This is a genomic window from Rhodoblastus sp. 17X3 (assembly GCF_030056575.1).
GTDB lineage: Bacteria > Pseudomonadota > Alphaproteobacteria > Rhizobiales > Beijerinckiaceae > Rhodoblastus.
On sequence record NZ_JASHHX010000004.1, the window covers coordinates 1 to 56070 of the forward strand.

Below are 56070 nucleotides of genomic sequence, written 5' to 3' on the forward strand. Positions count from 1 at the left end.
CCCCCCCCCCCCCCCCCCCCCCCCCCCCCCCCCCCCCCCCCCTTTTTTTAATCATCCGGCCACCACCTATATATAAACTTAGCATTATTGGTCGCCAGCGTATTTTTTTTTTAAGAGAGTGGGTTGACGGACTCCACCCGCCGCGCCCGCGCGCCGGCGCGCGGCACGATGATGGAGGTGGAGGAGAAGGGCGAGAAGACGCGAAAAGGTGCGGGGAGAGTCATGGCCGCCTTGCGAATGTGATTGAGGGAAATGGGCTTCGCAGCGAAGCGAGTGGGAACATAAAGGGAACAATCCCATCGTGTCAATGGGAAAAAGCCCTCTGGACGACGGCGTGAAAATATGGGAAAAATCCCATCATGGATGAGTCAATCCGAAACCGCGTGAAAGCCGAGATGGAGCGGCAGGGCCTGGATATGAAGGGTCTGTCGAAGCTTGCCGGTCTGGGCGAAACCTATGTGCGCGACGCGCTCAAGCGCGGACGCGGCGGTTCGCTGCCTGCGCTCAACAAGCTGGCGGCGGCGCTCGGGCGTTCGCTGGACTGGCTGCTCACGGGGGCGGAAGTGGCTGGCGGCGAATTCGCGCCGGACAAGCCGCCGCGCCGTCGGTTCGACACCAGCGTCGACAGCAAGATCGTCGATGGCGCGACTGAGGCCGGATCGACCATTCTGGAGGTCGATGTGCGCGCTGGCGCAGGCGGCGGCGGCGTGCCGATCGAGGCTTTCGTGCATGACGAGCATGGCAATGTCTATTCGGCCGAGGCGATCGCCGCGGAATGGAGCTTGCCCGCCGCGATCATGCAGGGTGTGCTGCACGCCTCCGCGCGGCACGTGCGCGTCTTCGAAGTGATCGGCGATTCGATGGAGCCTCGCCTTTACGAAGGCGATCGCGTCTTCATCGACCTGCGCTACACCATTCCAAGCCCCGAGGGCATTTTCGCGCTCTGGGACGGTTTCGGCCTGGTCATCAAGAGATTGCAAATTGTCATGGGCTCGGAGCCGACGCGCGTGCGGGTGATCTCGGCTAATACGTCCTATTCTTCTTATGAGGCGGCTTTGGATGACGTCCGTATCATCGGCCGTTTCGCCGGACGCTTCACGATCAACTGAGATTGCCCAGCATTGCCCATTGCGTATCTGCAGATGCGAAAATGGGAAAAATCCCAAAATATCGCAAAAAGCCCATCAAAGCCCATTGACTGGTCGACTGACTTTTGCTAGAAATATCCATGTTGAAGATGTGCGCCCGGCGCTCCCGAAAGGGGTCGCCGGGTTTTGCTTTCGGCCGGCCTCTCGCCGGCCAGGCCGATGAATTGGAAAAGCGATGGCGTCCGACCCGCGCGAAAAACTGCAGCAGAAAATTAGAGGCCGGCGAGTGCTGGAAGAGGAGAGTGACGCGCGATCGCATAGGGGTGAAACTCCGCTGGAGCGCGTCAATCGCGACCTCGCGATCCTCAACATGCGCCTGCACGGCCTGACCTTTCACGAGATCGCCCGCAAATTGCCGGAGGCTGGTTTTCGGCGCGTCAGCGTCAGCCGTATCTATGCGATTGTCGCCAAGAACCTGCGCTCCTGCCGCGACCAGCCGGCGCGCGAATTGCGCCAGCTCGAATTGATGCGGCTCGATCAATTGCAGGCGGCTCATTACAAGGCCGCGATGGGCGGCGACGCCACGGCGATTGCGCGCGTGCTGTCCATCATGGACCGCCGCGCCAAATTGCTCGGCCTCGACGCGGGACCGGAGGCGGTGATTTCGCTCGACGCGTCGCGCCAGACGCTGCTGAAGAAGCTCGATGCCCTCGCGCGCGGCCAAGCGGCGCCAGCCGCCTCTTGCATTAAGGCCGCGCCGGCTGCGGAGGGCGGTAAAGCGATTGCGAAGAAATAAGCGCCGCGATGCGCAAGCCTCCGACCGACGCAAACGCGCTCGCGCGGTTGAGCCCGCGCGAGCGCGCCGGCTTTTTCGCCAAGCTCGACGCGGATGAATTGGAATCGCTGAAGACCCTTTGGCCGTTCTGGGCGCGCGCCGAGCAACTCGTACCGCCCGGCGATTGGGTTTATTGGCTGCCTCTGGCCGGGCGAGGCTGGGGCAAGACTCGAACCGGGGCTGAAACCGTTCGCCACTGGGCGCGCGAATTTCCCCTGGTCAATCTGATCGGCGCGACCGCCGATGATGTGCGCGACGTAATGGTTGAAGGCGAATCCGGCGTGCTGGCGGTGTGCCCGCGCGACGAACGCCCTCGCTACGTCGCGCACAAACGGCGACTGGAATGGCCGAACGGGGCGAAAAGCCTGTTGTTCTCGGCCGAGGAGCCCGAGCGGTTGCGCGGCAAGCAGCATATGAAGCTCTGGGCGGACGAACTCGCCGCCTGGCGCTATCCGGAAGCGTGGGATCAGGCTGTATTCGGCCTGCGTCTCGGCGCGAGGCCGCAGGCGATCATCACCACCACGCCGCGTCCGACGAAACTCATGCGCGATTTGCTGGCGGATCCGCTGACATTTTCGACGCAGCATTCGACATATGAAAACATCGGCAATCTTGCCGAGAATTTTCTGGACCGTGTGGTGCGCAAATATGAGGGCACGCGGCTCGGGCGGCAGGAATTGCACGCCCATCTGCTGCTCGACGTTCCCGGCGCCTTATGGACGCGCGAGACGATCGAGGCGGCCCATGTCGGCAAGGAAGACATTCCGAAGCTCGGCCGCATCGTCGTCGCGCTCGATCCGCCGGTCACGTCTGGCGAGAGCGCCGACGAATGCGGCATGATCGTCGCGGGCCTCGCTCCGGACCGGCGGGTTTTCGTCCTCGCCGATCTGTCGCGGCAGGGCGAGACGCCGCTCGGCTGGGTTTTGCGCGCGGTGGCCGCCTTGAAGGAATTTGGCGCGGATTGCCTCGTCGCGGAGGTTAATAATGGCGGCGAGATGATCGAGACGATGATCCGCCAGGTGGACGCTAATGTCGCCTTTCGCGCGGTGCGCGCCTCGCGCGGGAAGTTTACGCGGGCCGAGCCGGTCGCCGCGCTCTATGAGCAGGGCAGGGTGCGCCATTGCGGGCTTTTCGCGCGGCTTGAAGACCAGATGTGCCTGATGACGCCGGATTTCGACCGTGGCCGGGCCGGCTATTCGCCGGATCGGGTGGATGCTCTGGTTTGGGCGGTTTCCTCGCTGGTTTTCGACCAAGGCGATGGCGCAGGGGTGTTCGAGTTCTATCGCAGCATGTCGGCTAAGCTGAACGGGCGGGATTGATCTCGTCCGCGCCGGAACAAATCATTGGAGTTGAACATGAGCGAACGCGGCGCGGGTCTGCCACGCTGGTCCCTTTCGCCTGTCGAAGTCACCGCCAGATTTGGCGGCTTCGAGCGCGCAGCCGAGTGGTTCGGGCCTTCCGATCCGCTGGCGCCGGGGGCGCCGGCGGAGGTTGCGGGGCGGCAATGGGATTTTCCCTCGGGCTATAATCTCAACACGCATGCGCGAAATTACGAGGCCTTTTCCTTCGCCGATCTGCGCATGCTCGCCGACGCTTATGATCTGCTGCGTCTGGTGATCGAGACGCGCAAGGATCAGATCGAACGGATGAACTGGGGCATTCGCGCCAAGGCCGGCGCGAATGTCGAGCCGGGCCAGACCGCGCGCGTCGAGAAATTCTTTGGCAGTCCAGACGGCGTCCATGACTGGTGCGCCTGGATGCGGATGATCCTGGAAGATCTGTTCGTCATCGACGCGCCGGCGCTTTGGTGCGAGCGCGACCGCGCGGGCGGGCTGCTGGCCTTGCATCCGCTCGACGGCGCCACCATCAAGCCTGTGCTCGACGCCTGGGGCCGCACGCCGCGTGCTTTCGCCCAGAATGGCAAGCTGGTCTATCCGGTCGCGTTCCAGCAGATCCTGAAAGGCGTTCCCGCCGTCAATTACAGTGAGCGCGACATTGTCTACCGGCCGCGCAATGTGCGGGCGCATCGGGCCTATGGCTTCTCGCCGGTCGAGCAGGTGATGGCGACGGTCAACATCGGCCTCAAGCGGCAATTGCACCAGCTGAGCTATTACAGCGAGGGCAATGTGCCGGAGAGCCTGATCGGCGTGCCGGATTCCTGGACGCCGGACCAGATCAAGAGCTTTCAGGATTATTGGGACCTCTATTTCACCGGCGATCTGGCGCGGCGGCGACGGGCGAAATTCGTACCCGGCGGGGTTGCGAAAACCTTCATCCAGACCAAGGAGCCGGAGCTCAAAAACGCCTTCGACGAATGGATCGCGCGGGTGGTGTGCTTCGCCTTCTCGATCTCGCCGCAGCCCTTCGTCAGCCAGATGAACCGCGCGGCCAGCGAGACGCAGAAGGTGACGGCCGACGAGGAGGGGCTGTTCCTCATCCTCGCCTGGATCAAGCGGCTGAGCGATCATGTCATCCAGAACATGCTGGGCGTGGACAATCTGGAATTCGTCTGGCGGCACGAGACGGCGATCGATCCGACCGTGCAGCGGGAAAATCTCGTCGCTTATGTCAGCGCCGGCATGATGACCCGGCGCCGCGCGGCGGAGATCATGGGCGAGACGCTGCCCGTCGATCCGATGGCGGACGTGCTGACGGTGACGACGGGGCAGGGGGTTGTCAGGCTGGGCGGCAATTCAAATTCGGATGGGGTGGGAAAAAAGGACGACCACGTGTTCGCACGCACCTCGGGCGCTATCGCGTTGGAAAAATTCGATCCCGCCCAGTCCCGTGACGATCACGGACGATGGACGACGACAGTTGGCGCTGAAGCCGAACAGGCAAGCAACGACGGTCGGAAGTCCGAGGCGTCGGACTACAATCCGACAACCCCCTCCAAAAAAGTGGCCCTAAATTGCGAACAGGAATGGGAGGACGCGCGAAAAAAGTGCGAAGGTCTTCTTGAGCTTCCGAAATTCCATGCGAATCGGGTTTTCTTGGGCGGACATAAGACTGTCGACGGTTGCGCAAGAGGGTTTGTCAGTGAAAGGTGCGGGGGAAATCGAGTTTCTGGAAGCTAGCATTGGGGCGTTTCGATGATCGATATGAAAAAAATTAACACGTTGGTCGATCTCATCCGCAGCGAGGATTGGAGAGCGGCCCACGCTATGCTGGATGAGGAAGAATTTGCTGATCCGGGCGAGGCGACGGTTGCGTATTGGCGTTCAGTTGTCTTGCGCGACGAAGGCCGTTACCAGGAAGCTCTTAAATATCTTGCGGACAATCAACATCGTTTCAATTGCCAAAGCGGCGTTGCTCATAAGCGTGCCTGGATTTTCCACCTGATCGGAAACGATACCTCCGCGTTGAGTGAGATCGCCCTGGCGCCGTTCGATGCCGAGATCGAAGATTTTTACGGGCTGGTCATGGAGGCAAAGTTTTTTCGACTTTACCTGATGATCTTAACCGGTCTGCCAATTTCTGCTGAACAATTGGCCGAAATTCCCGACGACTATATTTCGCTCTTCCCAACTGGCGAGCGGATTCCCAAAACCAAGCTATTTTCGCTCGCCCAGCGCGGGTAGAATTTACAATTCGGCGGTACGCGCTGCGGAAAGGCATTCCTGGCGACCGTCGAAAGGGATCGAAATGACGAGCGATCAAGAACATAAACTTCGGATGATGGTGACGGTGCTCGAAGCATTCGAAAACGGCCAGTTGGCTCTTGATTCATTGATTCCAAAGCTTGAAGGACTGTTCAACGCTGTCGGTCTTGACGATCAGGAATGGCGGAAAAAGTTCTGGTATTCGTGGGGCGAACTGGAAATCAACTATGCCCTCGCCTTGGACAGCGGTTGGAAATCCCTCGACGACGTTGGGGAGCAAATTGTTGCCCAGGCGGTCGCCGATTTGAAATCGCTTATCGGCGCAAAGTTGCTGCAAGGGTAATGAAATTTTGCGGTCCATTGCCGCTCGATCCGCTCCGTAGGGATTCAACCAATAGAGCGGACTCAGAACTGGATAAAAGTTGGGGGCGACGTCACTGCTCTCGTCAAAGCTGGCAAAATCGAGGCTGTTATTTGGGTATGATCCGGTCCTTCCGCCCGATCTTCCTGCTGAGTTGGAAATGCAGGCTAAAAAGGCAGGCGTGAAAATTTTCGTCGAGAATTACACGATTATGGACGAAGAAACCGGTGCTCCAGCCAAAAGCTTTTTCGGCGCGCGTGACTGAAGCAGATGTCCGCGCCCCTAAGGGCCGTTGAAACTGCGCAGCAGAATGGCAACAGGCGTACGATAGATGCGAAGGTCTGCTCCGCCTTCCAAAATTCCATCCAGATTGGGGTCTTCTGGTCGGATATACGAAAAAGGAAGGCTGCACCAAAGGCTTTGTCAGCCAAAGGTGCGGCGGAAACCAGGTTTCCTGAAGCCGGATACGCGGATCATAAATCGTTGAGCGAGGACGTTGCTATGATCGATTTGAAAAAAATGAAGAGAATAATCGATTTTTTGCACGAAAAAAATTGGGCAGCGGCCCACGCCATGCTCGACGAACACGAATCGGCTGATCCTAATGAGGCAACGGTCGCTCATTGGCGCGCCGTCGTCTTGCGCGAAGAAGGTCGTTGCGAAGAAGCCCTCCAATATCTAGCGGACAATCTGTATCGGTTTGATTGCAAGTCTGGCGTTTTCCATAAACGCGCTGAGCTTTTCCATCAAATGGGAAATGATTCCGCCGCGCTCGCGGAAATCGAAAAGGCGCCTTTGGACTCCGAATTGGAAGACCATTCGGCTCTTGTCGTGGACGCCAAGTTTTTCCGACTCTATCTCATGACGCAAGCAGGCTTGCCCATTTCGCTCGACCAATGGCTGGAAATTCCCGACGATTATATCTCTCTCTTGCCCACAGGCGAGCGGGTTTCGAAAGGACAGCTGACCGCAATGTCCAGGCGTCGCTAGACTTCGCCACCGGAAAAACGGCCGCTTCAAAAACTCACACTTACTCTGGCCGCGCGCAGAATACTTATTCACTGGCCGAGCAGGTGATGGCGACGGTCAATATCGGCCTGAAGCGGCCAGATCGCTTTCTGAAAGCGACGGCGTTCCGGCTCACACAAATATTTCGCGCAGCGCCGCGACGAGTTTGCTCGTCTGCTCCGCCGTTCCGATGGTGATGCGCAGATAATCCTCGATGCGCGGCGCGTTGAAATGACGCACCAGCACGGCGCGGTCGCGCAGGGCGCGGGCGAGTTCGCCACCCTTCGCGGTTCTGTGTCGGGCGAAGATGAAATTCGCGCTCGACGGCAGAATGTCGAAGCCGAGTTCGCGCAGTTGCGCGGTCATGTTTTCGCGCTCGGAGATGATGGTTGTGACGCTGGCCTGGAAATAGGAATCGTCCTCGACCGAGGCGATGGCCCCGGCCTGCGCGATCTGGCCAAGCGGGTAGGAATTGAAGCAGTTCTTCACCCGCGTCAGCGCGTCGATCAGCGAAGGCTGGCCGAGTGCATAGCCGACGCGCAGGCCGGCGAGCGCGCGCGATTTCGAGAAGGTGCGCACCACCAGAAGATTGGAATGCGCCGCGATCAGGGGGACAGCCGTCTCCCCGCCGAAATCGACATAGGCCTCGTCCACGACGACGGGAATGTCGGCGTGCTGCGCCAGCATTTGCGCGACCTCGTCGCGCGACAGGGCGACGCCCGTCGGCGCATTTGGATTGGCGAAGACGATCGCGCCGGCGGCGTTGCGGCGGTAGTCATCCACGCGCAGGCGCATGGAGTCGTCCAGCGCGACGGTCTGGAAAGCGATGTCATAGAGCTGGGCCCAGACGGGATAGAAACTATAGGTCACGTCTGGAAAAAGCAGTGGCTTCTCATGCTTGAGCAACGCGACGAAAACATGGGCCAGCACCTCGTCGGAGCCATTGCCGACGAACACATTTTCGGCGCGAAGACCGTGATAACGCGCGAGGGCCTCGCGTAATGCGAGCGATTCCGGATCGGGATAAAGGCGCAGGGCGTCATTGGCGGCGTCGCGCATCGCATGGATCGCGCGCGGCGATGGCGGCAGCGGACATTCATTGGTGTTGAGCTTGACCAGGCCTTTTATGCGCGGCTGCTCGCCGGGCGTGTAGGGGCTGAGGCTCTGCGCCTTTGCGCTCCAGAATTCCATGGTTCCGCGCCTTTTCTCCGCGCCATTCGATGGCGCGCATCCCTTTAGCAAAATTTTCGACCCCATGGCCAGCCCCGCCGCGAGCGGGGCGGGCTCAACCCAGCGAGGAGCGCCGAGCGTGCCGGACCCGTTGCAAATGTTCATACCCCTGCGCAAGGCGGACGCCGCCCGGCGCCTGATCTATGGCTACGCCACAGCCGAACTGCCGGACAAGTCCGGCGAAATCTGCGATTACGCCAGCACCAAGCCTTTTTACGAGCAATGGTCGGCGGAATGCGCCAAGGCCTCCGGAGGCAAGAGCCTCGGCAACCTGCGCGCCATGCATGGCAAGATCGCGGCGGGGAAGATTTCCTCGATCGCGTTCAACGATGACGCCAAGCGCATCGAGATCGCCGCCAAGATCGTCGACGACGACGAATGGCGCAAGATCGAGGAGGGAGTCTATACCGGCTTCAGCCAAGGCGGCGCCTATGTGAAGCGCTGGCCCGATCCGGACCGGCCGGAATTTACCCGCTATACCGCCAGTCCGACCGAGATTTCGCTGGTCGATCTGCCCTGTCTGCCGGAGGCCGGCTTCGAACTGGTCAAGGCGGACGGCGTGAGCGTAACGCGCGCTTTCATCGAGCCTGTCGCCAAGGCGCAGGCCGCCCCCGACGCGGTGGCCTCGGCCCTGCGCGACTGGCTCGCCGGCAATGTGACGAGCGACGCCGAAGCCGCCGAGACAATCGCCGACTTTTTCGACGCGCTGCAACATGACCTCAACGCCGACCCGATCCACGACGCGCCGCTTTCGTCTCTGCTGGCGCGGTTGAAAGCGCAATGCATCGCGGCGCTTCAGCCGCGCGCGGCCCAGAAATATGACTCGCTCGAAGCTCGGCTGGAAAAGCTCGCCGCACAGGGCGAAGCTGCCCGACAGGTCGCGGATGATCTCGCGCCACGTCTGGCGGAACTGGCCGAGCGTGTGAGCGCGCTGGAGGCGGCGCCGGCCCAGCCGGTGCTGATGCCGGGCTTTGCGCCGGTCTCCAAATCGGCGGAGGCGGGTCTCGAAGACCTTGCCGCCGAGCTGGCGCGGCTGTCGCCCGAGCAGGCCTCGCTCGTGCTGATCAAGGCGGCGCAGACTCAGCCGAAACGCTTCGGCTGAGCCGCATCCATTTGTCGACTCCCAACAGAGAAAGCATGTCCATGACCGCACAACAGACTGCGCTTGAATTGACTCAGGCGATCCGAAAGGCGCAGGCCGCGCCCGTTTTCGATCCGCGCTTCGCCAGCCTGGAAAAATCCACCTTTTCGCAGGCGTCTTCCCCGACCTCGGGACTGACCTATTACGATCTCGAAACCGGCGCGAAGCTGTTGTTCCCGGTGCTGACGCCGCTGCGCAACTCGATCCCGCGGGTCTCTGGCAAGGGCGGCGTGCAGGCCGCGTGGCGCGCGGTCACCGCGATCAATTCGACCGGCCTCCGCATCGGCGTCTCGGGCGGCAATCGCGGCGCCGTCGCGGCCGTTACGACGAAGGACTATGTCGCGACCTACAAGGGGATCGGCATCGAGACCAATGCCGATTTCGAGGCCCAGTTCGCGGGCCAGAATTTCGACGACATCCGCGCGCTTGCTGCGCAGACCGGTCTCGAGGCGCTGATGATCGGCGAAGAGGCGATGTTGCTCGGCGGCAATACCTCGATGGCTCTGGGCGTTACCGCGACCCCAACCCTCGCCGCCTCCGCTTCGGGCGGTTCGCTGGCGACGGCGACCTGGTCCGTGATCTGCGTCGCGCTGACCCTCGACGGATTGATGAATTCCTCGGTCGCCACCGGCGTCCAGGCGTCGATCAGCCGCGCCAATGCGGACTCCTCTTCGGATGTTTTCGGCGGCGGCGCGGGGCAGAAATCCGCCAACGCCACAGTTTCCGTCACCGGCCCGAGCGGCAGCGTCACCGCGACGGTCGCGGCCAGGACCGGCGCCTTCGGCTACGCCTGGTATTGGGGCGTCGCCGGTTCGGAGGTTTTGGGCGCCATCACGACGATAAACAGCGTTGTGATCACAGCCGCCGCGACCGGAACCCAGACCGCCGCCTCCTTGCCGTCCGTCGACTGGTCCGCCAATTCGCTCGCCTTCGACGGCCTGCTCACCCAGGCGCTTCTGCCGGGTTCGGGCGCGATGGTGAACGTGCAGCCGACCGGCGTCGCGGGCGCGGGCACGCCGCTGACGGGCGATGGCGCTGGCGGCATCGTTGAAATCGAAGCTGTGCTCAAGGCCAATTGGGACCTCTACCGGCTCTCGCCGGACGAGGTCTGGGTGTCGTCGCAGGAAGCGAACAATATCTCGAAGAAAATCCTGGCGGGCGGGGCCACCGGCGCGCAGCGCTTCATCTTCGACACGAAGCAGGACGCCATCGGCGGCGGCGTGATGGTCACGACCTACAAGAACAAATATTCGCTCGCCGGCGCCAAGTCGCTCGATATCAAGATCCACCCGAACATGCCCGCCGGCACGATGCTGTTCCTGACCCGGAAGCTGCCCTATCCGCTGGCGAATGTCGGCAATGTCATCCAGGTCCGCACGCGGCAGGATTATTACCAGATCGAATGGCCGCTTCGCGCCCGTCGCTATGAATATGGCGTCTATGCCGATGAAGTGCTGCAGCACTTCTTCCCGCCGTCCATGTCGGTCATCACCAATATCGGCAATGGCTGACGGCTTACGCGCCGCCTTCCCACAAGGCGGCGCGATTTTCTTCCCAAAATGGAGTCGCGACATGAAATATCGGGCGCCCGAGGGCGTGACCGCGTTGTCCTGCGCGGGCGAAACCATAGCGCCGGACGAAGCCGGCGTTTTCGAAGCTTCGGAGGAACTATCCGACGAATTGAAGGCTCATGGTTGCGTCGAATGTGAGTCTGATCCCCTCGGCGCGCACGTCGGAGGAAAGAGCTCACGCGGGCGTTCGCGCGCCGGGAAGGCGAACTGACCATGGCGCAGGGCGACCTCGTTTCGCTGGCGCAGCTCAAGGCGCATCTCGGCGTGCAATCGAATGGCGACGACATTCTGCTCGCCGGCCTGATTGGTCAGATCAGCCGCGCGATCTGCGCCTATATCAATCGCCCTTTCGTCTGGCCGCGCGATGTCGTCGATCATTTCGATGGCAACGGCAGGGCGTCGATCCAGTTGAGAAACTGGCCTGTGATTTTGGTCTCCTCGGTCTCCGTCGATGGCCAGAATATTCCGCAGGCGCAGACGCCTTTGGGCGTCGGATGGATGCTGGAGCCGGGCGATATCGAGCCGCCGGGCGCCATGCAGAAAATTCTGCTGCGCGGCGCGACTTTCTCTCGCGGCTGGCAAAACATCTCGATCGCCTATCGCGCGGGCTATCAGATCTCCAACGAGGCCTGCGTTGCGCCGGCCCTCGGACCGTTCTTCGTGCAATCCGCGCAGCCGTTCGGCTCTTACGCTTGCGATGCGGGGGTCGCTTACGCGAACGGCCAGTCGCTCGCTTGCGTGGCGTCCAATCCGGCGCAGGGACAATATGCGTTCGATGACGGCGACGGCTATTTCTTCTCCGCTGCCGACGCGGGCCAGGCTCTTTTGCTGAATTACGGCTATGTGCCGGCCGACTTGGCCAGTTGCGCGCTGGAATGGGCGGCCGACCGTTACCGCTATCGCGAACGCATCGCCATGACGTCGAAAAGCCTTGGCGGCCAGGAGACGACCGCGTTCCGTATCTCGGCGGTGCCCGATTATGTCGCCATGGCCTTACGCAACTACACCCGCGTCATCCCGAGTTAAGCCATGTTTCAGATCAGCCTCGAGGACGCGTCCGAATTTTCCGCGCGGCTGGACGCCTTGCCCGATCAATTGCGCGTGGCGTTGACGGCGAAAGTCCAGGCCTTGGCGCAGGCGCTATATGCGCAGGTGGTGGGCGTCAATCTGAGCGGCTCCGTCTTGAACGCGCGTAGCGGGGCGTTGCGGGATTCCATTCAGATCGATGTTCAAGCCGAAGACGCGCGGATCGACGCGAAAATTTTCTCCAACGGCGACGTCCCCTATGCGGCGATCCTCGAATTCGGCGGCAAGACGGCGGCGCACGAAATCCTGCCCGACAAGGCGAGAGCGCTGGCGTTTCTGGCGAACGGCAAGCAGGTTTTCTCGCGCAGGATCCAGCACCCTGGTTCGACATTTGCCGCGCGGTCCTATCTCGGCGGGGCCCTGGACGACGCGCGTGGCGAAATCGCTGCGACGCTCGCGGAAATCGTCTCCGCCGTCGCCGAACAGCTGAAAGAATCCAGATGAAAAACTCCCGCGAAGAGATCATGGCGGAACTTTGCGCGCGTCTGGCCCGAGCGCAATTTTCGACGCCGATCAATGGGCGCGAAAGCTGGGCGATATTGTCGCGGCGCATCAAATTGTGGAGCGATGTCGCGGCGGCGGATCAGCCGGCCTTGTTCGTGACGGAGCACGGCGAAAATATCGCCTATGCGAGTGAAAACGCGCCCGGGAAAACGGTCCTGAACGTCGATCTCTTCGTCTATGTCGCCGGGGCGAACGATCCCCGCGTTGTGCCGGCGCGCGATTTGAACATTGCGCTCGACGCGCTTTGCTCGGCGCTGGCGCCGGATCCCGCAATCGGGCGCCAGACTCTTGGCGGCCTGGTTCATCATTGCCGTATCGAGGGACGGATCGTCAAGGATCCGGGCGACCTCGATGGACAGGGCCTCGCTCTCGTCCCGGTCCGCATCCTGGCGCCATGACGCCGCATTCACCTCCAGGGAATTCGTGATGCAAAGCCCGTCGCAAAACACTTCGGAGAAATCCGAAGCCACGGCCCGTGAAATCGAGGCCGCAATCGACTCTTGGTTTGTCGAGACCATGCACCATTCGCCGGTCTCGCGCGCCACCGATATTTTCAACCATGTGCGCGTCGCGGTCGATGTCTTGAAAGCGAGACTCGCCGCTCTTCTGCAGGAGCAATGATCCATGTCCAACACAACTTCCGTTGCATTCGGCTCCGGCGTTCTCATCGCGACGCCCTCGGGGGCCAATGCGTCGCCCGTTCAATTCGGCGCCGTGCAGGATGTGACGCTGGACATCAGCTTTTCGACAAAGCAATTGTTCGGGCAATATCAGTTTCCCATCGCCCTGGCTCGGGGCGAAGGCAAGATCACCGGGAAGGCGAAATTCGCCAATATAGACGGGCCTTTGTTCAACGCCTGCTTCTTCGGCCAGAGCCTGAATGCCGGCCAGAAGCTCTGGGCCTATAACGAGGCTGGCGCTGTTCCTTCCTCATCGCCCTATACCTACGCCACGGCGAATGCCGCCAATTTCGACGGCGACCTCGGCGTGGTCTATGCGGCGAGCGGCCTGGCGCTGACCAAGGTTTCCTCTGCTCCCGCCGTAGGCCAATACAGCGTCTCTGCCGGCGTCTATACCTTCAGTTCGGGCGACGCCGGCAAGGCTGTTCTGGTCTCCTATTCCTATACGCAGACCAGCGGCGGATCGCGCGCGCTCATCGTCAACAAGGCGATGGGGACTGCGCCAACATTTCAGATCGATTTCTACCAGACCAATCCCAATATCGCCGGCGCGCAATGGTCCTTGCGACTTTTCAATTGCGTTTCGAACAAGCTGAGCATCGCGTCGAAGACGCAGGATTTCGTTGTTCCCGAGCTCGATTTCGAAGCCATCGCCAATGCGGCGAATTCGATCGGCGAAATCAACACGGCGGTTTGAGATGGTTCCGGATCCGAAAATCAATTGCGCGGGATCGCCTGTCGTCGCTCTCGGCGGGCAGGAATTCTTCGTTCCGCCGCTCGCCCTGCGGCAAGCGCGGATCGTCGTGCCGGGCCTGCTGAAACTGATGCCCCGCCTCAACGCCATCCAGGCGCGCATCGCCGCTGGCGATCCGCTGGGCGCAGCGCTGCTCGATCAGGGCGACGTCGATTTGATGCTGGACGTCGTCCATTGCGGATTGACCCGCGCCTATCCCGAGTTGATGCGCGACGATGTTCTCGATCTTGAGGCGGGATTTACGGCGCTCGTCGCGGCGCTCGCTGTCATCGCCGGGCAGACGGGCCTGTTTGCGCCGACGGAGGCGCAGCCGCCGGGGGAATGAAAGGCGACGCTCCGGATTTCGACCGGATCGTCGCCCATTATTGCCAGATGTCCGGCGAGGCCTGGACCAACGCGCTCGAAGCGGAATTGACCTTCGCCCGAATCTTCGCGCGCCACGCCTATTGGCGGGAAAATCCGCCGGCGCCCGTCTTGTTCTCGGCTCTTGCGATTGGCCTGGGCTGCTGGAAGCCGGAGCGTCGCGCCGATGATGCGGTCGCCGCGCTGCGCGGGCTGTTTCCGTCAGGGCGAATCTAACCGCGCGAATGTCATGCGAGAATCGAGGATGGCATGGCCGAATCCAATGTTTCAATTTCCTTCGGCGCCGATGCGTCGGGCTTCCTTGACGGCGTCGCGCGTGTTTCGGCCGCGCTGCAAACATTGCCCGCAGCTGTTGGCCAGGTGGGAACTGGCGTCGACAAGTCGGCGCAGGGCTTTTCCGCCTTCGGCGCCGGCGCGGCCAACGCCCTCGCCAGGGTCGGCGACGCCGCGCGCGTGGCTGGCGCGTCGCAGGAGGAAATCGCGCGGGAGAGCCTCGCGGCGGTCAATGGCGAGATTTTCGCCGAGCGCGCGGCCCTTGCGGAAAAAAAATCGCTCTATGACGAACTGACCAAATTGAAGGTCATGAGCGCCAGCGAACGGCTTTCCGCCTCGCAGGCCGCCTTGAACGAGGAATATGCGGCGGAAAAGTCGCTTCTCGAAAAGGCGGGGCAACTTGGCGACCTGAGCCTCCAGCAGCGGCAGCAAATTCTGAATCGGATGCTCATGCTTGATGCGCGATATGCGCTCGACAGCCAGAAGATCATGCTGCAGTCGGTCGGGCAGTTGGTCGCGCCGATGGACCATGTGATCGACGCCATGGCGTCTTCCTTCTCGTCCGGCATGACCGGGATGGCATTGGGGACGCGCACGCTGAATCAGGCGCTGTCTTCACTGGCCCAGTCGGCGGTTTCCCAATTCGTCCACATGGGCGTCGGCATCGTGGCGGATTGGGGCAAGCGGCAGCTCGCGCTCGCGGCGTTATCGGCCGCCGGCGAAAGCCAGAAGACGGCGGCAGCCGCTGCTGGCGCCGCGTCGCGTGGCGGGATAGTCGCTGGCGAGACAGCCGCCGGTCAGGCGTCCATCCTGGGCTCCGTGCTGAAAAGCATAACGGCCTCGGCCTCGGAGACATTTGCGGGCGTGTTCGGCTTTCTCGCGCCCGTGATGGGGCCGGCTGCGGTGGGGCCTGCGGCCGCGGCGCAAGGCGCGGTGATGTCCGTCGCCGCCTTCGACATTGGCGCCTGGTCGATCCCGCAAGATCAGCTTGCGATGGTTCACCGCAACGAACTGGTCATGCCGGCGGCAGAGGCGGGCGCGTTCCGCTCGATGCTGTCCAGCGCGACCAAGGGGGGCGGCGCGGCCGGACCGACGACGGCAGCAGGCGCGAGCGTTCATCTGAATGTCAGCGCGCTTGACGCGGCTTCTGTCAAGAACTGGCTCGGCGGCAATTCGCGCCAGATCATGAAGGCGATCAATCAGGCCGTCGCGGACGGCAATCATTTGGGGCTTCGACGGCTCGCGGGGGCGTAAGGTTTGGCACAGGTCTTTGGCGTCTGCCTTCTTCCCGCGACCGGCGAGTTCGCCTATGACACGCACCCCGCGCAGGGCGCGCGATGGAACCCGACCGGGGGCGTGTTCGGGACCGGCGCTGTCGAAACGCTGGCGCCAATCAATTGCTTTTACGCGCCTGGCGGCGCGAAATCCGATTATTCCTATGCGATCGACCAGTTGCAGGCCGCGCATCCGGAATGTCAGACGGTTGCGCTCGTTGTCGCCTGGTTCGGCAATTCGACCGATGCGGCGTCTTGCCAGATTTACCCCTCTACGACTTATATCAAGGGCGCGTTCGCGTCATGGACGGGCTCAACCTGGGTCGTGGCGAACTGGCAATGCTCGGCGCTGACGCAGGCCTCGACGGGCCTGATCCCGATTTCGCAGACGGGCGGCAGTTTTTCCTATGGCGGCACGCCTTCGGATCAAAGCGTCGTCCGCTGCATCCAGGATTTGAAGGCGCGCGGCCTTCGCGTCGTTTTCTATCCCTTCATCCTGATGGACTGCGTGGGCAAGCCCTGGCGCGGGCGGATCGGAGTTTCAAGCGACGTCAGCAGCGCGGCGACGGCGGCGGTCAACGCCTTTCTTGGCTCGGCCTCGACCGGGCAATTCACGCGCGACGCGACCAATTTGACGGTGGCCTATTCCGGCTCGCCAACCGATTTCAGCTATCGCCGGATGATCCTGCATTACGCCAATCTGTGCGTCGTGGCGGGCGGGGTCGATCTGTTCCTGATCGGCTCGGAACTGCGCGGCCTCGAAGCGATCCGCGGTCCCAGCTGGACCAAGGCCGGGACGACGGACGGCGGCGGCTTCGCGGTCTGGGATTATCCCTTTGTCGCCGGTCTGATCCAGCTTGCGGCCGACGTGCGCACGATCTTCGACGGCGCGGGTCTGACCAAAAACCTGACGACCTGGGAAAACCTGATCTCCTATTCAGCGGACTGGTCGACCTGGAATGGCGTCCAGCATTCCGGCGCGAACGGCCAATGGCCGCACCTCGACCGGCTGTTCGCCTCGGCCAATATCGACCTCGTCTCGTTCGACAATTATCTGCCGCTGTCCGATTGGACGACCGGCGCCGGCGGCCTCGACGTCCTCCATTGGGGCGACGCGGCGCCGACGACCTGGCCGCCGTCCTCGGGGGCGATGCACGGCCTCGGCCTGTCCGGGACGCCGATCCTTCACAGCGAGGCCTATTTGCAGGCCAATATCGAAGGCGGCGAAGGGTTCAATTGGTATTACAGGGATTCGAACAATCTGGGGCGCGGCCTCGATCCGCTCGGATCCGGGCAATATGTGAGCCTGCCCGAAGGCGACCGGGCCAGCCAGGCGCGCAACCCGTTTTACGCCGATCAGCAGCTTCTCGGCCGCAAGCAATTCCGGTGGTGGTGGAAGAACGCGCATCAGGCCGTCTATGACGCCAGCGATGGCCTCGGATGGGCGCCGCACGGCCCGACGACGCAATGGGCGGCGAAATCCAAGCCGCTGATCTTCGTCGAATATGGCTTTGCCACGGTCGACCGCTGCACCAATCAGCCGAACGTGTTTTTCGACCCTAAATCGACAGAGAGTTTTTCGCCATTCTGGTCGGCTTGGGATTCCGCCGATGGCGCGAGCTTCCTTCCGCGCCGCGACGATCTTCTCGCCGCGCTCGGGCTGCAAACGATTTACGATTATTGGACGGGCGGCAAGAACGAGACTTCGGCTTCGGGCGTCCCGATGATCCTGACGCCGTTCTGCTGCGCCTGGAATTGGGACGCGCGCCCGTTCCCGACCTTCCCGCTCAATGCAAGCGCATGGGGCGACGGCGGCAATTGGGCGGCCGGCAACTGGATCGGCGGCAAGGGACCATATCTGTCGATCCCGACGGCCGACGCGCCGCCTGGCGCCGGCTCCTATGCCTTATTCCCCGCGCTGATGGGGCAGGGGTGGAGCTTTCATTATTCGCCGCGGTTCTCGACGAGGGCGGTCGCCAAGGTTTCGGGGCGCGAGACGCGCGCGGGAATCATGGCCTCGCCGCTGTGGGACATTGACCTGACGTTCAACTTCCTGCGCTCGGACGCCAACGCCGAATTGCAGGCCATGATCGCCTTCCTGCTCGCACACGCGGGGCAGGCGGCGCCTTTCCTGTTCGCGCCGCCCGGCGGCCTTGGCGTCGCTTCAGGCGCGGCGCTCGGGACTGGCGACGGCGCGACCAGGGCCTTCGTCGTCTCGCGCGCGATCGGCGGCTATAGCGAGCGCGTCCAGGCTCTCACCGGCGCGCCGACGGTTTACCAGAACGGCGTTGCGGTTTCCGCATCGCTCTATTCGGTTTCCATCCTGCCGGCGACCATCGCCTTCACCGCGGCGCCGGCCACCGGCGTCCCGCTGACGATCGACTTTTCCGCCGCCCATGTCGCGCGCTTCGTCGACGACGATCTCGACTTCGAGGAATTCGTCACGAACGTCTGGGCTGCCAAAACGCTGAAATTGGAGACGGTGCGAGGATGACGCTCCCGACTTTCCCGACCCTGCCCGGCCAGGGGTGGAACGTCCACAAAAAGCCGACCTTCTCGACCCGCGTTTCGGCGCATTCCTCGGGCCGGGAGGTTCGCGTCGGGCTTTACGCCCATGCGCTCTACGAATTCGAACTGACCTTCGACGGGCTCGATTCCTCGGGCGCGTTTCCTGGCCTGCAATCCCAATCGCTGCAAAATCTAATGGGGTTCTTCCTGAGCCTCGGCGGCCAGTTGAACGCCTTCCTTTATGTCGACCCGACCGACAATGTGGTCAGCGACCAGGCCGTTGCGACGGGCGACGGCTCGACGACCAGCTTCACGCTCGTTCGCTCGATCGGCGGCTATGCCGAGCCGGTCAGCTATGCGGTCGCCGTTTCCGGCGTCACGGTCGCCGGCGTCTCGACAGGGGCATGGAGCTTGAGTGCGCCCAACACGATCACCTTCTCGACGGCCCCGGCCAATGGCGCGGCGATCGTCGCGAACGTCTCCTACGCCTTCCAATGCCGGTTTCTCGACAACCAGATGGATTTCGAGAATTTCATGTTCGGGCTTTGGACCAACAAGAGCGTCAAATTCAGGCAGATTCGATGAAAACCAGGTCTATCCTATGAAAACAACATCGACGGCGCTTGTCACTTATCTGAACGGGCTGCACACCGCGAACGGCGATGCGCCGCTCTATATGGCGGACCTGTTCACGATCACGCTGGCGAGCGGGACGGTCCTGACCTATTGCGGCGTCGATGCGCCCGTCTTCTGGAACGGCTACACCTATCTGGCGAATTCAGTCCTCATCGCGGGCCTCAAATACAAGGCCTCATGCGGCCCCAATGTCGACAAGCAGCAGATCGTCGTCGCCGCGCGCGCCACGGACACGGTCGGCGGCGTTCCGTTCCTGCAGGCTTTGCAGCAAGGGCTTTTTGACGGCGCCTTCATCCAGCGCGAGCGGGCTTTCTTCTCGTCCTGGGCGACCTCTGGCGGCAATTTCATCCCGATCGGCACGGTCATCCTGTTCAAGGGACGCGTCGCGCAGATCGACGAGATCGGGCGCACCACGGCGAAAGTCACAGTGGCGTCGGACCTGACGCTGCTCGACATCGACATGCCGCGCAACTGCTACCAGTCGAATTGCGTCCATGTCCTCTATGGCTCGGGCTGCGGCCTGGCGCGCGGGACTTATTCGGCACCGGGCGCCGTCGCGGCGGGTTCCGACCGGACGCAGATCGCATGGGGCTCCGCGACCTCGGCCTACCAGCAAGGGACGATCACTTTCACGTCAGGCGCAAATACGGGCGTCGAAGCGACGATCAAGGCGGCGGGCCCCGGCTGGTTTCTGCTCGCCTATCCGCTGCCGGACGCGCCGAGCGTCGGCGACGCCTTCACGGCGGCGCAGGGCTGCGACCATACGAAGGGGACTTGCGGCAGCAAGTTCAACAATCTGAATAATTTCAAGGGATTTCCCTATGTCCCGCCGCCGCAGATCATGACCGGCCCGCTCTCGTCCAACACCACAAGCAGCCACGGCAAGGGCAAATAATGACCGAAGCTGAACAGCGCCAGTTCGACGAAAGAAATCGCGTCGCCGCCGAGGCGCGCAAATGGATCGCCACGCCCTATCACAACTGCGCCGACGTCCTGGGCGCGGGCGTCGATTGCGGAATGCTGATTGTCCGGGTCTTCGTCGATTCCGGCATGGTCGAGCCGTTCGATCCGCGCCCCTATGCGCCGGACTGGATGCTTCACCGCGATGAAGAAAAATATTTGTCCCTCTTCGAGGAACGCTGCGCGCCGGTCGAAGCGCCAGGCGTCGGCGACATCGCGCTTTTCCACTATGGCCGGACCTATTCGCATGGCGGAATCGTGGTCGAGGCCGATCCGGTTCGCATTGTCCACGCCTCGCATGACGCCGGCTCAGTCATCGAGGAAGGGCTGACGCAAAACCCGGTTCTGACCGATCCCAAGCGCCGGCTGCGCTTCTTTTCGATATGGACGAAAAAGGCGACTGTCTGATGGGTATTCTGCGCTCTGGCAACGCCACGCCGACCCAGATCACCAAATATTCCGGCCTGCAAATCCAGACCACTTCCAGCGCCGTCCCGGTCCCGATCGCCTGGGGCCGCAATATCCTGTCGCCGAACGTCATCTGGTACAATCATTTCCTCGCATTGCCGCAATATTCCGGCGGCAAGGGAGGCGGCAAGGGCGGCGGCGGCAGCAGACAGGCGAGGGGCTTTGATTATCGCTGCGCGATCATCATGGCGCTTTGCGAGGGCCCGATTCTGCAAATCGGAAACATCTGGACGTCGTCGCCGACGCCGACAAATCTCGCGGCGCTCGGCTTGAGCCTGTTCACCGGAACGACGCCGCAAGCGCCGTGGGCGTGGGCTTCCGCCTTCTATCCATCCGAGGCCTTGGGCTATCCGGGCGTCGCCTATGTCTGCAACCCGATCTACGACCTCGGCCCGGCGGCGAGCGTCGGCGACAATAATTTCGAGGTCTGCGGTTTCCTGTCCGGCTCGGGCGTCAACGGGCTCGATTGCGACCCGGCCCAGTTGATTTATGATTTTCTGACCAATTCGCAATATGGGGTCGGCTTCCCCGCCGCGTCGATCGACGCGAGTTCGCTCTACGCCAATGCCGGCGATTCCTCCTACCAGACTTATTGCTGGGCGGCCGGCATCGCCTTCAGCCCGGTCCTGAACATGAAGGAATCGGCCGCCTCGATCCTGTCGCGCTGGCTGCAGCTCACCAATTCGACGGTGGTCTGGTCGGGCGGGGTGCTCAAGTTCATTCCCCTGGGCGATAGCGCGATCACGGCGATCGGCAAGACCTGGACCCCGAACCTGACGGTCCTCTACGCCCTGACGGATGAGGATTTCCTTCATTCAGAAGGCGAAGACCCGATCAAGATCACGCGGTCGGACCCTTACGCCGGTTACAATCAGCAGAGCGTCGAAATCCAGTCCCGCAGCGATTCCTACAACACTGGGCCGGTCACGGCTTTCGATCAGTCCGCGATTGACCGCTTCGGCCTGCGCGCCGGCCCGACCATCACGGCGCACGAAATTTGCGACGTCGCGGTCGGCCAGAGAGCCGCTCAATTGATCTTGCAACGCGGGCTTTATATTCGAAACACATACGAATTCCGGCTTTCGGCGGAATTCTGCCTGCTCGATCCGATGGATTTGGTCAGCATGACCGATCCGCTGCTCGGGCTGAATGCGACCGTCGTCCGCATCACGGACATAGAGGAAGCCGACGACGGGACGCTCTCGGTCACGGCCGAGGAATTTCCGCAGGGCGTCGCGACCTCCGTCGCCTATCCGGTGCAGGCCAAAAGCAATGGCGTCCCCGCCGCCGATGTGACGGCGAATTCGGTCAACACGCCGCTGATTATCGAGCCGCCGCCCTCTCTTTCCGGTGGCTCGACGCAATTGTGGATCGGCGCCAGCGCGCAAGGCGCCGATCCCAATTGGGGCGGCTGCATCGTCTGGGCTTCGCTTGATGGGACCAGTTATGAGGAAGTGTCTTCAATCGCCGTGCCCGCGCGCCAGGGCGTTCTTTCGGCCTCGCTTGCGGCCTATGCCGGCTCGGCTCCGGACAACGCCAATACGCTCGCGGTCGATCTGACCCAAAGCGGAGGGACGCTGGATTCGACGAACAGCGCCGCCGCTGCGGCCGGCGTCACGCTCTGCTATGTCGACGGGGAATATCTCTCCTACACGACCTCGACGCTGACGGCGGCGAACAAATACAACCTGACCTCGCTTTACCGCGGGTTGGGCGGTTCGACGCCTGGCGCTTACGCCATCGGCGTGGGCTTTTGCCTGCTGGATTCCGCGATCCTGAAATATGACGTCCCGAACGCCGATATCGGCCAGACGATTTATCTGAAATTCCAGAGCGTCAATGTCTTCGGCGGCACCGCGCAAGACCTCTCGAGCTGCACGGCCTATCCCTACCAGATTCAGGGGACGGGCGTGCTTGGCCCGGTGACTTCGGCCCTCGCGCTGGGGACCGCGATGGATTATGGGCTCGCCAGCCAGGCCGTCGCGCAAACCGACGATTTCGGGACCGTCTCGGCGCCTGTCGTCTCGATCATCGACCTCGGCATTTGCACTTCTTGACGAGCGCCCTTCGGGCGGAACCCTCGCGTCAGCTTGGCCGAATGCCGTCGCCAGACGGCCGTCTTAAAAGACAGCCTATCGCATTCGCTCCTAGTCGATCCCTCACAGGCTCGATGGGTCGCTTCTAATCCGAAGGAACCACAATGTCCGTTCAGGTCAAACGACGCCGTGACACGGCGGCGAACGTCGCCGCTTACACCGGCGCCCAGGGCGAATTGATCGTCGACGCGACGAACAATCGCGTCACGGTTCATGATGGAGTCACGCCTGGCGGGTGGGCGGCCGCGAAGCTATCCGACCAGTTCGGGCTCATAGGTGTCGGGACCGCGCCGGACCCGTCCAATCCGCTATCGGTCTATGGAGCCTCGGCCCTGTTCAACGGGACGAGTTTCAATTTCACCATCAACAAGTCGGCGTCCGGCAACACGGCCGGCGTGCTGTTTCAGGATGGCTTTTCGGGCCGCGCTCAAATCGGCCTGCTCGGCGACGACAATTTCCATTTCAAGGTTTCGGCGAACGGCTCGACCTGGACCGAGGCGATCAAGCTCGACGCCGCGACCGGCGCGGCGACTTTCGCCAACGCCAGGACAGCCGTTTCCGACGCCGCCTACACGGTCCTGACGACGGACCGCATTGTGGCCTATTCCGCCCTCACGGCGGCGCGCGTCGTCAGCCTTCCGGCCGCGTCGTCATTTCCTGCCGGGCATCCCCTTATCGTGATCGACGAGTCGGGAAACTGCTCGGCGACGAAAACGCTGACCCTGAGCCCGAACGGCTCGGACACGATGAACGGGCTTGCGAGCGCGGTTCTTTCCTCCCCTTCCGCCCGCATCATTCTTGAAAGCAACGGGTCGAGCCGATGGGCCATCATCAGCCGCTCTGCCAATGTCCGGCTTTTCGCGGCGTCGACCACCTATGTCCCGACGCCAGGGCTGACCAAGGCCAATGTTTATCTCGTTAGCGGCGGGGGCGGCGGCGGCGGCGGGGCGTTGCAAGCTGCGAGCGCGGCCTGTTCGGGCGGGGCCGCGGGCGGGGCCGGCTCCATCATGTCGGGGGCGTTCACGGCGGAGCAGATCGGCGCGAGCCAGACGGTCGCAATCGGTGCAGGCGGCACGGCGGGGGCGGCAGCCTCGACGAGCAGCAGCGCGGGAGGAACCGGCGGCGCGGGCGGGTCGTCGTCTTTCGGCTTGCTGCTTTCCGTCAACGGCGGATTACCTGGGCAGGGCGGCCAGCTTGCCGCCAACTCGTCTGGCGGCGGCAGCGGCTCCCCTCCTGTTGGCGGCGGCGTCGGCGGAGGCGCTGGTGCTGCTGGCGGCAACGCGTCGGGTCCCGGAATAGGCTCAGGGGGGGGTGGGGATGCTTCGGGCGCGGCTGGTAGTAGCGGCGGCATAGCCGTTTACGGCCCGTCTGGTGGCGGCGCGGGCGGAGGCATTTCGGTTGCGAATGCTGTCTTTAGCGGCGGGTCCGGAGGAATTTCATTCACCACCATTACCGGCGCCGGGGGCGGCTCGGCCGGCGTAGCGGGAACGGCAGGATCTTCGGCGGCGACGTTGGTCCGTCCTCTTTCTACTTACGCCGGCATGGGTGGTGGCGGCGGCGGCTCGTCCTTGACGGCGGCGGGCGCGGGCGGCGCGGGCGGCCTCGGCGGCGGCGGCGGCGGCGGATCGGCCCAAAACGGCGGGACGGCGGGCGCCGGCGGCGTCGGCGGTGCGGGCTACGCCATCATTCTGGAGGACTTCTGATGCCGACGCGCTGCATCCAGATCAAGGACGGGAAAATCGTCAATGTGATCCTCGCCGACCCGGCGCAATTCGACCCCGGCGACGGCTCGACCCTTGTTGCCTGCGGCGCCGGGAATCCCGGCGACGTCTATGAAAATGGCGTCATCACGCCGGCGCCAGAGCCCGTTCCCGATTTTCCCATCGGCGCCGATCACGGCCCCCTCTGAGGCCTCGGTCAGTCTCCATTCCACAAGGACAAAATCCATGAACCTCGCAAGGCTCTTGCTTGCGGGCGCGCTTGCGCTCGCCCTCTGCGCTGCCGCCCAGGCCCAGACCGCAAACCCGATTGTTTCGGATTATGTGGCGGTCACGTCCTCGCCGACGGCGCTCCCGGCGCGATCGCTGGCAAGCGGCGTCATCGTCAGGGCGGACAAGAACAATGTCGGCACGGTCTATGTGGGCGGCGCGGCGGACGCGGCCAATTCCGCGCGCTGGTCTCCGCTCGCGGCGGGCGAAGCCATGTCCTTCGGCGTCACCAATCTCAACCAGGTCGCGACCTACGGAACCATCACGACTGACGTCCTTCGCTTCTCGGGGAATTGAACATGAAGAAGTTCCTCGCCGCGCTCCTCAGTTCCACGGTGTTTTCGGCGCCCGCATTGGCCGCCGCGCCCGCGATTCCACCGAGCTACGTCAATCCCTCCGTCCTGCTGCGGCAGGTGACCGGCCTGACGGCCTCCTGCGCGGGCGACAGCACCTGCTGGACCGGGAACATCAGCAATCCGGCGGGCTCGGCCTACGCCTATAACAACGTCAATTTCTGGGTCGGATCGCAGGCCAATTCCGAACTGGGCTGGCTCGCCGCGATCTCGAACAATGGCGTCGTCTATGATCCGGTGACGTTCGGCTTTCCGGGGTCTTGGGGCGGGCTGCTCTATGCCGTCCCGCTGACGCCCGGCGTCTGCACGCCCAACGCCACGCTGACGATCACGCCGAGCGCGCCGAGCGGCACGCCCGCCAATGCGGCATCGGCCTTCACGGTCACGACCGACGCCAATGGCTATGTCCAGCAGGTCGGCCAGAAGATCACGCCCGCGACGCAGGGTTCCGGCTATGTCGCCGGGGTGACTTTCGCGGTCAGCGGCGGATCGTGCTCCACCGCGATCACCTGGACCTGGGCGCTGACCGGCTCCGGCTCGTTCGGCACGCCGGGCGACACCACGGCGGGGATGCTGTACCGCATCCGCAATGACGTCTGCGCCAACCCGCCGGATATTCTGTTCATCGAGGCGGACACCAACGACATCACGGCGGGCAACAGCTACGCGACCATCATCGCCAATCTGCAAGCCTCTGTTCAGGCGGCGCAGGCCTGCGGCGTCCAGCGCGTCGTTCTCGCCCCGCTGACGCCGCGCAATAACGGAACCGGCGGCTGGACCGTCGCCATGGACCAGATGCGGATCCATGTGAACGGCTGGAGCGCGGCCTATGCTCAGATGTCACGCAAGGCGGCCAATGGCGCGGCGCAGGTGGTTTCCTTCGACGTCGACCATCTGTGGACGGACGCCACCAATTCCAACGGCAATCCGCTCGCGGCGATGACCTATGACGGGCTGCACCCCAGCCCTCAGGGCGCATTCTTTTGGTCGCTGGCGGCCTATGCCGTGGTCAAGAATTGGCTGGCGCCCAACGCCTATATGCCGAACAGCTACAGCGATTATTATCACGCCACCAACAACCCGGCGGGGAACTTGCTGCAAGCTTCAGGCACGCCATGGGGCCTATTTTACGGGGCGACTGGAACGGCGAACGGCGGGTGTACGCCGTCAGCCAACGTCGGCACGGCGTGGACCGTATCTGGCTCCTTCACTGGCACGCCGACCTGCACGGCGTCGCAGGAGACGAACGGCAATCGCACGGACGGTTTGAGCGGCCAGCGTCAGGTTGTCACGGTCAGCGATGTGACTGGCGGCACGAACGAACAGTTTTCGATCTCTAACTTCTACAACTACAGCGCAAATCTGACGATCGGAACCGATCTGATCTTTGGCCAGGTCGATCTTGACCTGTCGAACCAGTCGAACACCGAATATGTCGGCTTCGCGGTTCAGGAGACGGCGACGGTCCCGCAATGGTCCACCTGCCTCTATGCTGGCTCCGTCGGCGCAGCCTATCCGCTGCCGTCGAGCGCGGCGCTCGCCAAGCTGGACGACGCCAAAAATCTGACGGACTTCGGCAAGACGGCGGCGGGGTCGTTCAAGATCACCTGCCGCACGCCGCGCATCAAGACGCAGGCCGCGGCGAGCGCGTGGACCACGACGATCAAGTCTGCCGGCACGGCCTCCGGCGTGACCTGGACCGAGACGATCAAGGCGAGCAACGCCGCCGTGCGCAAATACGGGCAGTAAAAACCGATGTCCAAAGAGGGTCAGGCGCATGGTGACAACGTATAACCTTCGCGCGTCCAACAATGCCACCTTTCGCTGGACGCGCGACCTGTCGCAATGGGCGGCGGTCTACAATCTCTCGGCCGCCACGATCCGGATGCAGGCGAGGCTCTCGCCTCTCGCGTCGGCGCCGATCGCTTACGAATGGAATTCGGCCAATTCCAACGGCGGCCAGGTAGCCTTCAATTCGATGACCAATCTTGCAGTTTTCGCAGCTCCGCTCGCGGACATGCTGAGCATGTCGAAGGCTCTTTATTACGACTGCCGACTCGAATTTACGGGCGGCGCGGCCGTGATCCTGTTCTCCGGCCACATACTCTGGACGCAGGGGCTGACGCGCGCGAGTACCGATGGCGCGGCGGTCGGCACTTCCGGGATAGGCGACACAGTCAGCGTTGACGGCGAAATCTCTGCAGCAACTGTCCCGCTGCCGCTTTCGCTGACGGCGGCGGTTGCCGCCGCGCAGGCGGCGGCGGCCTCGGTCACGGCATCTGGCTTGGCGACCCAGATCGCCGCCCTTCCGAAAGCCGAGCGCGCTGCTCTCTTTCAATCCCTGATCGCCTCCGCCGAAGTCTATTCCGGGTCGGGCCCGGCGCCCGTTCCGACTGGCGAGGCATTTATCAACGATTCAAACTTTGTGGTGGTTGCCAAATGATGCTCATGCACTTGAAAATCCTTGTCGCGGCGCTGCTCATTGCTGGATCTGCCTCCGCCCAGGGCGTGAACCCGACCCTGAACACCTCGTCCGGCGGCACCGGCAGTTCGGTTCCTCCGGTCGTCACGGTCTATCCCGGCCAGTCCATCCAGGCCGCCTTGACGGCGGTCGCTTCGAGTGGGGGAGAGGTCTTCGTCAAATCGGGGAGCTACCCGCAAAGCACGTCGCTTTTCATTTCGTCGAACACGCGCTTGCGGTGCGAGCCGGGGGCGACGATCACATGGAACAGCGCGGGGTGGGTCGTGCAACCGCAGTTGGCGCCCTACAAGCTGGGGCTCGTCAATGCGAATTGGGCCGCGTCTTCTCTCACCGACCAGAACATTGACGTTGAAGGATGCTCGGCCATCGCGGCGGGGACATTTGCGACCGACGCCGGGTTCCACCACATCAGCATTCGTAAAGCGTCGCGAATCCGCGTCAGAGAAAATGGGTTCGCGGGCGGCGGCGACGGCACGGCCATGCTCGGCACCAATGACACGGTGATCGTGGACAATGCGATGACCGGCGCGACCAACGCCTGCTGGGATCACTGGGAGGCTCCGACCGCTTTAACCGTTCGAAACAACGTCTGTACGACCAGCGAATATGGCGTCCTCGCGACAGGCACGGACACAGCCACGACGCTGGTCGGACAGGCGATCGACGGTGAGATATCGGGCAACACCGTCAACATCGCCGGGGCCGGCGTCGGGGCGGCGGGAATTTGGCTCAATGGCCTTGGCCCGTCCGGCTCTGGCGCATCCAGGATAAAGGTTCACGACAATTCCATCGTCGGCGACGGCGCTTCGGTCTTCACCTGCCTGAATCTCAGCGGCAACAGCTCCAGCAACGATTTTTCGCGCAATAGCTGCAAGAACGGCGCGGCAGGCTCGCAAGGCTTTGGCGGTGGATCGACCGACGCCGGCGGCACGCCGCGCGACAGCGTCGTGATCGCCAACACCTTCGATAATATCAACGTCTCGGCCGGCAGCATCGCCACGATCCAGTTGCTCGGACCGAATATGCGCGCCTACCAGAACCGGGTCATGAACGGGTCTTTCCCCTATTGCGTCTGGCTCGGCTCAACCAACAATGTCGCGCTGGACAATCGATGCGACGCCGGAACGTCCGGGATGTTCAATCTGACGGGATCGACGGCGCCGATCACCAGCGCCAATGGCGGCGGCATGTCCCTGATCTCGACCAAAACCGCCAATAATTCGGCGGCGAGCCTCGATTTTGCGGCGCTGCCGGGGGGCTACAACTCGCTCATGCTCGACTGCAACAACATCGTGCCTGCGACCTATAATGTCGGCATTGGCCTGCAAGTCGGCGAGGGGTCTGGCCCGACCTGGGAAACGGCAAATTATAAATATTCGGGCTCGGCCTATCGAAACGGGACGCCAAGCAACCCGTTCTCGACTTCGGACGCGCAGATTGCGACGTACACAGTCGGGATTTCGAACAGTTTTCCCTACAGCCTCAAGGCTTATATCTCGATGATCGGTTCCTACAAGATCATCAATTTCACGGCTTCCTACATGAGCGCCGTCGACGGCCCCAACCTGACCTGGCTGACGGGATCGGGCGCCTATACGGGCGATTCGAACCCCATTACCGCCGTTCGGCTGCTCATTGGCTCGGGGAACATGGCCCAGGGGACATGCAGTCTCTACGGCCTGAGCCCGAACTGAGCGGATCTCCGCTCGAACCGTTCCCTCCCATTTCGCCGCCCTGGCCCCGCTCGAACGAATTCGCGGCGAGGCTTCTCCCTGGGGTTTTTCCATGACCGACTTCCAAAACGTGCTGCTCGCCGTCGCTCCGCACGGCAAGCCGGCGATCCGCAACGGATTCGCCGCCGCGCTGCCGGATTGTATCTTTCGCGCCAGTCTCACGACGGAGCTTCGGCTGGCGCATTTCCTTGCCCAATGCGCGCATGAAAGCGCCGGGCTGGCGACGATGACCGAATATGCGAGCGGCAAGGCCTATGAGGGCCGCAAGGACCTCGGCAACACGCAAGCCGGCGACGGCGTTCACTTCAAGGGGCGGGGCCTGATCCAGCTCACCGGCCGCGCGAATTACAAGGCCGCCGGCGATGCGCTCGGCTTGCCGCTCGAAACCAATCCGACCCGCGCCGGCGATTTCCCGGACGCCGCGCTGACGGCCGCCTGGTTCTGGAAGCAGAAGGGCCTCGGCGCTCTGGCCGACAAGGACGACATCGAGGGCGTCACGCGCTGCGTCAATGGCGGCCTGAACGGCCTCGCCAGCCGCAAGGCCTATCTCGCCAAGGCGAAGGCGGCGCTCGCCGATCTCAAGGGCGCGCTGACGGCCGGCGCGGCGCAGGAGGCCGCCAAGGCCAAAGCCCAAGGCGCGACAGGAGTCGGCGGCGTTGCCCCTTCGCCGGGGCGCAAGACCGATCCGGGCTCGGCCTATCCGCTCGATCTCGTCCGCTCGCGGATCTTGGGGCGGCAATAGAGGCGCGGATCTCGATCTTCGGCGGCTTCCCGTCGCCGAAGATTTCTCTTTTCATCTCAAGGAGGAGATCATGAACAGTCTTGTGAATATGGGGCATTGGTTGCTGGCTCGAATGGAGGAGCCTTCGACCTGGGCGGGCTCAGGCGTCCTGGCAGTCGCGGCCCATGCCTATTTCGGCGCGGCGGGCGATGCCGCGATTGCCTTGCTCGCTGCCATCGGCGGCTTTTTCGCTGTGGTCATCCCGGAAAAAAAGCCGTGAACTGGTCATCCGCCGCCGTCGCCCTGGGCAAATTGCTGCGTGCGACGGACGCTGCCGGCGCGGCGGCGCTCAAGGCCGATCCTGCATTGCTGCAGTCCGTTACGTTCGAACAGATTGTTCGTGGCGTCGGAATTGCCAGAGCCTTGCCCTGGTCCGATATGCTTTCGGTTCTGGAAGGCCATTTTTCCGATCCGCAAAGAACGGTCTCGACGATCGAGGAAGTTCTTCAGGCGCTCGCACCCTTCATTCCGGGCGTCATTCTGTTCGAGGATGCGGCGCAGGTCATCGCCGTTCTTTGCGAGCTCAATGTCATCCAGACGCAGCATGGCCCGACGGCGCCGATTTTCGGATCGGACGGCGCGCAATATCGGCCCGCGCCTTTCATCTGAAAATTCCTCAAAGGATTTCTTTCATGTTTCGCAAGCTTCACGCTGGCGCGCTTGCTGGCGCGCTCATTTCGGCCGCTCCCGCCGCGGCCATGTCGAATAACGTCATTTCGGAAATCGAGGCCGCGCTCGCTTTTGGCGATGCGGTGGTTTGCGATGTTTCGCACGTCGCCAATGTCGCCCTCATTGTCGAACAGGCCGTCAATCAGGGCAAGGCGACGCCGCTGGTTCGTGTGGGAGCGACATCGTCCGTGCAGGCGGCGAGCGATGCGATTTGCCGGAGTTTTGGCGGCGTCGTGAAACAGGGCGCGGTTGCGCGCTGAGGCGGTTCGGCGAGAGCTTTGTCCTGACGAGTGGAAACCGGAAGTGATGTCTGCTGATTTGAATGGCGGCGAATTGCCAAACTGGCTTGTCACCCTGGGCGCCAGCGCCTTGACGGCGGTGGGCGGTTTCGTCCTCGCTCTGGTCAATCGCGGCCCGGCGATGCAGGCCGCCGTCGACGAGCGTTTGCGCACCTTGATCGACGGTTATGAAAGGCGCGTCGACGATCTGACTCTGGAAGTGCATTCCCTGCGCGAGGAGGTGGTGAATTTGCGCCGCGCCCTGGCCGAGGCGCATTTGCAAACGGGTTTCGGCGCCTAGTCCATCTTTCCTGCATAGGCGGAGTTGAGGCTCCGCATTTGAGACCGCCCGGCGAAAGCCGGGCGGTTTTTTTGCGTTCCGATTCAAGCAAGCCATTCTCATATAAACATAAAAAATCATATACTTATATCAAATCGTGACCCTTCGTGAGAGACTCCGCTTGACTCTGGGCGCGTTTGGGTTTGTTTTAGAACAAATAGCGAACACTAGCAGGATGCGACCCATGCATGGGATCGATGCGTGGCGGGATGCTTCGTCGTCCCGCGCTAAAACCTTGGCCGCGTTGCGTTCGGCTCTTGCCAGGATCGAAGGCAGGCATGGCGACGGAAATCATGCGGAGCGATCCGGCCTCTTCGCCCTGGGCGCGCCGGATGTGGATGTTTTTCTCGGCGGCGGGTTGGAGCGCGCCTGCCTGCATGAAGTGCAGGCGCCTTGCGACGCCGATTGGCCGGCGGCCGTTGGTTTCGGCCTGGCTCTCGCATTGCGCGCCGCGCCGGGGCGGCCTCTGCTTTGGGCGCGGCAGGATTTTCTGGAAAGCGAGGCGGGGCGTCTGAGCGGCTTGGGGCTGGCGGAATTCGGCGCCGATCCCGCGGCCTTGTCGCTGGTGCGCGGACGCGACGCCGAGGCCGTCTTGCGCGCGGCCGTCGACGCGGCGCGGTGCAAGAGCCTGGGCGCGGCCCTGATCGAAATTTCCGGCGCCCCGCGCGCACTCGATCTCACGGCGACCTTGCGTCTGGCGCGGTCGGCGGAGGCCTCCGGCGTCACGCTTTTTCTGCTGCGCATTCGCGTCGATGGAGTGAAAACGGGACCACCCAGCGCCGCTGTCTCGCGTTGGCGCGCGGGCGCACAGAACTCCCGGGCTTTGCTTGCCAATGCGCCGGGCGCGCCTTGTTTTTCCGTAACGCTGCTGCGGCGTCGCGGCGGCGCGGCCGATCGTTCCTGGCGTTTGGAGTGGCTACGTGACCGAGGCTTGTTTCGTGAAACCGTCGAGACTCACAATGCGCCGCTATCTGGCTCTGTTCCTGCCCTTCCTGCCGACGGAGCGCTGGCGTCCTTTCCAACCTGGCGGCGCGCCGGATGAGGCGGCGCCCTTCGCGCTTGTCGAAAGGCGGAACAATGCACAGAGGCTTTATGCGCTCGATCCCGCCGCCTTGCGCCAGGGGCTTGCGGTCGGCCTGACTTTGGCCGACGCGCGCGCTCGTCTGCCGCAGCTTCGAGTCGCCGAGGCGGACCGGCGGGCGGACCGAGAAATTCTCCTGCGGCTGGCGGCGCGTTGCGAGCGCTATACGCCCCTGACGGCTCTGGACGAGCCGCATGGCCTCGTGCTCGACGTGTCGGGCTGCGCCCATTTGTTCGGTGGCGAGGCCGGGCTTCTTTCTTGCGCGCTCGGGGACATGGCGGAGCTGGGTTTTTCCGCCCGCGCGGCTCTGGCCCCGACGCCCGATTGCGCGCGCGCGCTGGCGCGCTTTTCCGCTGGCGGCATTTTCTCGCCGGATGAGGCGGCGGCGATCGCCGCGCGCCTGCCGCTCGCCGCTCTGGAGGCGGAAGAGGATGCGCTTCTCGCCTTGAGCCGCGCCGGGCTGAAAACGATCGGCGACCTGGCCCGGCGCCCCTCGCGCGCGTTTGCGGCTCGTTTCGGCTCCGATTTTCCTCATAAGATCGAGCGGCTGCTCGGACGCGAGGATCTGCGCGTCAGCCCTTTGCGGCTGCCGCCCGATTGCATGGTCGAGCGGCATTTTATCGAGCCCTTGATGCAGCGCGAGTCCATCGAAGCCGTCTTGCAGGATCTGATGCAGGAGGCCCGGGCGCTGCTGGAGCGGCGCGGGCAGGGCGGGCGCCTTTTCGAGGCCAGTTTCTTCCGCGCCGATGGTTTCGTCCGCCGGCTGTCGGTCGAAACCTTGCGGCCGACGCGCGACCCGAAAATTCTTGTTCTGCTGTTTCGAGAAAAGCTCGACTCCCTGGCCGATCCGCTCGATCCTGGCTTCGGTTTCGACGCCTTGCGCCTCGCTGTGCCGCGCGCCGAAAATTTTGAAGCCGCGCAAGGCGATTTCGATGCGGCGGCGGCTCGGGAAACGGAGCGAGAATTGAGCGAATTGCTCGATCGCCTGACGACGCGTTTCGGCCGCGCCCGCGTGCTTCGTTTCATGCAAGGCGACTCTTATGCGCCCGAACATGAAAGCCGCGCGGTCCCCGCCGCGACGGCGACGGCTCTGTCCAAGTCCAATTTATCCAACAAGATCTGGCCCACGCCGCAGGAAGACGAACCTCCAGCGCGGCCGCTCACTCTGTTCGATCCGCCGCAGCCGGTCGAGGTTCTGGCTCTGGCGCCGGACAGCCCCCCGGCGCGCTTCCGCTGGCGCCGGAAGATGCATGACGTGCTGCGCGCGGAAGGGCCGGAGCGCATCGCGCCGGATTGGGCGCATTCCGGGCCGCAAGAGCCGACGCGCGATTACTACCGCGTCGAGGATGTGGAAGGCCGGCGTTTCTGGCTGTTCCGGCGCGGCCTTTACGAACGCGGCGATGAAGCGCCGCGCTGGTTTCTGCACGGGCTTTTCGCGTGATCTCTTACGCCGAACTGGTTTGCGCCAGCAATTATTCCTTCCTGCACGGAGCTTCGCCTCCGGCGGATCTGATCGGCGCCGCGCTGCTCATGAATTATAGCGGTCTCGGCCTGTGCGACCGCAATTCCGTCGCCGGCGTCGTGCGCGCGCTCAGTGCGTTGGAAGAATTTGCGCGCGCCGAGGGCGAGCTTTCCGCGCGCGCGAAAAAATTCAAATTGCTGGCTGGCGCGCGTCTGGCCTTTGCCGACGGCGGGCCGGACATCGCCGCTTATCCGGCCAGTCGCGCGGGCTGGGGGCAATTGTGCCGCCTGCTCACGCTCGGCAAGCGTCGCGCCAGAAAGGGCGAGTGCCTCCTTCGTCTCGACGATCTTCTGGCCGACGCCAGCGATCTTCTGCTGATCGTGCTGCCGACGCAGGCTTTCGACAGTCTGGAGCAAACGCTTGCGCGTCTGCGCGCGCAATCCTGCCGGGTTTGGCTCGGCGCCAATATGCCGCGCGGCGGCGCAGACCGCCGCCGTCTTTTGCGCTTGCGCCAACTCGCGCAGGCGCAGGGCGTCAAGCTGCTGGCCCAGAACGATGCGCTTTACGCTGGCCCGGAAGACCGCGCCTTGCAAGATGTGCTGACCTGCGTGCGCGAACATCTGACGCTCGCGCAAGCCGGGCGCCGGCTCGAAAGCAACGCCGAGCGGCATTTGAAAGAGCCGCAGGAAATGGCGCGCCTCTTCGCCGACGCGCCGGAGGCGATCGAGGAGATCCCGCATTTTCTGGCGCTCGCGCAATTTCATTTGCGCGAACTCACCTATGAATATCCCGACGAGCCGGTTCCGTCGGGTTGGACGCCGCAGGATTGGCTGGAGGAATTGACGCGCCGCGCCTTGCCAGCACGCTATCCGGTGGGCGCGCCGCAAAAGGTGCGCGATCTCCTCGCGCAGGAGCTGGCGCTGATCAAGAAGCTCGATTACGCGCCTTATTTTCTCACCATCCACGACATTGTCGCCTTCGCGCGCGAGCAGGGCATCCTGTGCCAGGGACGCGGCTCGGCGGCCAATTCGGCGGTCTGTTACGTGCTTGGAATCACGGCCGTCGATCCGGCGGAAAACGATCTGCTGTTCGCGCGCTTCATTTCCGCCGAGCGGCGCGAGCCGCCGGATATCGACGTCGATTTCGAGCACGAGCGGCGCGAAGAGGTCATCCAGCATATTTACGAAAAATATGGCCGCGAACGCGCGGGTCTCGCGGCGGCGGTGATTTCTTATCGCCCGCGCAGCGCCCTGCGCGACGTGGCGAAGGTTTTCGGCCTTTCGGAAGACATCGTCGTCGCGCTCGGCTCGCTGCAATGGGGCGCCTATGGCCCGCCGCGCCTGCGCAACGAACATATCGCCGAAGCTGGCCTCGACCCGGACAATCCGATCATTGAGCAGGTGCTGCTTTTCGCGCGGAAAATCCTGGGCTTTCCGCGTCATCTCTCGCAGCATGTCGGCGGCTTCATCTTGACGCGCGGGCGGCTGGATTCGCTGGCGCCGATCGGCAACGCCGCCATGCCGGACCGCACCTTTCTCGAATGGGACAAGGACGATATCGACACGCTCGGCCTGATGAAGGTCGATATTCTCGCGCTGGGCATGCTCACCTGCATCCGCAAGGGCTTTGACCTGCTCGCGCGCCACGGGGGCCGGCGCATCGGTCTCGCCGATGTCCCGCGCGAGGACAGGGCGGTCTATGACATGTTGTGCAAGGGCGATTCCATTGGCGTGTTCCAGGTGGAAAGCCGCGCGCAGATGAACATGCTGCCGCATTTGCGGCCGCGCAAATTTTACGATCTGGTGATCGAGGTCGCCATCGTCCGGCCGGGGCCGATCCAGGGCGACATGGTCCATCCCTATCTGCGCCGCCGCGCCGGAGAGGAAAGGGTGAGCTTCCCGTCGCCGTCGCCCGAGCACGGGCCGCCTGACGAATTGCATCGCGTGCTCGGCAAGACGCTCGGCGTGCCTTTGTTCCAGGAGCAGGCGATGAGCCTCGCCATGGTCGCGGCGAAATTTACCGAGGAGGAAGCCAATCGCCTGCGCCGCGCCATGGCGACTTTCCGGCATCTCGGAACCATCGGCGAATTTGAGTCCATGATGGTCGAGCGCATGTGCGCGCGCGGCTATGCGCGCGATTTCGCACAGCGTTGCTTCGAGCAGATCAAGGGCTTCGGCTCCTATGGCTTTCCAGAAAGCCACGCCGCGTCCTTCGCGCAGCTGGTCTATGTTTCGGCCTGGCTGAAATGCCGCCACCCCGCCATTTTCGCCTGCGCTTTGTTGAATTCACAGCCGATGGGCTTTTATGCGCCGGCGCAGATCGTGCGCGATGCGCGCGAGCATGGCGTGGAAATCCATCCCGTCGACGTCAATCATTCCCTTTGGGACAACACGCTTGAACGCGCGGCGGGCGGCGCGCTGGCGCTGCGTCTCGGCTTTCGGCAGATAGGCGGGCTGATCGAGGACGACATTGCCCGCCTCGTCGCCGCGCGTGAAAAAGGTTTTGGGACGATCGAGTCCTGTGCGTCCCGCGCCGAACTTTCCAGGCGCTGCCTGAAAACGCTCGCGGACGCGGACGCCTTCCGCTCCTGCCGCGCGCTCTCGTCCGCGCCGGAGAAACAGCTCGATCGCCGCGCGGCGCTCTGGGCGGCCCGGCGGCTGCCGGGCGCGACGCCCCTGCCGCTTTTCGCCGCCGCCGGAATCGAGGAGCTGGGCGCCGAGCCGGATGCGGAACTGCCCGATCTGCTGGTCGGCGAACAGGTCGTCGCCGATTACCAGACCCTGCGCCTGTCGCTGCGCGCGCATCCCATGCAAATTCTGCGTCCGATCCTTGCGCGCGAAAATTTCATCCGCGCGAGCGACCTGCCGGCCTGCCGCGACGGGGAGTGGAAAAAGGCGGCGGGCCTCGTGATCGTGCGCCAGCGGCCGGGCAATGGCAAAATGGTTTTCATCACGCTGGAGGACGAGACCGGAGTGGTCAATGTCGCGCTTTATTCGACCCTGTTCGAGCTTTATCGCAAACCGACCATGGCCTCGCGGCTGATGGCGGTGGAGGGGCGCGTGCAGAAGAGCTGGGCCGGCGTGGTTCATCTGCTGGCGCGGCGCATTTACGACCGCTCGGATGAACTTTTGCGGCTTTCGGAAACGGCGCGCGGCGCGCCGGAGCGCGCCCGCCATCCGCGCAATGTGCGGGCGATGCCAAAGTCGCGCGATTTTCATTGAAGGTTTCAGCGGGTTTCGGAGGTTTCGGCGGAAATTCCGCTTGGCCCCCGCCCGGGCGCGACTTTATAACAAAGCCGTCGCGGGCGTGGCGAAATTGGTAGACGCAAGGGACTTAAAATCCCTCGGCTTCGGCCGTGCCGGTTCGAGCCCGGCCGCCCGCACCATCCCCTTATACCATCTCTCATTGACCGCGACTCATAGCGGTCAACGAATCCCTCGCGTAACCTCGGCGGCGCAGTCGCGCCTAACCAAGACCCACAGGTGAGGACCTGTGGGTCTTGGTATTACCTGTTATCTGGCGAGTTCGCTGCGCGGATCATAGGGCTTGTCGGAGCGCATCCGGCGCGCCAGTTCTTCCAGCTCCGCATTGGTGCCGTCCGGCAGAACGATTCGCAAGGTCACGAGCAGGTCTCCTGCGGGCTGTCCGCCGGAAGCCGGCAGGCCCTTTCCGCGCAACCGCAGCGTTCGTCCGGAGTTGGAGTGCGGCGGCAGGGTCAGCTCCACCTTGCCGCTTAGCGTCGGGGCTTCGACCTTGGCGCCCAGCACGGCCTCGTAGAGCGCGATCGGCAGGTCGAGCCGCAGGTCGCGGCCTTCTATCCGGAACAGGCCATGCTTCTCGAAGCGCACCGTCACCATGGCGTCGCCAGCCGGTCCGCCCATGGGGCTGGGCTGGCCCTGGCCGCGCAGGCGAATCTGCTTGCCGTCCTCGATCCCCGCCGGAATATTGACTTCGAGCGTGCGGCCATTGGGCATAAGAACCCGGGCCTTGCCGCCATGCAGCGCTGTTTCGAGAGAAATTGAGGTTTCAAGCGCGATGTCGGCGCCCGGTTCGCGCATCTGCCGCCCGCCCGGGCCACGTGGTCCGCCGCGCGCGCCGAACAAATCCGAGAAAATATCCGCTGCGTCAAAGCCAGCGCCGCCGCCGCGGCCGAAATTGAATTCGAAATGCTCGCCGCCGCCACCCGGGCCGCGACGAAAGCCGCCCGGTCCGGCGCCTTGGGCGAAACCTTCAAAACCTGGATGGCGCGGCTTGCCTTCCGCGTCGATCTCGCCGCTGTCGAACTGCGCGCGCTTCTTCTCGTCGCCAACGATCTCGTAGGCTGCGTTGAGTTCCGAGAACCTTTCCTTGGCTTTCGGATCCTTCGGGTTCTGGTCGGGATGATGCTGCTTGGCGAGCCTGCGGAACGCCTTCTTCACGTCCGCTTGCGAGGCGTTCTTGGCGACGCCGAGTATCTGATAGGGATCGCGCATTGTCTCTAAAAGCCCAAATCGCTGGCGGCCCCCGCGAGGCGCCGCCGCTCTGTCTTGACCATTATCTGGGCGCTAAACCCGCCCGGCGCAAGGGGCTTTAATCGGCCTTCGCCGGGCGCAGCTCGGCGATGGTCCACTGTGCGCTCTTGTCGCGACATGCGGCTCCATGCGCCGCCTGCGCCCCGGCGCGCGTATCGAATTGCGCGGAGAAATCCCGGCAGATCACGTCTTTCGAGGGATAGGCGTAGCCCACGGGCGTCACCTGCCCATGCGCCTTGCTGACCGGATTGTCCCAGCGCACGGAAGCGCCATTGCCCTGGGGATCAAGCGCGATGGCGAGGGCGCCGAGCGCGCGGCGGCGGTCTTCCTCATCCAGCGAAGCGGGCAGAGCGACGGGGTCGGCGGGCTTCGGCTTGGCCGCAGAGATGGAGCCGGTGGGGTTTGGGTCGAAATCGCCGCCGAAGGGCGTCGCCACAGCGCATGCGCCGAGGCCCTGGCACAGCAGGGCGCAGCCGATCAGACGCCGCGCCAGCGGAAAAAAATGCTGCCTGCGCTGCGACGGTTGACTATGCTGGGACGGGAAAAGGCGCAAGCGGACGCGATCCGAACAAGATTTCTGGAAGGCCATATTCCGATGAACGCATTAACGGGTCGTAACCATCTGCCGGCGCACGAGCCTTTCGCGCGTTTCAGGGAATGGATGGCCGAAGCCGAAAAGCACGAGATCAACGATCCCAACGCAATGTGCCTGGCGACCGTGGATTCCGATGGCCTTCCCAACGCCCGCATGGTGCTGCTGAAGGGCTTCGACGACGACGGCTTCGTCTTTTACACCAATGGCGAGAGCGCCAAAGGCCGCGAAATCGCCGCCCACAGCGTCGCGGCGGGCGTTCTGCACTGGAAGAGCCTGCGCAGGCAATTTCGCTTCCGTGGCCCTGTCGAACGCGTGAGCGAGGCCGAATCAGACGCCTATTTCGCCAGCCGTCCGCGCGACAGCCGAATCGGCGCCTGGGCCAGCCAGCAGTCGCGTCCGCTGGAAAGCCGCTTCGCGCTGGAAAAGGCGGTCGCGGTCCACGCCGCCAGGTTCAACATAGGTCACGTGCCGCGCCCGCCGCATTGGGGCGGCTATCGCGTCAGGCCGGTCGAGATCGAGTTCTGGACGGACAAGCCCTTTCGCCTGCACGAGCGCTTGCGCTACACCCGCGAGGCGCCAGAGGGAGAATGGGCCAGCGAGGCGCTTTATCCGTGAGCCAATCCCGCCGCCATTATCCGGCGCAACCGGCTCTGGCCGTCAGCATCGCGGTGTTTCGGGAGGGCAAGGTCCTGCTCGCGGGCCGGGCGGAGGAGCCTTACCGCCGGATGTTCACCTTGCCCGGCGGGCTGGTCGAGACCGGCGAGACGGTCGAGGCCGCCGCCCTGCGCGAATTGCGCGAGGAAACCGGCGTCCTCGCCCGGCTGTCGGGCTTCAACCAGACAATCCAGCACATTTCCCGCGACGCGGCCGGGCGCGTCGAGCGGCACTATGTCATCCTCTCCTTCGCCGCCCGATGGATCGCGGGCGAGGGGCGGCCCAGCGCCGAAGTCGCCGAAATCATCTGGCGCGCGCCGGGCGATTACGACGGGCTTTCCCTTACGCCGATGCTGCCCCATATAGTCGCCGACGCCCTGCGAATCATGGATGGAGCGGGATGAGGCTTTTCGCGCGGCTTTCGCGTCTGACGATTCTTGCCCTGGGGCTCGCTTGGGCCGGCGCCGCCATGGTCCCCGCCAGGGCGCAATTCTTCTTTCCTTTTTTCGACAATCGCCCGACCAAAAGGCCTGACACGGACTTCTGGGGCCGTCGCCGCGATGACAGCGGTCCGGCGGAGCAGAGGGCGAGGCCCAGGCCGCATCGGGAAAAACCCCGCGTCGACGCCAAGAAGCCAAAGGCTCCAGAGCCCGCCAAGCCCCAGACCGCCAATGTCGATTCCGCTGCCCCCGTCATCGAAGGCCCGCCGCCGCCCTATGAGCCGCAATTACTGCGCCTGTCAGAGATCATGGGCGCCCTGAGCTATCTGCAGACGATCTGCGGCGCGCCGGCGGGGGGAACTGCCGTCAATGGCGACGCCTGGCGCGAGCAGATGGAAAATCTGATGAATGCGGAGGCCGCAGGACCTTCGCGCCGGGAGAAGCTCGCGGGCGCTTATAATCGCGGCCTGTACGGCTATGAATTTTCCTATCACGCCTGCACGTCCAACGCCCGGCTTGCCCGCCAGCGCTTTCTCGATGAAGGCGCGCAATTGTCGCATGACATTTCGGCGCGTTATCGCGCCAATTAACGCTTTGCAGAGCCATTTTTGCTCAAGCTACAAAAAATACTTATACAGAACAATGTGTTATGAAGGCGTATTTTCAACACGAGGCGAATGAAAATATTAACCGTTTCTTAAGACGCGGCTCGCAATGCGGCCGCCGGCCCGATAAGGTCATAGCCATCATGACCTTTCCGGCACCTCCCTTTTTCGAATCCAATGGCGCAGACGACGAGCGCCGCGCGGCCCTGGCCTATGTCACCGAGGCGTTCGCCGAGGCGATCCTTGCTGGAATCGAGAGCGAGAGCTTCGCTCACGCGGCGCTATTCGCGGCCTTGCAGGAGTTGGTCGAGACCTATGGCGAGGAAGCGGTCGCGCAATTTGCGGGCCGGCTGCCGGATCGCATCCGGGGCGGCGAGTTCACAGTCGCGGTCAAGCACTGAGCGAGGTCAGAACGGTCTTGGCGCGGGCTGCGCCGGCGACCCGGGCGCGGTGAGAAATTCGACGAGGCGCTGCAAAGCCCGGCCGCCGGCGCCGCGCGCCCCGTTCCTGTCCCAGTCGCTTCGTTCCGGCGTCGTGAAATTCAGCAGCAGTGGCAGCGGTTCCCGCATGAGCGGCTCGAACGCCCGCCGCAGGCGCTCGCTCTGCCGTCGCCATTCGCTGGCGCGGCGCGAGATGTCGGGACGAGCCTCAAGCAGCGCGGCGATTTCCTCCCTTCGGCGCGCGTCAAGCAAATCATCGACGAAACGATGTAATTCGCCTTCGGTGAGCGGGCCGCCCGACCAGCCGGAGGCGGCTTCGATCGTCGACGCCGACAAGGAGGGCAACGCCAGTAAATGTGAGCGCGCCTCGCCGGTAATGGCGCGAGCGAGCCGGGCGCGGGCTACAGCCAGCCGCGCCAGAATCCGCTCCGCGGGCATGTCCAGCACCGCGCCGGCCTGGGCGTAATCCAGTTGCTCGAGCGCGATGAGCGCGAGAGGTGCGCGCAGGTCCAGCGTGAGTTGGGGCAGCGCGCGCGCTTCCGGCGCCCAGGCGAAATGGCCCTGGGCGTCGGACGACGAGTCGTTATTCTCCTTGCGGCCGACCCCGGCGAGAATCTCCTTGGCCTTTCGAGCGAAATGGTCGCGCGCCAGCGTCGTCACCCGCCGCAACAGGGCGATGCGCAGGGCCTCGCCGAGGCTGCAAGGGACATTCCGGCCGGCGACGGCGCTCGTCCTGCGAAGCCCCGCCCGCCAGAAGCCGAGCAAGGCCTCATGCACGAGATCGTCGGCGTCCTGATCGACAGGCGCGCCAGCCCCTCCCGCCCCAGCCCCTTGCGCGGGGCGCGGGGGAGCCGGCCAGCTCCCCAGCAGCGCATGGGCGTAGCGACGCAATCTCGGCGTCTGGTCGACGATATAGGCTTCCATGAGGCCGAACCGGCTCCCCGCTGGTTTTTTCGTTCCCTGCCGCGTCAATCGCGCGCAGAATCAGGCGGTCACTTTATGTTAACGAGTTTTAAACTTACCGACCCGAATTGAACATAGCCTGGCGGGTTGTGCCCGGAGTTTCCCACATTCTGCGCAGCTCATCGCGAGAGCGCCGGGCGGCGGCCTCCGCCGGCGCCACTTGCCTCTGGCGCAGGGCAAGGCTAAATGGCCGGACAGCCATTTGGGATCAATGATGACAATGACAGAAGCGGAAGTCGCCGCCGTGAACCTTCTGACCGGCCCCATGCGGGGCAAGCGCGGGCTGGTCATGGGTCTGGCCAACAATCGCTCGATCGCCTGGGGCATCGCCAAGGCGGTGCGGCAGGCCGGCGCGGAGATCGCGCTCACCTATCAGGGCGAGCCGCTGGAGCGGCGCGTGCGGCCGCTGGCGGCGGAGCTCGACGCCCTTGTCGTCGGCGAATGCGATGTGACCGACAAGGCTTCTCTCGACCGCGTCTTTGCGGAAATCGAGCGCGTCTGGGGCACGCTCGATTTCGTCGTCCATTGCATCGCCTTTTCCGACAAGGACGAACTGACCGGCCGCTATGTCGACACCAGCGAGGAGAATTTCAAAACCTCGCTGCTGATCTCCTGCTATTCATTCACGGCGGTCGCCCAGCGCGCCGAAAAGCTCATGACGAATGGCGGCTCGCTGCTGACGCTGACCTATTATGGCGCCGAGAAATGGATGCCGCATTATAACGTCATGGGCGTCGCCAAGGCCGCGCTGGAGGCCAGCGTGCGCTATCTCGCCGCCGATCTCGGCGCCAAGGACATTCGCGTCAACGCCATTTCGGCCGGCCCGATCAAGACGCTGGCGGCCTCGGGCATCGGCGATTTCCGCTACATCCTCAAGTGGAACGAATATAACGCGCCGCTGCGCCGCACCGTGACCATCGAGGAAGTCGGCGAAAGCGCGGTCTTCCTCCTCTCGCCCATGGGGCGCGGCGTCACCGGCGAAATCCTGCATGTGGACGCGGGCTATCACATCGTCGGCATGAAAAACCCCAACGCGCCCGACATCGCCGATATCGTCAAGAAGCCCTAAGCGCCCGCCATGCGCGCCGGGACGAGCCCGCGACTCTATTTCCTGCGGCATGGCGAGACGGACTGGAACGCCGAAGGCCGGCTGCAGGGGCGGCAGGACATTCCGCTGAACGCGCTCGGCCGCGCCCAGGCTGCCCACGCTGGCCAGACGCTGAAAAAGCTGCTGGCGTCCGCAGGCCACGCCCCCCAAACGCTCGCCTTTCAATGCTCGCCGATGTCCCGCACCCGAGAGACGCTGGAGATCGCGCGCCGCGAGCTGGGCCTGCCGGCGGAAGGCGGCGAATTCGACGACAGGCTGGTGGAGTTCACCTTCGGGCGCTGGGAAGGGCTTACCTGGCCCGAAGTCTGTGTCCGCGATCCCGAACTTGCCGGCGCGCGCCAGGCCGATAAATGGAATTTCACGCCGCCGGGCGGCGAAAGCTACGCGGAGCTCACGCAGCGGCTGGCGCCATGGCTTGCCGAACAGGAGCGGCCGAGCGTCGTGGTTTCGCATGGTGGCGTCGCCCGCGCGCTCATGGCGATGATCGGCGGTCTGGCTGAGGAGCGCGCGCCCACCGCCGATATCTGGCAGGGCCGGGTGCTGGTCTTTTCAGGGAACAGGTTCGACTGGATCTGACGCAGACTCGCTCGTCTGGCGTTCGCCAACCGCTCGAGCAGGGTTGATCCCGCTCGCTCTGGCATACGCCAACCGCTCGCGTTATTTCGTATCGCCGTTCTTCTCCAGCGTTTCCGCCAGATCCGCCGCGAGGCCGAAAAAGCGCCGCCGCACGTCTGGAACGTAGGGGTTCAACCGCTCGATAGCGTAAAAGACTTCCGGCGCGTCATAGCGCACCATATCCACGGCGCGCATCAGCAGGTCGAAGCTGGCGGTGGTCATATGCCGGGGCAGGGGCTCCATTTCCACCAGCACCTTGGCGATGAGATGGGTCAGGCCCTGCACCATGGCGGCGTCGCGGTCATGCTGCTCGGGCGTGGCGATGATCGCCTGCAGGCCGAAGGTCTTGCGCAGGTAAGCCGCGAGCGGCCGGGCGCGCGGGCCGCGAATCGGGCAGATGACGATCTTCAGGCCCCTGACGCCGCCGCGCGCGCTCTGCGGGCCGAACATCGGATGGGTTCCGACGATTTCGACCGTCTCGGGCAGTTCCGCGAGCATGATCTGCGCCGGCAGCACTTTGACCGAACAGACGTCGAGCACGACCGCGCCCGGCCGCAGATGCGGCTTGATCGCGGCGATGGCCGCGCCGAGCTGGGGGACCGGCATCGCGAGAATGACGAGATCGCAGGCGGCGGCGGTCGCGGCGTCACAAAGGGTAACGCCCTTCGCAGGCTCGCAGGCGGCAGGATCAAAGGCGAAAATCGGGAACAGCGGCCCAAGATGAGCTGCGATCAGGCGGCCGAAGGCGCCAAAGCCGATGAGGCCGATGCTGATGCTGGGCCTCGCCTTGGGCCGTCGTCCGGGGCGCTCGCTCACGTCTTGTCCTCGCCGGGCGACTTATTTCGCCTGGTCGTAATTGCAGACGCCCGGAAACTTGTTGAACTTAAGCGGCCCGCCGCAGGGATCGCAGCCCGCGACCAGAACGCACAGCGCGAAGGCTGCGCTCAACCGAACCCATTTGGCCACGATTCATCTCCACTCGCCGGTCACGCTCAATCGCGAGGTTTTTTGCGCGGGCGGCCCGCGCAAGTCAAGCGCGGGCCTTCAGGCGGAAGGCTTGTCTTCGGGGAAGTCGCAGGCCAGCGCGACCTCCTTGCCGGCGCGCAGTTCGGCCAGGAATCCCTCGGTCCGAGCCGTGATGACATCCTGCGCGACAGAACCCAGCACCAGCCGCAGCGGCGGGTTTTCCGCCTCCACCGTGTTGATGATCGCGCGGACCCCGCGCACCGGATCGCCGGCCTGCGTTCCGCTATAGGCCTGGGTCGCGTTGCGCCGGGCGACGGCGGTTTCGGCATAGGCGTCGATGGCGTTTTTCGGCGTTTTCAGCGAGCGTCCCGCCCAATCGGTGCGGAAGGGGCCCGGCTCGACGATCAGGACCTTCACGCCCAGCGGCGCCAGCTCCTTGGCCATGGCCTCCGAGAGACCCTCAACCGCGAATTTGGTCGCATTGTAATAGCCGATTCCGGGGAAGCCGCAGACGCCGCCCATGGAGGAGATATTGACGATGGTCCCGCTTTTCTGCGCGCGCATGACCGGCAGGACGGCGCGGCACATGGTGGCGAGCCCGAACACATTGGTTTCGAACATGGCGCGGATTTCGGAATCCTCGCCTTCCTCCACCGCCGCCAGATAGCCATAGCCGGCATTGTTCACCAGCACGTCGATACGGCCGAATCGCGCCATCGCCGCCTGGGCCGCCGCCTCGATCTGCCCGGGCTGGTCCACATTCAGGGCGAGCGCAAACCCCGTTTCGGGATAGCCCGCGACGATGTCGGAGACCTTGGCCGGGTCGCGGGCGGTGACGACGACCCGATAGCCGCTCTCCAGCAAAATTTTCGACAATTCACGGCCGAAACCGGTAGAGCAGCCGGTGATCAACCAGACCGGCTTGGAATTTTGCGTCATGGCGCAGCTCTCGGGGCTGTTGGGCTTACGTTCACATTGGCGAAACTAGCATTTGAATGTGGCGTGGCAAGCGAATCGGGGCGAGAGTCGCTTGCGGAAACGCAGGGTCGCGTTGCTGGCTCGGAAAGGCGCGCGCCCGGCGCCGGCGCCTCCGGAATTAGCTGGGCGGCGCCCGCGCACGCGGGTAGGAGCGTCGGCGATCCTATGCTATGCGAACCCGGTCGTGGCCCTCGGGCTGCGGGCTGCGGGATTGGGAACAGGCGATGACGGACCTCGAATCGGGAATTTTGACGGAAAAGCGCTCCACGGCGGAGCGCGCCATGACGTCCCTTTCCGTGCTGCGCGGCGCCATTCGTCCCGATCTCATCCGCGACGAATTGCTCGCGGAAATCTTCGCCTCCGCGGTTGCTTCGGCGCCCCACGCCGTCGCTATGATGACGATGGAGCGCAAGCTCACCTTCGCCCAGGTCGACCATGAGGCGACCGCTCTTGCGCGCGGCCTGATCCGGCGCGGAATCGGCCCGGGCGACGTCGTCGGCCTGTGGGGGCCGCGCGGGCCTGAACTGCTGATCTGCCAGATCGCCATCGCCAAGTCCGGCGCGGCCTGGCTGCCCTTCGACGCCGACGCCCCGGTCGAACGCATCGAAACCTGCCTGCTCGACGCCGAGGCAAAGGGACTGCTCGCCTCGGAGGCCTTCGCGGCCAGGGCGCACGGAGCCGTCACCGCCCCGGTTCTGACGGAGGTCGACCTGATCGACCGCGCCGACGAAACGCCGGTCGACGCCCGCAAGGCCGGCGCGACGCCGGACCATCCAGCTTATATGATTTATACCTCCGGCTCGACCGGCGCGCCCAAGGGCATTATCATCACCGGGCGCAACATCTGCCATTACCTGCGCTCGGCCAATGAGACCTACAAGATCAACCGGTCGGACATTGTCTTCCAGGGCGCCTCCATCGCCTTCGACCTGTCGATGGAGGAGATCTGGATCCCCTATCTCGCCGGCGCGACCCTGTTCGTCGCCACGCCCACGGTGATGGGCGAGGCCGAAGCCTTGCCCGACCTGCTGGAGGAAGTCGGCGTCACCGTGCTCGACACGGTTCCCACCTTGCTGGCCCTGATGCCGCGCGACATCAAGACCTTGCGCGTCATCATCCTGGGCGGCGAGGCCTGTCCCCCGGCCGTGGCGAGCCGCTGGTGCAGGCCGGGCCGCACCATCTTCAATTCCTATGGGCCGACCGAGGCCACGGTGGTGGCGACCGTCGCGGAAGTGCGTCCCGACGAGCCGGTGACCATCGGCGGCCCGATCGCCAATTACACCTGCTATGTCGCGGACGAGGCCAACAACCTGCTGGAACGCGGCGCCGAGGGCGAACTGCTGATCGGCGGGCCTGGCGTGGCGCGCGGCTATCTCAATCGGGATTCCCTTACGGCCGAGAAATTCATTCCCAATCCGTTCGATTCTACCGGGTCGGACCCGATCCTTTATCGCTCTGGCGACGCCGTGGTGCTGGAGGCCGACGGCAAGATCGGCTTCCGCGGCCGTATCGACGATCAGGTGAAGATCCGCGGCTTCCGCGTGGAGCTGGGCGAGATCGAGGCCAAGCTCTCGGTCCTGCCTGGCGTGAGCCAGGCCGCGGTGGTGCTGCGGAACGACGACGGCATGGACCAACTCGTCGCTTTTCTCGTCGCCGAAAAGGGCGAGACGCTCGATCCGAAGTTTTTGCGCTCCGAACTGCGCGCCGCGTTGCCGCCCTATATGGTGCCCTCCCGTTACGAGCCGCGCGAGGCGCTGCCGCGCCTGTCCTCGGGCAAGGTGAACCGCAACGTCCTGAAAAAGGAGCCGTTGACGGCGCCGGCGACCGGCGAGGCGCAGGAAGACCCGCAGACGGAGACCGAGCGCCTCCTGCTCGAAGCCGCGCAAAAAGTCCTGCCGCCGCAATCCATTCCTTTCGACGCCGATTTCTTCCTCGACCTTGGCGGCCATTCGCTGCTCGCGGCGCGTTTCGTCGGCATCGTGCGGCTGACCCCCTCGCTGGCGGGCATCACGCTGCAGGACATGTATTCGGCCCGCACCTTGCGCGCCATCGCAGGGCTGCTCGACGCCAAGGCCGCCGAAACAGGCGGGCCGAAGGATCTGTCCTTCACGCCGCCGCCGCTACTGCGGCGCTTCCTGTGCGGCCTCGCCCAGGCGATCTGCCTGCCGTTCTTCATCGCCATGGCGACCGCGCAATGGCTTGGCATTTTCGTTTCCTACATGCTGCTGACGGATACGGACGCCAGCATCTGGCAGGAGATCGTTTCGCTGCTCGGCGTCTATGTCATCGTCAATATCGTGACCGTCATCCTCGCCATCGCGCTGAAATGGCTGGTGATCGGCAGGTTCAAGCCGGGGCGCTACCCTATCTGGGGCCTGTATTATTTCCGCTGGTGGGTGGTGCAGCGCATGCTCACGCTCACCCATATCAAATGGTTCCAGGGCTCGCCCCTGATGCGCGTCTATCTCCAGGCCCTGGGCGCGAAAATCGGCCAGGACGCCAATATTTCCGAGCTGGAAATCGGCGCCGTCGATCTCCTGACCATCGGCGCGGGGACGACCGTCGGCGCCCGCACCAAATTCGCCAATGTCAGTTTTGTCGGCGGGGACATGATCGTGGGGCCGATCGAGGTCGGGCCAGATTGCTATATCGGCTCCTCCGCCGCGCTGGAACATGACGTGGTGCTGGAGGAGGGCGCGGAGTTGCGCGACCTGACCGCCCTGGAGCCCTTTACCCGCGTCGGCGCCTGGGAAATCTGGGACGGCTCGCCGGGCCGCTGCGTCGGCTCGGTGGACAAGGAATCCCTGCGCCCCTTCGCCGAAGTCTCGTCCGGCAAGCGCGCCTTGCAGACCTTCGTCTACGCGCTGCTGCTGCTGGCTATTCCGCCGGTCGGCCTGCTGCCGCTTTTCCCCGCCTTCTGGGTGTTCGACCGCATCGACGAGTTTCTGGGCCTCGCCGCGACCAGCCGGATGCTCTACATGGCCGCGATCCCGATCATGGCCTGGCCGACCTCCTTCGTGATGGTTCTGGTGACGGTCGCCTTCATCGTGGTCGTGCGCTGGACGGTGCTGCCGCGGGTGCGCGAAGGGGTCTATTCAGTCTTTTCCTGGTTCTATCTGCGCAAATGGGCGGTGTCGCTCGCCACCGAGGTGACGCTGGAGACGCTCTCGTCGCTTTACGCCACGGTCTATATGCGCAGCTGGTACCGGATGATGGGCGCCAAGATCGGCAAGGATTCCGAGATTTCGACCAATATCCCGGGCCGCTACGATCTCGTCGAAATCGGGGACAAATGCTTCATCGCCGACGAGGTGATCCTCGGCGACGAGGACGTGCGGCGCGGCTGGATGCGCCTCGAAAAGACGAAGACCGGCTCGCGCGTCTTCATCGGCAATGACGGCGTGCTGCCTCCGGGCGCCGATGTTCCCGACGGCGCGCTGATCGGCATCAAGTCCAAGCCCCCGGCCAATGAAGAAATGTCGCCGGGCGATACCTGGTTCGGCTCGCCGCCGATCAAGCTGCCGGTGCGCCAGAAGTTCGACGCCGGCGGCGCCAACTGGACCTATGAGGCACCGCGCTGGAAGAAATTCGCCCGCGCGGCGTTCGAGGCGGTGCATATTTCCCTGCCGACCATGCTCTACATCACCTTCGGCACCTGGGCGATCGAATGGTTCGGCCCGGCCGTGCTGGAGGGCGCCTATTTGCAGGTCCTGTGGATGTTCGTCGCGTCATCGACCGTCATCGCGCTGGCCATGATGGTCGTGGTGATCTGTGTGAAATGGGTGACGATGGGACGCTACGAGCCAGTCACGAAGCCGATGTGGTCGTGGTGGGCGATGCGCACCGAGGCCATGGCCGTGCTTTATTGGGGCCTCGCCGGCAAGGCCGTCCTCGAACATTTGCGCTGCACGCCCTTCCTGCCCTGGGCTTTGCGCCTTCTCGGCGCGAAATTCGGCAAGGGCTGCGTGCTCGACATGACGGACATCACCGAATTCGATTGCATCGAAGTCGGCGATTTCTGCAATCTCAACGCGCTTTCGGCTTTGCAGACCCATCTTTATGAGGATCGCGTGATGAAGGTCGGCCGCGTCAAGATCGGTTCGGGCGTGACCGTGGGCTCGGGTTCGACCGTGCTTTACGACACGCATGTCGGCGATTTCGCCCGCCTCGGGCCGCTGACCATCGTCATGAAGGGCGAGTCCATCCCGGCGCATACCGAGTGGACAGGCGCGCCCGCGACGCCCACGCGACATGTCAAGGTTGCGGCCTGATTTTGACGGCGGCGGCCTGATTCTGGCGATTTTCCGCGCCGGAAAAGGTGCGCCACGCGGGCGTTTCCGGATCGTCGATCGATTCGGAAATAGAATGTTACGTTCGGAACAAATTAAGCCTTCTCCCAGCAATTTTTCGCAATGACCGGGCCCGGTGCGCCTCATCGTTTGATTTTATTAAGTTTCCGCGTCCAAGGTTGGCGCATGCTCAAGCGCTTCCTTCCGGTGCGGCGATGGTTTCAATCGGCCGCGGCCACACTGACCGACAGGCATGTCGATGACGAATTGCTTCGTCATCTGATCGATTCCCTATGCGCTGCGCAGAGCACCCTGTTCGTGGCCATGTGCATGAGCACCGTTCTGACGGTCGCCGTCTGGCTGCTGACCTGGGACCCGGTCTGCGGGTTCTTCGCCGCGCTCAATCTGCTCATCGGCGTCAAGCGGGTGCGTCTCGACACGCAATATCGCCGGCTGAAGGGCGTGGCGCTGGAGCGCGCGCGTCTGGTCTATTTCGATCGCCAGTTCCTGTTCTGGTGGACGGCGTTCGCCGCATGTATCGGCTTCCAGAATTACCTGCTCGTCGCCATGACGAATGAACCGATGGACTGGACCCTGGCAAGCGCCGTCGCGGTCGGCTTCACGGTCGCCTTCGCCCTGCGCAGCGCGGGGCGGATGAAATTGTTCATCGCCCAGGTCCTGAGCATGTGCTGGCCGATGATCCTCGCCTATTCGACCATTCCGGTGAAGAATGGCGTCGCCTACGCCGTTCTGCTCGCGGTGCTTGTCGTCATGGCGATCGTACTGGGCTTCGCCGCGCACGAACGGGTGGTCGAGCTCTATCGCGCCAATCTGCGCACCCGCCACATGGCCCAAAACGACATGTTGACGGGCCTGATGAACCGCTTCGCCTTCTCCGAGGCGCTCGATCGCGAAATCGAGCGCTGCGACATCGGCTCCCGCGTGGCCTTCAGCCTGCTGGTGGTCGATCTCGATCGCTTCAAGGAGATCAACGACATGCTCGGCCACAACACCGGCGACGCCGTGATTGTGGAAATGGCCGCGCGCCTGCGCCGCGTGGTCAATGCAGAGGATCTGGTCGGGCGGCTTGGCGGCGACGAGTTCATCATTCTCGCGCGGGGAGGCGGCAGGGAAGGCTCCGAGACTCCCGTCGCGCTGGCGGAGCGGATCGTGGCGGCCTTGCGCGACTCGCCGGCGGTGGTCGACGCCTCGTCGATCTCGATCAGCGGCAGCCTCGGCGTCGTTCATTATCCCGATCACGGCGTCGCCGCTCAGGAACTGCTCAAGAAGGTGGATATCGCGCTCTACGAAGCCAAACGTCAGGGCCGCAACCGCGTCTGCGTGTTCGATAATTCCATGCAGGCCCGCTTCAATGAAGCGCGGATCATGGAGCTTGAAATCGAGACCGCGATCGCGCGCAACGAATTCGAGCCGTGGTTTCAGCCGATCGCCAATATCGAGACCGGCACGGTGCTCGGCTACGAGGCTCTCGCGCGCTGGCCCCATCCGGTACGCGGCATGATTCCCCCGGTCAAGTTCATCCCCTGTTCCGAACAGACCGGCGCGATCATCCGCATCGGCGAGCAGATCCTGGAAAAGGCCTGCATGGCCGCCGTCAGATGGCCGGGCTCGCTCTATGTCGCGGTCAACCTCTCGCCCGTTCAGTTTCGCCAGCCGCAGAAACTCGTCGCGATGGTCAAGGACGTTCTGGCCCGCACGGGGTTGCCGGCGTCGCGCCTGAACCTCGAAATTACCGAGACGCTCATGATGGAGGACACCGAATTGACCCGGGCCGCCATCATCGAACTGGCCAGCCTGGGCATCGGCGTGTCGCTGGACGATTTCGGCTCCGGCTTCTCCTCGCTGTCCTATATCCACTCCTATCCCTTTTCGAAGATCAAGATCGACAAGAGCTTCGTCGATCATATCGAGGATGGCCGCGAATCGGTCGCGATCGTTTCGGCCGTTCGCGTGCTCGCCGAAAAGCTCGATCTTGAACTGGTGGCCGAGGGCGTCGAAACCCTGCGCCAGCATCTTGTCCTGCGCCAGCTTGGCGTCACACAGGCGCAAGGCTATTTTTACGGCAAGCCGATTCCCCATGTCGCGCTGACGGAGGCGCATCTTCGCGTCGCGGCCGGATAGCCCCCGAAAGGTCCAGCTTGCTTCCATGGGTTCGCAGCGTTAGCGTTGCAGGTTAACGATACGCCTGCTCCCGGGGAGGAAAATGACCCAAGACAACGACGCCCTGAGGGTCTGGTTTCGATTGATACGCCTGCAAACCCGCGCCCGCCTGGCGATAGCCAATCGATTGCGCGAACTGGACCTTTCCGTCCCTCAATGCGACGTCCTGACCACGCTGACCGAGCGGGAGGGCGTCTCCCAGCAGGAGCTGGCGGCGAGGCTCTATGTCACCAAGGGCAATATCTCCGGGTTGATCGATCGTCTCGTCGCCAGCGGCCTGGTCGAGCGGCGGACGCTGGCGGGCGATCGCCGGTCCCATGCGATTCATTTGACGCCTGCGGGACGCGACCTCGCGCGGCGCGGCATCGAAGTGCAGAAGGCCTTCGTTGACCAGACCTTTGGACGGATCGCGCCTGAACGTCTCGCTTTGTTCGAGGAATTGCTGGTCGAGGCGCGCGAACTTGTGCGCGAGAAAGACAGTGTGCTGGCGGAAGGCGCCGGCGCGTGACGCCTTCGCTTGAGGACGGATGGACAGCGTCCGGCGCGTCGGCTTGACGGCGCCGACCGGCTTCGATGAGGTCTTTTTCGCCGCGTCGTCCGCCGTTTGGCGCAAGGGCCTGACCCGGCGAGATTTCTCCGCCCGAGAATTGCTTTCGGCGGTCTGGGAACGGGTTCTCCAGCGAAATCCAGTCATCAACGCTCTGGCCGCCTATGACATCGAGGCGGCGGAGCGGCAGGCGGCGGAAGCCGAGCGGCGCTATGCGCGCGGCGAGGCGCGGGAACTGGAAGGCTTGCCGATCACGATCAAGGACAGTTTCGAGACCGCGGGCCTGGCGACTACCTGCGGCATGGAGGAGCTGGCCGATTATTGTCCGCAACAGGACGCCGTCGCGGTCGAGCGCTTGCGCGCGGCCGGCGCCGTCATTTTCGCCAAGACAAATGTGCCCCGTCTGACCGGAGACTTTCAGACCCATAACGCGATTTTCGGGGTCACCTCCAATCCCTGGGATCCCTCGCGCACGGCCGGCGGCTCGTCGGGCGGCGCCGCGGCGGCTGTTGCGTCGGGATTCTGCGCCTTCGACCTTGCTTCGGATCTCGGCGGGTCGATCCGCTGGCCCGCCCACGCCTGCGGCCTGTACGGGCTCAAGCCGAGCTGGAGCCGTATTCCCCTTGCCGGGCATATTCCGCCGCTGCCAGCCATGCGGCTCAAGAGCCCGCCCGATATGGCGGTAGCCGGACCGCTCGCCCGCTCGGCGGCCGATCTGGATCTCGTTCTTTGCCTTACGGCAGGGCCGCAAAACGCAATGGAGTGCGGGCATTTTCCTCCGGTGCGGAAAACGCGGCCGGAACAGCTGCGGCTGGCCCTCTGGCTCGATCCGGATTTCGCCCCGGTCGATAGCGATGTGGAGGCGGCCGTTCGGCTCGGGGCGGAGGCCCTCGGACGCGCGGGCGCGCTGGTCGAAGAAACCCGGCCGGCCGTCGCCTTTGCCGAAGTCTTCGAGATCTATTCGACCTTGAGTTTCGCCATTGGCTTCGCGGGCCTTTCCCCAAGCGAACGGGCGCGCTTCGCCGAAAGCGCGAAGGATTTCGCCCCGGAGGACAAATCCTATCGGGCGATGCGGGCGCGCGCGGCCCGGATCGACGCGGCGAGTTTTTCCCGTCTGGTGGAGCGCCGGGCGGTAATCCGGGAAGGTTTCGCCGCGTTTTTCAGACATTACGACGCAATTCTTTGCCCGCCCGCGCCTTGCCTCGCCTTTCCACATGATCTGTCGCCAGACCCGATGGCGCGGCGGTTGCCGACGAGCGTGGGCGAACTGCCTTATTACGACCTGCTGAAATGGGCGAGCCTGGCGTCGCTCTCCCATCTGCCCGCGACGGTCGCGCCGGTGGCGCTGAATCCGCAGGGCCTCCCGTGCGGCGTCCAGATCATCTGCGCGCTCAATGCGGACCGCGAGGCCATCGCCATCGCCGGCATGATCGAAAACCTGACCGGCGGATTCCGCGCGCCGCCCGCGCGATGAGCGCCGTTTCCGGACAGGCCGTTTGAGACAGGCTTAACGCGGAATTTATCTTAAGCCTGCAATGTCGCCGATGGAATTCAAGGGTCGTCAACCATGCGGCCAGTTCTTTCCCAGTTGGTTCGAGTCAGAAGAGTCCCGTCATGAGCGAGCAAGAGATCATTGTTCCGCCGCCGCAGCCCCGCCGCCAGGACGCCCGCGACCTGCAATCGCGTCTGTATCGCGAAATCGGCCTCGCCGCCGTCGAGGCCGCGCTGTTCACGTCCGAAAAAGAATTGACGGCCCGGACCGAGACGCGCGCCGAGCGTCCCGTGAAAACGCTGGTCCTGCAGCGGAACGCCGCCTGACGGCGCCGACCGGCTCGATCGTTTCATCGGAGCGTCCGGGGTTGGCAAGCCGCCCCGCGCGCCTTATCAGGTCTCCGTGAGAGAGGAATTCCTCTGGCCGCTGGCGGCGCGGGAGCCTGAATGATCGATCGTCGTCGCTTTCTCTCCAGCGGGCTGGCGCTGCCGTTGATCGGCGCGGCCACAGCCGCCTATACGATCGGCGTCGAACCCAATCTCCTGCTTCAGGTCAAGCGTTATTCCCTTGCCCCAACCAACTGGCCAGCGGGCCTGAACCTGCGTCTGGCTGTCATTTCGGACATTCATGCCGGCGAGCCCTTCATGAGCGCCGCGCGAATCCGCCGCATCTGCGAGGCCGCGAACGCCCTCAACCCCGACGCCGTGCTGTTGCTGGGCGATTTCAACGCCGGCCATTTTTTCGTCACGCGCGCGGTCGATGAGCAGCAGACCGGGGAGGCTCTTTCGGTCCTGCGCGCTCCGCTCGGCTGCTACGCCGTGCTCGGCAATCATGATTGGGCCCATGGCCCCTTGCTGACCACGCCATCCGACGGCGCCGTTGCGATCCGCCGGGCGTTGGGGCAGGCGGGGATCATGGTGTTGGAGAACGACGCGCTTCCCCTGGCGAAGGACGGGCGCAAATTCTGGATCGCGGGCCTGGGCGACCAGCTGATCGACGCCTGGGGCCGGGAAGGCCCGAGGGGCGTCGAGCGCGGGCAGGACGATCTCGATGGAACCCTGGCGAAGGTGACCGACATGGCGCCGATCATCTTGATGGCCCATGAGCCGATGATTTTCCCGTCCGTCCCGAAGCGCGTCGCATTAACGCTCTGTGGCCATACCCATGGCGGTCAGGTCAACCTGCCGCTGCTCGGCCCGGTCGTCGGCGACATTCGCTTCGGCTTCGATTATGTTTACGGCCATCTCCAGCGCGGCGACCGGCATTTGATCATATCGGGCGGGCTCGGCGAATCGATCGTGCCGGCGCGGCTGTTGCGGCCGCCGGAAATCGTCGAAATCATGCTGGGAGCGGCGCAGCCGCCGCTCGCGCAATTCGTGGAATGGTGACAATCGGTCTCGCGCCGCCCTTGCCGCGCGAGCTCAGCTGCCCATCAGCGTCAGGACATGGGCTGCGACCGAGCGCGCCAGACCGTCGAGGTCATAGCCGCCTTCGAGCAGCGACACGAGGCGTCCGTTGCAGACGCGATCGGACACGTCCATCAGTTTCGATGTCGCCCAGGCGAAATCCGCCTCGACCAGGTTCAGATTGGCGAGCGGGTCGCGGCGGTGCGCGTCGAAACCGGCGGAAATGATCACGAGATCGGGGCGGAACTGCTCGAGCCGGGGCAGGATGGCGACTTCCATCGCCTCGCGGAAATGCATTCCGGTATCGCCGGCGTTGAGCGGCGCGTTGACGATATTATTGTGCTCGCCGCGCTCGCTGCTTGCGCCGGTGCCCGGATAGAGCGGCATTTCATGCGTCGAGAGATACATGCAATTGGGGTCGGACCAGAAGATATCCTGCGTTCCGTTGCCGTGATGCACGTCGAAATCCATGACCGCGACTCGCTCCGCCCCGTGGGACGCAATAGCGTGACGCGCGGCGACGGCGGCGTTGTTGAAGAAGCAGAAGCCCATCGGCGTCGCGCGTTCGGCATGGTGGCCGGGCGGGCGCATGGCCACGAAAGCATTGTCGACGTCGCGCCGCATCACCTCGTCCACGGCTTGGCAGGCCCCGCCGATGGCGCGAAAGGCCGCCGC

The 56070-nt window shown here is 63.9% G+C and carries 57 protein-coding genes and 1 tRNA gene (1 of these 58 only partly in view); 50 read left to right on the forward strand and 8 right to left on the reverse strand.

Features of this window, described 5'->3' with window-relative positions; genetic code table 11:
• Positions 1–359 precede the first annotated feature (359 nt).
• The 8 genes from QM467_RS05650 to QM467_RS05685 all read left to right on the forward strand — a co-directional run bounded on the left by QM467_RS05650 (position 360) and on the right by QM467_RS05685 (position 6876).
• Complete coding sequence (locus tag QM467_RS05650) at positions 360–1109, forward strand: XRE family transcriptional regulator (protein ID WP_283365335.1); 750 nt, start codon at positions 360–362, stop codon at positions 1107–1109.
• A gap of 214 nt (positions 1110–1323) precedes the next feature.
• Positions 1324–1884, forward strand: a complete 561-nt coding sequence (locus tag QM467_RS05655; RefSeq protein WP_283365336.1) for a hypothetical protein — start codon at positions 1324–1326, stop codon at positions 1882–1884.
• An 8-nt stretch (positions 1885–1892) separates the two neighbouring features.
• Positions 1893–3242 (forward strand): DNA-packaging protein, encoded by a 1350-nt coding sequence (locus QM467_RS05660; protein ID WP_283365337.1) that lies wholly within the window; start codon positions 1893–1895, stop codon positions 3240–3242.
• Between the two features lie 36 nt (positions 3243–3278).
• The gene (locus QM467_RS05665; RefSeq protein WP_283365338.1) at positions 3279–5000 is read left to right on the forward strand and encodes a phage portal protein; all 1722 of its coding nucleotides are present in this window, start codon (positions 3279–3281) and stop codon (positions 4998–5000) included.
• A gap of 15 nt (positions 5001–5015) precedes the next feature.
• Entirely contained in the window at positions 5016–5504 is a 489-nt protein-coding gene (locus QM467_RS05670; protein ID WP_283365339.1) for a hypothetical protein, read from the forward strand.
• A 64-nt stretch (positions 5505–5568) separates the two neighbouring features.
• Complete coding sequence (locus QM467_RS05675; RefSeq protein WP_283365340.1) at positions 5569–5868, forward strand: hypothetical protein; 300 nt, start codon at positions 5569–5571, stop codon at positions 5866–5868.
• Positions 5869–5947: 79 nt separating this feature from the next.
• Positions 5948–6151, forward strand: coding sequence for a hypothetical protein (locus QM467_RS05680; protein WP_283365341.1), 204 nt, complete (start codon positions 5948–5950; stop codon positions 6149–6151).
• A 5-nt stretch (positions 6152–6156) separates the two neighbouring features.
• Positions 6157–6876: a tetratricopeptide repeat protein gene (locus QM467_RS05685; protein WP_283365342.1), complete on the forward strand. Its 720-nt coding sequence runs from the start codon at positions 6157–6159 to the stop codon at positions 6874–6876.
• A 150-nt stretch (positions 6877–7026) separates the two neighbouring features.
• Here QM467_RS05685 and hisC read toward each other — a convergent pair whose 3' ends face one another.
• Positions 7027–8085, reverse strand: coding sequence for a histidinol-phosphate transaminase (hisC, locus tag QM467_RS05690; RefSeq protein ID WP_283365343.1), 1059 nt, complete (start codon positions 8083–8085; stop codon positions 7027–7029).
• A 118-nt stretch (positions 8086–8203) separates the two neighbouring features.
• On the opposite strand from hisC, the gene QM467_RS05695 reads away from it, so the two are divergent.
• The 30 genes from QM467_RS05695 (at position 8204) to QM467_RS05840 (ending at position 36990) form a co-directional block, all read left to right on the forward strand.
• Positions 8204–9226, forward strand: a complete 1023-nt coding sequence (locus tag QM467_RS05695) for a hypothetical protein (RefSeq protein WP_283365344.1) — start codon at positions 8204–8206, stop codon at positions 9224–9226.
• Positions 9227–9267: 41 nt separating this feature from the next.
• The gene (locus QM467_RS05700; protein ID WP_283365345.1) at positions 9268–10776 is read left to right on the forward strand and encodes a hypothetical protein; all 1509 of its coding nucleotides are present in this window, start codon (positions 9268–9270) and stop codon (positions 10774–10776) included.
• 273 nt (positions 10777–11049) lie between these two features.
• Positions 11050–11862 carry a head-tail connector protein gene (locus QM467_RS05705; RefSeq protein WP_283365346.1) on the forward strand — a complete coding sequence of 271 codons (813 nt, stop codon included), beginning with the start codon at positions 11050–11052 and terminating at the stop codon, positions 11860–11862.
• Positions 11863–11865: 3 nt separating this feature from the next.
• Positions 11866–12366 carry an HK97 gp10 family phage protein gene (locus tag QM467_RS05710; protein WP_283365347.1) on the forward strand — a complete coding sequence of 167 codons (501 nt, stop codon included), beginning with the start codon at positions 11866–11868 and terminating at the stop codon, positions 12364–12366.
• Entirely contained in the window at positions 12363–12824 is a 462-nt protein-coding gene (locus tag QM467_RS05715) for a hypothetical protein (protein ID WP_283365348.1), read from the forward strand. The genes QM467_RS05710 and QM467_RS05715 overlap by 4 nt, the downstream gene beginning before the upstream one ends.
• A gap of 28 nt (positions 12825–12852) precedes the next feature.
• Positions 12853–13047, forward strand: a complete 195-nt coding sequence (locus tag QM467_RS05720; protein WP_283365349.1) for a hypothetical protein — start codon at positions 12853–12855, stop codon at positions 13045–13047.
• A gap of 3 nt (positions 13048–13050) precedes the next feature.
• Positions 13051–13803 carry a hypothetical protein gene (locus QM467_RS05725; protein ID WP_283365350.1) on the forward strand — a complete coding sequence of 251 codons (753 nt, stop codon included), beginning with the start codon at positions 13051–13053 and terminating at the stop codon, positions 13801–13803.
• Position 13804: 1 nt separating this feature from the next.
• Entirely contained in the window at positions 13805–14185 is a 381-nt protein-coding gene (locus QM467_RS05730) for a hypothetical protein (RefSeq protein WP_283365351.1), read from the forward strand.
• The gene (locus QM467_RS05735; RefSeq protein ID WP_283365352.1) at positions 14182–14439 is read left to right on the forward strand and encodes a hypothetical protein; all 258 of its coding nucleotides are present in this window, start codon (positions 14182–14184) and stop codon (positions 14437–14439) included. Before QM467_RS05730 ends, QM467_RS05735 begins: the two co-directional genes overlap by 4 nt.
• 33 nt (positions 14440–14472) lie before the next feature.
• On the forward strand, positions 14473–15750 hold the full coding sequence (locus QM467_RS05740) for a hypothetical protein (protein ID WP_283365353.1): 1278 nt from the start codon (positions 14473–14475) through the stop codon (positions 15748–15750).
• Between the two features lie 3 nt (positions 15751–15753).
• The gene (locus QM467_RS05745) at positions 15754–18264 is read left to right on the forward strand and encodes a baseplate megatron protein TIM-barrel domain-containing protein (protein ID WP_283365354.1); all 2511 of its coding nucleotides are present in this window, start codon (positions 15754–15756) and stop codon (positions 18262–18264) included.
• Entirely contained in the window at positions 18261–18863 is a 603-nt protein-coding gene (locus tag QM467_RS05750; RefSeq protein ID WP_283365355.1) for a DUF2460 domain-containing protein, read from the forward strand. Before QM467_RS05745 ends, QM467_RS05750 begins: the two co-directional genes overlap by 4 nt.
• 16 nt (positions 18864–18879) lie before the next feature.
• Positions 18880–19809: a DUF2163 domain-containing protein gene (locus QM467_RS05755; RefSeq protein WP_283365356.1), complete on the forward strand. Its 930-nt coding sequence runs from the start codon at positions 18880–18882 to the stop codon at positions 19807–19809.
• Positions 19809–20282 (forward strand): hypothetical protein, encoded by a 474-nt coding sequence (locus QM467_RS05760; RefSeq protein WP_283365357.1) that lies wholly within the window; start codon positions 19809–19811, stop codon positions 20280–20282. The genes QM467_RS05755 and QM467_RS05760 overlap by 1 nt, the downstream gene beginning before the upstream one ends.
• Entirely contained in the window at positions 20282–22399 is a 2118-nt protein-coding gene (locus tag QM467_RS05765) for a phage tail protein (RefSeq protein WP_283365358.1), read from the forward strand. The genes QM467_RS05760 and QM467_RS05765 overlap by 1 nt, the downstream gene beginning before the upstream one ends.
• Before the next feature lie 143 nt (positions 22400–22542).
• Positions 22543–24141: a hyaluronate lyase N-terminal domain-containing protein gene (locus QM467_RS05770; protein WP_283365359.1), complete on the forward strand. Its 1599-nt coding sequence runs from the start codon at positions 22543–22545 to the stop codon at positions 24139–24141.
• Positions 24141–24347 carry a hypothetical protein gene (locus QM467_RS05775; protein ID WP_283365360.1) on the forward strand — a complete coding sequence of 69 codons (207 nt, stop codon included), beginning with the start codon at positions 24141–24143 and terminating at the stop codon, positions 24345–24347. The genes QM467_RS05770 and QM467_RS05775 overlap by 1 nt, the downstream gene beginning before the upstream one ends.
• A 37-nt stretch (positions 24348–24384) precedes the next feature.
• Positions 24385–24723 (forward strand): hypothetical protein, encoded by a 339-nt coding sequence (locus QM467_RS05780; protein WP_283365361.1) that lies wholly within the window; start codon positions 24385–24387, stop codon positions 24721–24723.
• Positions 24724–24725: 2 nt separating this feature from the next.
• A complete protein-coding gene (locus QM467_RS05785; protein ID WP_283365362.1) occupies positions 24726–26528 on the forward strand; it encodes a GDSL-type esterase/lipase family protein in 1803 nt (600 codons plus the stop codon).
• 28 nt (positions 26529–26556) lie between these two features.
• Positions 26557–27222 (forward strand): hypothetical protein, encoded by a 666-nt coding sequence (locus QM467_RS05790; protein ID WP_283365363.1) that lies wholly within the window; start codon positions 26557–26559, stop codon positions 27220–27222.
• Complete coding sequence (locus QM467_RS05795) at positions 27219–28955, forward strand: hypothetical protein (protein ID WP_283365364.1); 1737 nt, start codon at positions 27219–27221, stop codon at positions 28953–28955. Before QM467_RS05790 ends, QM467_RS05795 begins: the two co-directional genes overlap by 4 nt.
• 91 nt (positions 28956–29046) lie before the next feature.
• Complete coding sequence (locus tag QM467_RS05800; protein ID WP_283365365.1) at positions 29047–29736, forward strand: glycoside hydrolase family 19 protein; 690 nt, start codon at positions 29047–29049, stop codon at positions 29734–29736.
• Positions 29737–29806: 70 nt separating this feature from the next.
• Positions 29807–29995, forward strand: a complete 189-nt coding sequence (locus tag QM467_RS05805) for a hypothetical protein (RefSeq protein WP_283365366.1) — start codon at positions 29807–29809, stop codon at positions 29993–29995.
• Positions 29992–30384: a hypothetical protein gene (locus QM467_RS05810; RefSeq protein WP_283365367.1), complete on the forward strand. Its 393-nt coding sequence runs from the start codon at positions 29992–29994 to the stop codon at positions 30382–30384. The genes QM467_RS05805 and QM467_RS05810 overlap by 4 nt, the downstream gene beginning before the upstream one ends.
• 23 nt (positions 30385–30407) lie before the next feature.
• Entirely contained in the window at positions 30408–30704 is a 297-nt protein-coding gene (locus QM467_RS05815) for a hypothetical protein (RefSeq protein ID WP_283365368.1), read from the forward strand.
• Positions 30705–30750: 46 nt separating this feature from the next.
• Complete coding sequence (locus tag QM467_RS05820; protein WP_283365369.1) at positions 30751–31023, forward strand: hypothetical protein; 273 nt, start codon at positions 30751–30753, stop codon at positions 31021–31023.
• Between the two features lie 223 nt (positions 31024–31246).
• On the forward strand, positions 31247–32104 hold the full coding sequence (locus QM467_RS05825; RefSeq protein ID WP_283365370.1) for an ImuA family protein: 858 nt from the start codon (positions 31247–31249) through the stop codon (positions 32102–32104).
• The gene (locus QM467_RS05830) at positions 32022–33584 is read left to right on the forward strand and encodes a Y-family DNA polymerase (protein WP_283365371.1); all 1563 of its coding nucleotides are present in this window, start codon (positions 32022–32024) and stop codon (positions 33582–33584) included. The genes QM467_RS05825 and QM467_RS05830 overlap by 83 nt, the downstream gene beginning before the upstream one ends.
• The gene (locus QM467_RS05835; RefSeq protein ID WP_283365372.1) at positions 33581–36826 is read left to right on the forward strand and encodes an error-prone DNA polymerase; all 3246 of its coding nucleotides are present in this window, start codon (positions 33581–33583) and stop codon (positions 36824–36826) included. Before QM467_RS05830 ends, QM467_RS05835 begins: the two co-directional genes overlap by 4 nt.
• A gap of 79 nt (positions 36827–36905) precedes the next feature.
• Positions 36906–36990: transfer RNA gene (locus QM467_RS05840), tRNA-Leu, on the forward strand.
• Between the two features lie 127 nt (positions 36991–37117).
• Here the strand turns inward: QM467_RS05840 and QM467_RS05845 are convergent.
• Together QM467_RS05845 and QM467_RS05850 are read right to left on the reverse strand one after the other, a co-directional pair.
• Positions 37118–38077 carry a J domain-containing protein gene (locus tag QM467_RS05845; protein WP_283365373.1) on the reverse strand — a complete coding sequence of 320 codons (960 nt, stop codon included), beginning with the start codon at positions 38075–38077 and terminating at the stop codon, positions 37118–37120.
• 97 nt (positions 38078–38174) lie between these two features.
• Positions 38175–38669, reverse strand: a complete 495-nt coding sequence (locus tag QM467_RS05850) for an RT0821/Lpp0805 family surface protein (protein WP_283365374.1) — start codon at positions 38667–38669, stop codon at positions 38175–38177.
• 36 nt (positions 38670–38705) lie between these two features.
• Here QM467_RS05850 and pdxH point away from each other — a divergent pair, with 36 nt between their 5' ends.
• The 4 genes from pdxH to QM467_RS05870 all read left to right on the forward strand — a co-directional run bounded on the left by pdxH (position 38706) and on the right by QM467_RS05870 (position 40811).
• Positions 38706–39326 (forward strand): pyridoxamine 5'-phosphate oxidase, encoded by a 621-nt coding sequence (pdxH, locus tag QM467_RS05855; RefSeq protein WP_446737743.1) that lies wholly within the window; start codon positions 38706–38708, stop codon positions 39324–39326.
• A complete protein-coding gene (locus QM467_RS05860; RefSeq protein WP_283365376.1) occupies positions 39323–39769 on the forward strand; it encodes an NUDIX hydrolase in 447 nt (148 codons plus the stop codon). Before pdxH ends, QM467_RS05860 begins: the two co-directional genes overlap by 4 nt.
• Positions 39766–40395: a TIGR02301 family protein gene (locus tag QM467_RS05865; protein WP_283365377.1), complete on the forward strand. Its 630-nt coding sequence runs from the start codon at positions 39766–39768 to the stop codon at positions 40393–40395. Before QM467_RS05860 ends, QM467_RS05865 begins: the two co-directional genes overlap by 4 nt.
• Positions 40396–40553: 158 nt before the next feature.
• A complete protein-coding gene (locus tag QM467_RS05870; protein WP_283365378.1) occupies positions 40554–40811 on the forward strand; it encodes a hypothetical protein in 258 nt (85 codons plus the stop codon).
• Between the two features lie 6 nt (positions 40812–40817).
• On the opposite strand, the gene QM467_RS05875 is transcribed toward QM467_RS05870, so the two are convergent.
• Positions 40818–41774, reverse strand: a complete 957-nt coding sequence (locus QM467_RS05875) for a hypothetical protein (RefSeq protein ID WP_283365379.1) — start codon at positions 41772–41774, stop codon at positions 40818–40820.
• A gap of 259 nt (positions 41775–42033) precedes the next feature.
• On the opposite strand from QM467_RS05875, the gene fabI reads away from it, so the two are divergent.
• Both fabI and QM467_RS05885 read left to right on the forward strand, forming a co-directional pair.
• Positions 42034–42882 carry an enoyl-ACP reductase FabI gene (gene fabI, locus QM467_RS05880; RefSeq protein WP_283365530.1) on the forward strand — a complete coding sequence of 283 codons (849 nt, stop codon included), beginning with the start codon at positions 42034–42036 and terminating at the stop codon, positions 42880–42882.
• Positions 42883–42891: 9 nt separating this feature from the next.
• Positions 42892–43497 carry a histidine phosphatase family protein gene (locus tag QM467_RS05885; RefSeq protein ID WP_283365380.1) on the forward strand — a complete coding sequence of 202 codons (606 nt, stop codon included), beginning with the start codon at positions 42892–42894 and terminating at the stop codon, positions 43495–43497.
• An 81-nt stretch (positions 43498–43578) separates the two neighbouring features.
• Here QM467_RS05885 and QM467_RS05890 read toward each other — a convergent pair whose 3' ends face one another.
• From QM467_RS05890 to QM467_RS05900, 3 genes are all read right to left on the reverse strand, one after another.
• On the reverse strand, positions 43579–44352 hold the full coding sequence (locus tag QM467_RS05890; protein ID WP_283365381.1) for a prephenate dehydrogenase/arogenate dehydrogenase family protein: 774 nt from the start codon (positions 44350–44352) through the stop codon (positions 43579–43581).
• Positions 44353–44373: 21 nt separating this feature from the next.
• Positions 44374–44502, reverse strand: coding sequence for a hypothetical protein (locus QM467_RS05895; RefSeq protein WP_283365382.1), 129 nt, complete (start codon positions 44500–44502; stop codon positions 44374–44376).
• Between the two features lie 78 nt (positions 44503–44580).
• Positions 44581–45441, reverse strand: coding sequence for an oxidoreductase (locus QM467_RS05900; RefSeq protein ID WP_283365383.1), 861 nt, complete (start codon positions 45439–45441; stop codon positions 44581–44583).
• Positions 45442–45704: 263 nt separating this feature from the next.
• Here QM467_RS05900 and QM467_RS05905 point away from each other — a divergent pair, with 263 nt between their 5' ends.
• The 6 genes from QM467_RS05905 to QM467_RS05930 all read left to right on the forward strand — a co-directional run bounded on the left by QM467_RS05905 (position 45705) and on the right by QM467_RS05930 (position 55377).
• Entirely contained in the window at positions 45705–49751 is a 4047-nt protein-coding gene (locus QM467_RS05905) for a Pls/PosA family non-ribosomal peptide synthetase (RefSeq protein ID WP_342395099.1), read from the forward strand.
• Between the two features lie 204 nt (positions 49752–49955).
• Complete coding sequence (locus tag QM467_RS05910) at positions 49956–51911, forward strand: putative bifunctional diguanylate cyclase/phosphodiesterase (RefSeq protein ID WP_283365384.1); 1956 nt, start codon at positions 49956–49958, stop codon at positions 51909–51911.
• An 82-nt stretch (positions 51912–51993) separates the two neighbouring features.
• Positions 51994–52458 carry a MarR family winged helix-turn-helix transcriptional regulator gene (locus QM467_RS05915; protein WP_283365385.1) on the forward strand — a complete coding sequence of 155 codons (465 nt, stop codon included), beginning with the start codon at positions 51994–51996 and terminating at the stop codon, positions 52456–52458.
• Between the two features lie 19 nt (positions 52459–52477).
• Entirely contained in the window at positions 52478–53971 is a 1494-nt protein-coding gene (locus tag QM467_RS05920) for an amidase family protein (RefSeq protein WP_283365386.1), read from the forward strand.
• Positions 53972–54111: 140 nt separating this feature from the next.
• The gene (locus tag QM467_RS05925; protein ID WP_283365387.1) at positions 54112–54315 is read left to right on the forward strand and encodes a hypothetical protein; all 204 of its coding nucleotides are present in this window, start codon (positions 54112–54114) and stop codon (positions 54313–54315) included.
• A gap of 120 nt (positions 54316–54435) precedes the next feature.
• Positions 54436–55377, forward strand: a complete 942-nt coding sequence (locus QM467_RS05930; RefSeq protein WP_283365388.1) for a metallophosphoesterase — start codon at positions 54436–54438, stop codon at positions 55375–55377.
• A 33-nt stretch (positions 55378–55410) separates the two neighbouring features.
• Here the strand turns inward: QM467_RS05930 and QM467_RS05935 are convergent, their stop codons facing one another.
• Positions 55411–56070, reverse strand: the 3' portion of a protein-coding gene (locus tag QM467_RS05935) for a histone deacetylase family protein (RefSeq protein WP_283365389.1). Its footprint extends 270 nt past the window's final position; only the last 660 of its 930 coding nucleotides appear in the window; its start codon lies off the right edge, out of view; it ends in the stop codon at positions 55411–55413.

What these genes read in the sequence shown, in the direction of transcription:
- QM467_RS05700 (WP_283365345.1), top strand. Translation starts at nt 9,268, where the DNA reads ATGACCGCACAACAGACTGCGCTTGAATTGACTCAGGCGATCCGAAAG.
- QM467_RS05755 (WP_283365356.1), top strand. Translation starts at nt 18,880, where the DNA reads ATGAAAACAACATCGACGGCGCTTGTCACTTATCTGAACGGGCTGCAC.
- QM467_RS05670 (WP_283365339.1), top strand. Translation starts at nt 5,016, where the DNA reads ATGATCGATATGAAAAAAATTAACACGTTGGTCGATCTCATCCGCAGC.
- QM467_RS05770 (WP_283365359.1), top strand. Translation starts at nt 22,543, where the DNA reads ATGTCCGTTCAGGTCAAACGACGCCGTGACACGGCGGCGAACGTCGCC.
- QM467_RS05795 (WP_283365364.1), top strand. Translation starts at nt 27,219, where the DNA reads ATGATGCTCATGCACTTGAAAATCCTTGTCGCGGCGCTGCTCATTGCT.
- QM467_RS05730 (WP_283365351.1), top strand. Translation starts at nt 13,805, where the DNA reads ATGGTTCCGGATCCGAAAATCAATTGCGCGGGATCGCCTGTCGTCGCT.
- QM467_RS05845 (WP_283365373.1), bottom strand. Translation starts at nt 38,077, where the DNA reads ATGCGCGATCCCTATCAGATACTCGGCGTCGCCAAGAACGCCTCGCAA.
- QM467_RS05830 (WP_283365371.1), top strand. Translation starts at nt 32,022, where the DNA reads ATGCGCCGCTATCTGGCTCTGTTCCTGCCCTTCCTGCCGACGGAGCGC.
- hisC (WP_283365343.1), bottom strand. Translation starts at nt 8,085, where the DNA reads ATGGAATTCTGGAGCGCAAAGGCGCAGAGCCTCAGCCCCTACACGCCC.
- QM467_RS05780 (WP_283365361.1), top strand. Translation starts at nt 24,385, where the DNA reads ATGAACCTCGCAAGGCTCTTGCTTGCGGGCGCGCTTGCGCTCGCCCTC.
- QM467_RS05825 (WP_283365370.1), top strand. Translation starts at nt 31,247, where the DNA reads ATGCATGGGATCGATGCGTGGCGGGATGCTTCGTCGTCCCGCGCTAAA.
- QM467_RS05885 (WP_283365380.1), top strand. Translation starts at nt 42,892, where the DNA reads ATGCGCGCCGGGACGAGCCCGCGACTCTATTTCCTGCGGCATGGCGAG.
- QM467_RS05710 (WP_283365347.1), top strand. Translation starts at nt 11,866, where the DNA reads ATGTTTCAGATCAGCCTCGAGGACGCGTCCGAATTTTCCGCGCGGCTG.
- QM467_RS05915 (WP_283365385.1), top strand. Translation starts at nt 51,994, where the DNA reads ATGACCCAAGACAACGACGCCCTGAGGGTCTGGTTTCGATTGATACGC.
- QM467_RS05750 (WP_283365355.1), top strand. Translation starts at nt 18,261, where the DNA reads ATGACGCTCCCGACTTTCCCGACCCTGCCCGGCCAGGGGTGGAACGTC.
- QM467_RS05790 (WP_283365363.1), top strand. Translation starts at nt 26,557, where the DNA reads ATGGTGACAACGTATAACCTTCGCGCGTCCAACAATGCCACCTTTCGC.
- QM467_RS05815 (WP_283365368.1), top strand. Translation starts at nt 30,408, where the DNA reads ATGTTTCGCAAGCTTCACGCTGGCGCGCTTGCTGGCGCGCTCATTTCG.
- QM467_RS05775 (WP_283365360.1), top strand. Translation starts at nt 24,141, where the DNA reads ATGCCGACGCGCTGCATCCAGATCAAGGACGGGAAAATCGTCAATGTG.
- QM467_RS05820 (WP_283365369.1), top strand. Translation starts at nt 30,751, where the DNA reads ATGTCTGCTGATTTGAATGGCGGCGAATTGCCAAACTGGCTTGTCACC.
- QM467_RS05920 (WP_283365386.1), top strand. Translation starts at nt 52,478, where the DNA reads ATGGACAGCGTCCGGCGCGTCGGCTTGACGGCGCCGACCGGCTTCGAT.
- QM467_RS05785 (WP_283365362.1), top strand. Translation starts at nt 24,726, where the DNA reads ATGAAGAAGTTCCTCGCCGCGCTCCTCAGTTCCACGGTGTTTTCGGCG.
- QM467_RS05735 (WP_283365352.1), top strand. Translation starts at nt 14,182, where the DNA reads ATGAAAGGCGACGCTCCGGATTTCGACCGGATCGTCGCCCATTATTGC.
- QM467_RS05925 (WP_283365387.1), top strand. Translation starts at nt 54,112, where the DNA reads ATGAGCGAGCAAGAGATCATTGTTCCGCCGCCGCAGCCCCGCCGCCAG.
- QM467_RS05900 (WP_283365383.1), bottom strand. Translation starts at nt 45,441, where the DNA reads ATGACGCAAAATTCCAAGCCGGTCTGGTTGATCACCGGCTGCTCTACC.
- fabI (WP_283365530.1), top strand. Translation starts at nt 42,034, where the DNA reads ATGACAGAAGCGGAAGTCGCCGCCGTGAACCTTCTGACCGGCCCCATG.
- QM467_RS05655 (WP_283365336.1), top strand. Translation starts at nt 1,324, where the DNA reads ATGGCGTCCGACCCGCGCGAAAAACTGCAGCAGAAAATTAGAGGCCGG.
- QM467_RS05865 (WP_283365377.1), top strand. Translation starts at nt 39,766, where the DNA reads ATGAGGCTTTTCGCGCGGCTTTCGCGTCTGACGATTCTTGCCCTGGGG.
- QM467_RS05650 (WP_283365335.1), top strand. Translation starts at nt 360, where the DNA reads ATGGATGAGTCAATCCGAAACCGCGTGAAAGCCGAGATGGAGCGGCAG.
- QM467_RS05715 (WP_283365348.1), top strand. Translation starts at nt 12,363, where the DNA reads ATGAAAAACTCCCGCGAAGAGATCATGGCGGAACTTTGCGCGCGTCTG.
- QM467_RS05740 (WP_283365353.1), top strand. Translation starts at nt 14,473, where the DNA reads ATGGCCGAATCCAATGTTTCAATTTCCTTCGGCGCCGATGCGTCGGGC.
- QM467_RS05665 (WP_283365338.1), top strand. Translation starts at nt 3,279, where the DNA reads ATGAGCGAACGCGGCGCGGGTCTGCCACGCTGGTCCCTTTCGCCTGTC.
- QM467_RS05875 (WP_283365379.1), bottom strand. Translation starts at nt 41,774, where the DNA reads ATGGAAGCCTATATCGTCGACCAGACGCCGAGATTGCGTCGCTACGCC.
- QM467_RS05910 (WP_283365384.1), top strand. Translation starts at nt 49,956, where the DNA reads ATGCTCAAGCGCTTCCTTCCGGTGCGGCGATGGTTTCAATCGGCCGCG.
- QM467_RS05660 (WP_283365337.1), top strand. Translation starts at nt 1,893, where the DNA reads ATGCGCAAGCCTCCGACCGACGCAAACGCGCTCGCGCGGTTGAGCCCG.
- QM467_RS05805 (WP_283365366.1), top strand. Translation starts at nt 29,807, where the DNA reads ATGAACAGTCTTGTGAATATGGGGCATTGGTTGCTGGCTCGAATGGAG.
- QM467_RS05705 (WP_283365346.1), top strand. Translation starts at nt 11,050, where the DNA reads ATGGCGCAGGGCGACCTCGTTTCGCTGGCGCAGCTCAAGGCGCATCTC.
- QM467_RS05870 (WP_283365378.1), top strand. Translation starts at nt 40,554, where the DNA reads ATGACCTTTCCGGCACCTCCCTTTTTCGAATCCAATGGCGCAGACGAC.
- QM467_RS05800 (WP_283365365.1), top strand. Translation starts at nt 29,047, where the DNA reads ATGACCGACTTCCAAAACGTGCTGCTCGCCGTCGCTCCGCACGGCAAG.
- QM467_RS05760 (WP_283365357.1), top strand. Translation starts at nt 19,809, where the DNA reads ATGACCGAAGCTGAACAGCGCCAGTTCGACGAAAGAAATCGCGTCGCC.
- QM467_RS05720 (WP_283365349.1), top strand. Translation starts at nt 12,853, where the DNA reads ATGCAAAGCCCGTCGCAAAACACTTCGGAGAAATCCGAAGCCACGGCC.
- QM467_RS05675 (WP_283365340.1), top strand. Translation starts at nt 5,569, where the DNA reads ATGACGAGCGATCAAGAACATAAACTTCGGATGATGGTGACGGTGCTC.
- QM467_RS05930 (WP_283365388.1), top strand. Translation starts at nt 54,436, where the DNA reads ATGATCGATCGTCGTCGCTTTCTCTCCAGCGGGCTGGCGCTGCCGTTG.
- QM467_RS05685 (WP_283365342.1), top strand. Translation starts at nt 6,157, where the DNA reads ATGTCCGCGCCCCTAAGGGCCGTTGAAACTGCGCAGCAGAATGGCAAC.
- QM467_RS05725 (WP_283365350.1), top strand. Translation starts at nt 13,051, where the DNA reads ATGTCCAACACAACTTCCGTTGCATTCGGCTCCGGCGTTCTCATCGCG.
- QM467_RS05765 (WP_283365358.1), top strand. Translation starts at nt 20,282, where the DNA reads ATGGGTATTCTGCGCTCTGGCAACGCCACGCCGACCCAGATCACCAAA.
- QM467_RS05905 (WP_342395099.1), top strand. Translation starts at nt 45,705, where the DNA reads ATGACGGACCTCGAATCGGGAATTTTGACGGAAAAGCGCTCCACGGCG.